The 57671-nt window shown below is 41.7% G+C and carries 52 protein-coding genes, 4 pseudogenes and 1 CRISPR repeat array (1 of these 57 running past the window's edge); of the genes and pseudogenes, 41 read left to right on the top strand and 15 right to left on the bottom strand.

The window, feature by feature from the left end:
• From cas9 to IYQ92_RS05845, 6 genes are all read left to right on the top strand, one after another.
• Positions 1–3062, top strand: partial view of a type II CRISPR RNA-guided endonuclease Cas9 gene (gene cas9, locus IYQ92_RS05870; RefSeq protein WP_195675795.1) — the 3' portion only. The gene continues 991 nt to the left of window position 1, outside the view; the window shows 3062 of its 4053 coding nt (coding positions 992–4053); the start codon falls outside the window, past its left edge; its stop codon occupies positions 3060–3062.
• Positions 3062–3928, top strand: a complete 867-nt coding sequence (cas1, locus tag IYQ92_RS05865; RefSeq protein ID WP_195675794.1) for a type II CRISPR-associated endonuclease Cas1 — start codon at positions 3062–3064, stop codon at positions 3926–3928. Before cas9 ends, cas1 begins: the two co-directional genes overlap by 1 nt.
• Positions 3925–4269, top strand: a complete 345-nt coding sequence (gene cas2 / locus IYQ92_RS05860; protein ID WP_195675793.1) for a CRISPR-associated endonuclease Cas2 — start codon at positions 3925–3927, stop codon at positions 4267–4269. The genes cas1 and cas2 overlap by 4 nt, the downstream gene beginning before the upstream one ends.
• A complete protein-coding gene (gene csn2, locus IYQ92_RS05855; protein ID WP_195675815.1) occupies positions 4259–4939 on the top strand; it encodes a type II-A CRISPR-associated protein Csn2 in 681 nt (226 codons plus the stop codon). The genes cas2 and csn2 overlap by 11 nt, the downstream gene beginning before the upstream one ends.
• A 103-nt stretch (positions 4940–5042) precedes the next feature.
• A CRISPR array of direct repeats spans positions 5043–6332; the repeat unit is 36 nt; unit sequence GTTTTAGAGCTGTGTTGTTTCGAATGGTCCCAAAAC.
• Positions 6333–6486: 154 nt separating this feature from the next.
• Complete coding sequence (locus tag IYQ92_RS05850; RefSeq protein ID WP_195675792.1) at positions 6487–7605, top strand: glycerate kinase; 1119 nt, start codon at positions 6487–6489, stop codon at positions 7603–7605.
• 55 nt (positions 7606–7660) lie between these two features.
• Positions 7661–8296 (top strand): SDR family oxidoreductase, encoded by a 636-nt coding sequence (locus IYQ92_RS05845; protein WP_195675791.1) that lies wholly within the window; start codon positions 7661–7663, stop codon positions 8294–8296.
• Between the two features lie 61 nt (positions 8297–8357).
• Here IYQ92_RS05845 and IYQ92_RS05840 read toward each other — a convergent pair whose 3' ends face one another.
• A complete protein-coding gene (locus IYQ92_RS05840) occupies positions 8358–8819 on the bottom strand; it encodes a YueI family protein (RefSeq protein ID WP_195675790.1) in 462 nt (153 codons plus the stop codon).
• Positions 8820–9015: 196 nt separating this feature from the next.
• On the opposite strand from IYQ92_RS05840, the gene eno reads away from it, so the two are divergent.
• From eno to IYQ92_RS05795, 9 genes are all read left to right on the top strand, one after another.
• The gene (gene eno / locus IYQ92_RS05835; RefSeq protein ID WP_195675789.1) at positions 9016–10314 is read left to right on the top strand and encodes a surface-displayed alpha-enolase; all 1299 of its coding nucleotides are present in this window, start codon (positions 9016–9018) and stop codon (positions 10312–10314) included.
• 196 nt (positions 10315–10510) lie between these two features.
• A complete protein-coding gene (aroA, locus tag IYQ92_RS05830) occupies positions 10511–11794 on the top strand; it encodes a 3-phosphoshikimate 1-carboxyvinyltransferase (RefSeq protein ID WP_195675788.1) in 1284 nt (427 codons plus the stop codon).
• The gene (locus tag IYQ92_RS05825) at positions 11787–12263 is read left to right on the top strand and encodes a shikimate kinase (RefSeq protein WP_195675787.1); all 477 of its coding nucleotides are present in this window, start codon (positions 11787–11789) and stop codon (positions 12261–12263) included. Before aroA ends, IYQ92_RS05825 begins: the two co-directional genes overlap by 8 nt.
• Positions 12260–13096, top strand: a complete 837-nt coding sequence (gene pheA / locus IYQ92_RS05820; RefSeq protein WP_195675786.1) for a prephenate dehydratase — start codon at positions 12260–12262, stop codon at positions 13094–13096. The genes IYQ92_RS05825 and pheA overlap by 4 nt, the downstream gene beginning before the upstream one ends.
• A gap of 29 nt (positions 13097–13125) precedes the next feature.
• Positions 13126–14511 carry an LCP family protein gene (locus IYQ92_RS05815; protein WP_195675785.1) on the top strand — a complete coding sequence of 462 codons (1386 nt, stop codon included), beginning with the start codon at positions 13126–13128 and terminating at the stop codon, positions 14509–14511.
• An 84-nt stretch (positions 14512–14595) separates the two neighbouring features.
• Complete coding sequence (gene rlmD / locus IYQ92_RS05810; RefSeq protein WP_195675784.1) at positions 14596–16227, top strand: 23S rRNA (uracil(1939)-C(5))-methyltransferase RlmD; 1632 nt, start codon at positions 14596–14598, stop codon at positions 16225–16227.
• A 36-nt stretch (positions 16228–16263) separates the two neighbouring features.
• A complete protein-coding gene (locus IYQ92_RS05805; protein WP_324253063.1) occupies positions 16264–16527 on the top strand; it encodes a CD1845 family protein in 264 nt (87 codons plus the stop codon).
• 44 nt (positions 16528–16571) lie between these two features.
• Positions 16572–17312: an alpha/beta fold hydrolase gene (locus IYQ92_RS05800; protein ID WP_195675783.1), complete on the top strand. Its 741-nt coding sequence runs from the start codon at positions 16572–16574 to the stop codon at positions 17310–17312.
• Between the two features lie 928 nt (positions 17313–18240).
• Positions 18241–19905 carry a SulP family inorganic anion transporter gene (locus IYQ92_RS05795; RefSeq protein ID WP_195675782.1) on the top strand — a complete coding sequence of 555 codons (1665 nt, stop codon included), beginning with the start codon at positions 18241–18243 and terminating at the stop codon, positions 19903–19905.
• A gap of 70 nt (positions 19906–19975) precedes the next feature.
• Here the strand turns inward: IYQ92_RS05795 and IYQ92_RS05790 are convergent, their stop codons facing one another.
• The 5 genes from IYQ92_RS05790 to IYQ92_RS05770 all read right to left on the bottom strand — a co-directional run bounded on the left by IYQ92_RS05790 (position 19976) and on the right by IYQ92_RS05770 (position 24060).
• Positions 19976–20938, bottom strand: a complete 963-nt coding sequence (locus IYQ92_RS05790; RefSeq protein ID WP_195675781.1) for a tRNA dihydrouridine synthase — start codon at positions 20936–20938, stop codon at positions 19976–19978.
• Positions 20939–21151: 213 nt separating this feature from the next.
• The gene (locus IYQ92_RS05785; protein WP_195675780.1) at positions 21152–21358 is read right to left on the bottom strand and encodes a hypothetical protein; all 207 of its coding nucleotides are present in this window, start codon (positions 21356–21358) and stop codon (positions 21152–21154) included.
• A gap of 2 nt (positions 21359–21360) precedes the next feature.
• On the bottom strand, positions 21361–22056 hold the full coding sequence (locus tag IYQ92_RS05780; protein WP_195675779.1) for a LexA family transcriptional regulator: 696 nt from the start codon (positions 22054–22056) through the stop codon (positions 21361–21363).
• A 140-nt stretch (positions 22057–22196) separates the two neighbouring features.
• Positions 22197–22925 carry a DUF554 domain-containing protein gene (locus tag IYQ92_RS05775; protein ID WP_195675778.1) on the bottom strand — a complete coding sequence of 243 codons (729 nt, stop codon included), beginning with the start codon at positions 22923–22925 and terminating at the stop codon, positions 22197–22199.
• A gap of 49 nt (positions 22926–22974) precedes the next feature.
• Entirely contained in the window at positions 22975–24060 is a 1086-nt protein-coding gene (locus IYQ92_RS05770) for a M24 family metallopeptidase (RefSeq protein ID WP_195675777.1), read from the bottom strand.
• Between the two features lie 214 nt (positions 24061–24274).
• On the opposite strand from IYQ92_RS05770, the gene ccpA reads away from it, so the two are divergent.
• The 13 genes and pseudogenes from ccpA (at position 24275) to IYQ92_RS05705 (ending at position 36307) form a co-directional block, all read left to right on the top strand.
• A complete protein-coding gene (gene ccpA, locus IYQ92_RS05765; protein ID WP_195675776.1) occupies positions 24275–25279 on the top strand; it encodes a catabolite control protein A in 1005 nt (334 codons plus the stop codon).
• A 106-nt stretch (positions 25280–25385) separates the two neighbouring features.
• Positions 25386–26384 carry a glycosyltransferase family 4 protein gene (locus IYQ92_RS05760; protein WP_195675775.1) on the top strand — a complete coding sequence of 333 codons (999 nt, stop codon included), beginning with the start codon at positions 25386–25388 and terminating at the stop codon, positions 26382–26384.
• A 1-nt stretch (position 26385) separates the two neighbouring features.
• The gene (locus IYQ92_RS05755) at positions 26386–27723 is read left to right on the top strand and encodes a glycosyltransferase family 4 protein (RefSeq protein WP_195675774.1); all 1338 of its coding nucleotides are present in this window, start codon (positions 26386–26388) and stop codon (positions 27721–27723) included.
• A 339-nt stretch (positions 27724–28062) separates the two neighbouring features.
• Positions 28063–30015, top strand: coding sequence for a threonine--tRNA ligase (gene thrS / locus IYQ92_RS05750; protein ID WP_195675773.1), 1953 nt, complete (start codon positions 28063–28065; stop codon positions 30013–30015).
• Between the two features lie 143 nt (positions 30016–30158).
• Entirely contained in the window at positions 30159–31019 is an 861-nt protein-coding gene (locus tag IYQ92_RS05745; protein WP_195675772.1) for an ABC transporter ATP-binding protein, read from the top strand.
• Between the two features lie 3 nt (positions 31020–31022).
• Positions 31023–31490 carry a hypothetical protein gene (locus IYQ92_RS10290; RefSeq protein ID WP_229311325.1) on the top strand — a complete coding sequence of 156 codons (468 nt, stop codon included), beginning with the start codon at positions 31023–31025 and terminating at the stop codon, positions 31488–31490.
• Positions 31462–31929 (top strand): ABC transporter permease, encoded by a 468-nt coding sequence (locus IYQ92_RS10285; protein ID WP_229311324.1) that lies wholly within the window; start codon positions 31462–31464, stop codon positions 31927–31929. Before IYQ92_RS10290 ends, IYQ92_RS10285 begins: the two co-directional genes overlap by 29 nt.
• Before the next feature lie 23 nt (positions 31930–31952).
• Complete coding sequence (locus IYQ92_RS05735) at positions 31953–32408, top strand: LytTR family DNA-binding domain-containing protein (RefSeq protein WP_195675771.1); 456 nt, start codon at positions 31953–31955, stop codon at positions 32406–32408.
• An 11-nt stretch (positions 32409–32419) separates the two neighbouring features.
• Entirely contained in the window at positions 32420–32815 is a 396-nt protein-coding gene (locus tag IYQ92_RS05730) for a DUF3021 domain-containing protein (RefSeq protein ID WP_195675770.1), read from the top strand.
• Positions 32816–33038: 223 nt separating this feature from the next.
• Positions 33039–33828: pseudogene (locus tag IYQ92_RS05725) on the top strand (ABC transporter permease); the annotation flags it as partial.
• Positions 33829–33904: 76 nt separating this feature from the next.
• Positions 33905–34766, top strand: a pseudogene (locus IYQ92_RS05720) (aldo/keto reductase).
• 107 nt (positions 34767–34873) lie between these two features.
• Positions 34874–35224: pseudogene (locus IYQ92_RS05715) on the top strand (DUF2500 domain-containing protein).
• A gap of 57 nt (positions 35225–35281) precedes the next feature.
• Complete coding sequence (locus IYQ92_RS05705; RefSeq protein WP_195675768.1) at positions 35282–36307, top strand: DUF3114 domain-containing protein; 1026 nt, start codon at positions 35282–35284, stop codon at positions 36305–36307.
• A gap of 37 nt (positions 36308–36344) precedes the next feature.
• Here IYQ92_RS05705 and IYQ92_RS05700 read toward each other — a convergent pair whose 3' ends face one another.
• The 5 genes from IYQ92_RS05700 to IYQ92_RS05680 form a co-directional block, all read right to left on the bottom strand.
• Positions 36345–37082, bottom strand: a complete 738-nt coding sequence (locus tag IYQ92_RS05700) for a transporter substrate-binding domain-containing protein (protein ID WP_229311328.1) — start codon at positions 37080–37082, stop codon at positions 36345–36347.
• A gap of 479 nt (positions 37083–37561) precedes the next feature.
• Positions 37562–38209, bottom strand: coding sequence for an amino acid ABC transporter permease (locus tag IYQ92_RS05695; RefSeq protein ID WP_195675766.1), 648 nt, complete (start codon positions 38207–38209; stop codon positions 37562–37564).
• 15 nt (positions 38210–38224) lie between these two features.
• Positions 38225–38932, bottom strand: coding sequence for an amino acid ABC transporter permease (locus IYQ92_RS05690; protein ID WP_195675765.1), 708 nt, complete (start codon positions 38930–38932; stop codon positions 38225–38227).
• 17 nt (positions 38933–38949) lie between these two features.
• A complete protein-coding gene (locus IYQ92_RS05685) occupies positions 38950–39753 on the bottom strand; it encodes a transporter substrate-binding domain-containing protein (protein ID WP_195675764.1) in 804 nt (267 codons plus the stop codon).
• 15 nt (positions 39754–39768) lie between these two features.
• Complete coding sequence (locus IYQ92_RS05680) at positions 39769–40539, bottom strand: amino acid ABC transporter ATP-binding protein (RefSeq protein ID WP_195675763.1); 771 nt, start codon at positions 40537–40539, stop codon at positions 39769–39771.
• A 425-nt stretch (positions 40540–40964) separates the two neighbouring features.
• Between IYQ92_RS05680 and yycF the strand changes: the two genes are divergently transcribed.
• From yycF to ftsY, 9 genes are all read left to right on the top strand, one after another.
• Positions 40965–41675 (top strand): response regulator YycF, encoded by a 711-nt coding sequence (yycF, locus tag IYQ92_RS05675; RefSeq protein ID WP_195675762.1) that lies wholly within the window; start codon positions 40965–40967, stop codon positions 41673–41675.
• Complete coding sequence (vicK, locus tag IYQ92_RS05670) at positions 41668–43017, top strand: cell wall metabolism sensor histidine kinase VicK (protein ID WP_195675761.1); 1350 nt, start codon at positions 41668–41670, stop codon at positions 43015–43017. The genes yycF and vicK overlap by 8 nt, the downstream gene beginning before the upstream one ends.
• Before the next feature lie 3 nt (positions 43018–43020).
• Complete coding sequence (locus IYQ92_RS05665; protein WP_195675760.1) at positions 43021–43830, top strand: MBL fold metallo-hydrolase; 810 nt, start codon at positions 43021–43023, stop codon at positions 43828–43830.
• Positions 43831–43847: 17 nt separating this feature from the next.
• Positions 43848–44213 carry a YbaN family protein gene (locus IYQ92_RS05660; protein ID WP_195675759.1) on the top strand — a complete coding sequence of 122 codons (366 nt, stop codon included), beginning with the start codon at positions 43848–43850 and terminating at the stop codon, positions 44211–44213.
• A 120-nt stretch (positions 44214–44333) separates the two neighbouring features.
• A complete protein-coding gene (gene rnc / locus IYQ92_RS05655) occupies positions 44334–45020 on the top strand; it encodes a ribonuclease III (RefSeq protein WP_195675758.1) in 687 nt (228 codons plus the stop codon).
• A 7-nt stretch (positions 45021–45027) separates the two neighbouring features.
• On the top strand, positions 45028–48567 hold the full coding sequence (gene smc / locus IYQ92_RS05650; protein WP_195675757.1) for a chromosome segregation protein SMC: 3540 nt from the start codon (positions 45028–45030) through the stop codon (positions 48565–48567).
• Between the two features lie 97 nt (positions 48568–48664).
• Entirely contained in the window at positions 48665–49462 is a 798-nt protein-coding gene (locus IYQ92_RS05645) for a Cof-type HAD-IIB family hydrolase (RefSeq protein WP_195675756.1), read from the top strand.
• Positions 49462–50286: a Cof-type HAD-IIB family hydrolase gene (locus IYQ92_RS05640; RefSeq protein WP_195675755.1), complete on the top strand. Its 825-nt coding sequence runs from the start codon at positions 49462–49464 to the stop codon at positions 50284–50286. Before IYQ92_RS05645 ends, IYQ92_RS05640 begins: the two co-directional genes overlap by 1 nt.
• Entirely contained in the window at positions 50286–51650 is a 1365-nt protein-coding gene (gene ftsY / locus IYQ92_RS05635) for a signal recognition particle-docking protein FtsY (RefSeq protein WP_195675754.1), read from the top strand. The genes IYQ92_RS05640 and ftsY overlap by 1 nt, the downstream gene beginning before the upstream one ends.
• Positions 51651–52091: 441 nt before the next feature.
• Here the strand turns inward: ftsY and IYQ92_RS05630 are convergent, their stop codons facing one another.
• From IYQ92_RS05630 to IYQ92_RS05620, 3 genes are read right to left on the bottom strand one after another with little or no spacing between them, the layout of a single operon-like run.
• Entirely contained in the window at positions 52092–52904 is an 813-nt protein-coding gene (locus IYQ92_RS05630; RefSeq protein WP_195675753.1) for a TIGR03943 family putative permease subunit, read from the bottom strand.
• Positions 52901–53806, bottom strand: coding sequence for a permease (locus IYQ92_RS05625; protein WP_195675752.1), 906 nt, complete (start codon positions 53804–53806; stop codon positions 52901–52903). The genes IYQ92_RS05630 and IYQ92_RS05625 overlap by 4 nt, the downstream gene beginning before the upstream one ends.
• A gap of 6 nt (positions 53807–53812) precedes the next feature.
• Positions 53813–53941, bottom strand: coding sequence for an SPJ_0845 family protein (locus IYQ92_RS05620; RefSeq protein ID WP_195675751.1), 129 nt, complete (start codon positions 53939–53941; stop codon positions 53813–53815).
• A gap of 332 nt (positions 53942–54273) precedes the next feature.
• Here IYQ92_RS05620 and IYQ92_RS05615 point away from each other — a divergent pair, with 332 nt between their 5' ends.
• From IYQ92_RS05615 to IYQ92_RS05600, 4 genes and pseudogenes are all read left to right on the top strand, one after another.
• Positions 54274–54879: a phosphatase PAP2 family protein gene (locus IYQ92_RS05615; protein WP_195675750.1), complete on the top strand. Its 606-nt coding sequence runs from the start codon at positions 54274–54276 to the stop codon at positions 54877–54879.
• A gap of 1 nt (position 54880) precedes the next feature.
• Positions 54881–55516 carry a VTT domain-containing protein gene (locus IYQ92_RS05610; RefSeq protein WP_195675749.1) on the top strand — a complete coding sequence of 212 codons (636 nt, stop codon included), beginning with the start codon at positions 54881–54883 and terminating at the stop codon, positions 55514–55516.
• Between the two features lie 98 nt (positions 55517–55614).
• Positions 55615–56334, top strand: coding sequence for a Sir2 family NAD-dependent protein deacetylase (locus IYQ92_RS05605; protein ID WP_195675748.1), 720 nt, complete (start codon positions 55615–55617; stop codon positions 56332–56334).
• Positions 56335–56949: 615 nt separating this feature from the next.
• Positions 56950–57513: pseudogene (locus IYQ92_RS05600) on the top strand (DpnII family type II restriction endonuclease); the annotation flags it as partial.
• Positions 57514–57575: 62 nt separating this feature from the next.
• On the opposite strand, the gene IYQ92_RS05595 reads toward IYQ92_RS05600, so the two are convergent.
• Positions 57576–57671 (bottom strand): IS3 family transposase (locus IYQ92_RS05595; protein ID WP_133162783.1); only part of this gene is annotated, 96 nt, incomplete at its 5' end.

The following is a 57671-nucleotide window of genomic DNA, read 5'->3' as shown; positions in this document are numbered from 1 at the left end:
ATTTAGCTAAACTTAAGCTGGCAGTGGCAAAGCAATTTGGCAAAACGTCTAAAGAATATAAGGAAATGTTTAGGAATTCATCAGCAAATGGCTATGCTGGTTATATTGAAAAGGGTGTAAAGCAAGAAGTTTTCTATAAATATACTGAGTCTCTTCTATCCAAAGTTGACGGAAGCCAGTATTTCCTAGAGAAAATTAAACGCGAAGATTTTTTGAGAAAACAAAGAACTTTTGATAATGGCTCTATTCCTTATCAGATTCATTTGCAAGAGATGCATGCAGTTTTACGCCGTCAGGGTGAATTTTACCCATTTTTAAAGGAAAATCAGGATAAAATAGAAAGGATCCTCACATTTAAAATTCCTTATTATGTCGGACCTTTGGCGAGAAAAGACAGTCGCTTTGCCTGGGCGGAATTTAAGTCAGACGAAAAGATCACACCTTGGAATTTCGAAGAAGTAGTGGACAAAGAGGTATCAGCGGAAAAATTTATTCAACGAATGACATTGAATGATCTTTATATGCCAGAAGAAAAGGTGCTTCCAAAGCACAGTCTGATTTATGAAACCTTCACCGTCTATAACGAGTTAACCAAGGTAAAATATATCAATGAACAAGGCAAGTCTTTCTTTTTTGATGCCAACATGAAGCAAGAAATTTTTGACGCTGTCTTTAAAGCTAACCGCAAAGTAACAAAAGAAAAACTTTTAAACTATCTGAAATTAGAGTTTGAAGAATTTAGAATTGTTGATTTGACAGGTTTAGATAAAGAGAATAAAGCTTTCAACGCTTCTTTAGGCACTTACCACGATTTATTGAAAATTCTTGATAAAGACTTTTTAGATGATAAGGCTAATCAAGGTATTATCGAGGATATTATTCAGACACTGACACTTTTTGAGGATCGAGAGATGATTCGTCAACGTCTGCAGAAGTACAGTGATATTTTGACAAAGGAACAACTTAAAAAGTTAGGATGTCGCCATTATACTGGTTGGGGAAGACTGTCCTATAAACTGATTAATGGTATTCGAAATAAAGAAAATCATAAAACCATTCTTGATTATTTGATTGATGACGGGCGTGCTAATCGTAACTTTATGCAACTGATTCATGATGATAGCCTTTCTTTTAAAGATGAGATTGAGAAAGCTCAAGTGATTGGGGACGTTGATAATCTTCAAGAGACTGTTTTCAACTTAGCTGGTAGTCCGGCCATCAAAAAAGGAATTTTACAAAGTATCAAGATTGTTGATGAATTAGTTAAGGTCATGGGGCATAATCCTGAAAATATTGTCATTGAAATGGCGCGTGAAAATCAGACAACACAAGGCGGTCGGAATCGCTCGCAACAAAGATTGAAACGGCTACAAGACTCACTCAAAGAACTGAACGGTGACATACTTAAGAAATACCCGACAGATAATGATGCTTTGCGAAGTGATAGGCTCTTCCTCTACTATATCCAAAATGGCAAGGATATGTACACAGGAGAGGCACTCGATATTGATAACTTAAGCCAATATGATATTGACCATATCATTCCGCAAGCTTTTATCAAAGACGACTCTATTGATAATAAAGTGTTGACGAGCTCTGCAAAAAATCGCGGTAAATCAGATGATGTTCCAAGTATTGATATTGTTCGTGCTAGAAGAACAGACTGGCAACGGCTATTTGATGCTAAGCTGATTTCCAAACGTAAATTTGATAACTTAACCAAGGCAGAGCGAGGTGGTTTGACAGATGCTGATAAGGCAGGTTTCATCAAGCGTCAGCTGGTTGAAACACGTCAAATCACAAAACATGTGGCACAGATATTAGATGCACGTTTTAATACAGAAGTAGATGAAAATAAAAAGACTATTCATAAAGTCAAAATTGTTACTTTAAAATCAAGCCTTGTTTCACAATTTCGTAAGAACTTTCAGCTTTACAAAGTCCGTGAAATCAATGATTATCACCATGCGCATGATGCTTATCTTAATGTAGTAGTGGGGACGGCTTTACTAGGTGTATATCCCCAATTAGCATCAGAATTTGTATATGGAGAATATAAAAAAGTTAATCTCAAAAAGGTAGTGAAAGAAAGCAAAGAGGGCTATGGGAAAGCAACTCTTAAACGGTTCTTTTATTCAAATATTATGCGCTTCTTTGCAAAAGATAACATTAAGGTAGATGAAAATGGGGTAATAGTATGGAAAAAAGAAGACCATATTAAGAATATTAGGAGGGTTCTATCATACCCTCAAGTCAATATTGTGAAGAAGGTTGAAGAGCAGACAGTAGGGCAAAATGGGGGATTGTTTGATAACAATATAGTATCTCCAAAGAATGTTAATCCTGATAAATTGGTTCCTATTAAGGAGGGATTAGACGCTAAAAAATACGGAGGGTATCAAAAGCCAACTACAGCTTATCCGATTTTGTTGCTTACAAAAGATAAACAATTAATTCCAATCGCAGTAATGGATAAGAAAAAATTTGAAAAAGATTCAGTGAACTATCTGAGAAATAAAGGGTATAAAAATGTCGATAATAATAGCATCGTAAAATTACCTAAATATAGCCTAGTAGATGTTGGTGACGGCGTTAAAAGAATGTGGGCAAGTGCCAAGGAGGTTCATAAAGGTAATCAATTGATTGTGTCTAAAAATTCTCAAAAATTATTGTATCATGCACACCATTTAGATAATGACTTGAGCATGAATTATCTTCAAAATCATAAACAACAATTTGATGTGTTGTTCGATGAAATTATTAGTTTTTCCAAAAAGTGTAAATTAGGGAAAGAGCATGTTCAAAAAATCGAAGAAACTTATAAAAGAAAACGTACAACAGTATCAATAGAAGATTTATCGACTGATTTTATTACCTTGTTAGGGTTTACTAAATTAGGAGCAACGTCACCATTTAATTTTTTGGGAACGAAACTAAATCAAAAGCAGTATACGGGAAGGAAAGATTATCTTTTACCTTGTATTAATGGAACTCTTATCCACCAATCAATAACAGGCTTATACGAAACTCGTATCGATTTAGAAAAGTTAGGTGAGAAATAATGGGCTGGCGAACAGTAGTTGTTAATACACACTCTAAATTATCCTACAAAAATAACCACCTGATTTTCAAAGATGCCTATCAGACAGAAATGATTCACCTGTCTGAGGTGGATATTTTGTTACTTGAGACGACTGATATTGTGCTTTCAACTATGTTGATTAAGCGGATGATTGATGAGAATATTTTGGTGATTTTCTGTGATGACAAGCGCTTGCCGACGGCCATGCTGAGTCCCTTTTATGGACGACATGATTCGAGTTTACAGTTGTCTCGCCAGATTGCTTGGAATAATGAGTTGAAGGCGGAGGTTTGGACGGAAATCATTGCGCAAAAAATCTTGAATCAGAGTTTCTTTTTAGCAGAGTGTAATTTCTTTGAAAAATCTCAATCGATTATGGATTTATATCATGGTTTGGAGACTTTTGACCCGAGTAATAGGGAGGGACATTCGGCTCGTATTTATTTCAATACTTTGTTTGGAAATGATTTTTCGAGGGAACAGGATAATGTCATTAATGCAGGGCTAGATTATGGCTACACGCTTTTACTCAGTATGTTTGCGCGTGAATTGGTGGTTTCTGGTTGTAAGACTCAATTTGGTTTGAAACACTCTAATCAGTTCAATCAATTTAATTTTGCCAGTGATATTATGGAACCTTTCCGTCCTATCATCGACAGAATTGTTTATGATAATCGCAGAGCTAACTTTGTTAAAATGAAGCGCGAGCTATTATCCATTTTCTCTGAAACCTATTTGTACAACAATAAAGAAATGTATCTATCGAATATCGTCAGTGATTATACCAAAAAGGTGGTTAAGGCGCTGAATAATGAGGGGAAAGGAGTTCCTGAATTTAGGATATGAGTTATCGGTATATGCGGATGATTTTAATGTTTGATATGCCAACGGATACCGCTGAGGAACGGAAGGCTTATCGCAAATTTCGAAAATTTTTGTTGAGTGAAGGCTTTATCATGCACCAGTTTTCAGTTTATAGTAAGTTATTATTGAATAGCTCTGCCAATAAGGCTATGGTGGACCGCTTGCAAGAAAATAATCCTAAGAAGGGAAGTATCACCTTGTTGACGGTTACTGAAAAACAGTTTGCCAGGATGATTTATTTGCACGGGGAGCGCAATACAAGCGTGGCAAATTCAGATAATCGGTTGGTATTTTTAGGAGAAGATTATGACGATGAAGATTAATTTTCCGATTTTAGATGAACCTTTAGAATTCAACCAAGGGACCATTCTAGTTGTGGAAGATGTAACGGTCTTTTCATCTTTGGTGAAACATTTTTATAGCTACACTGAAGACGGTGAGGTAAAACTAGACGGTGAGGTAAAACTGTTTGATGACAAATTGAAGTCACTCAAGGAATCAGAGTTGATGTTAGTCACTGATATTTTGGGTTATGATGTCAATGCGCCAGCTATATTGAAGCTCATCCATGCTGATTTGGAGGGGCAATTAAATGAAAAGCCAGAAGTTAAGTCCATGGTAGAAAAATTAGCAACTACTATTACGGAATTGATAGCTTTTGAGTGCTTGGAAAATGAACTGGATTTGGAATATGATGACATCACTATTTTAGAGTTAATCAAGGCGCTTGGTGTCAAGATTGAAACACAAAGTGATACCATTTTTGAAAAGTGTTTTGAAATTCTTCAAGTCTATAACTATTTGAGCAAAAAGCGGCTACTGATTTTTGTCAATAGCGGAGCTTATTTGACAAAATACGAAATGGAGAAATTGCTGGAATATATCAGATTGTCAAATCAGACCGTTCTCTTTTTAGAACCACGAAGACTCTATGATTTTCCACAATATGTTTTAGACGAGGATTATTTCTTAAATACTGAAAATATGGTATAATTATCCTAACAGACACAGTTATATCAAGGAATTTTCGAAACTGAAGTCTAGCTGAGGCGAATGGCGCGATTACGAAATTTCGTGACAAAAAATGGTCCACGAGGTTTTAGAGCTGTGTTGTTTCGAATGGTCCCAAAACCCTCCTCTGCGATTGATATAGATAACTGTTGTTTTAGAGCTGTGTTGTTTCGAATGGTCCCAAAACAACTGCCCTGTCGCCGACAACGACCCACACGTTTTAGAGCTGTGTTGTTTCGAATGGTCCCAAAACTATCAATATCTGGAATAACATAGTTGCCCTGTTTTAGAGCTGTGTTGTTTCGAATGGTCCCAAAACTTCTTCGTAATCACTTCAATAGCTTCATGTGTTTTAGAGCTGTGTTGTTTCGAATGGTCCCAAAACATGCCAATATGGACAAAATGACCACTAGGCGTTTTAGAGCTGTGTTGTTTCGAATGGTCCCAAAACACGTCAATTGAAGTACCAGGACAAGCTAAAGTTTTAGAGCTGTGTTGTTTCGAATGGTCCCAAAACTCCGTCTATATCAATAGTGTAATAATTTTCGTTTTAGAGCTGTGTTGTTTCGAATGGTCCCAAAACAATGAGGATGCACCAAAAATGCAAGTTGCTGTTTTAGAGCTGTGTTGTTTCGAATGGTCCCAAAACACTATTAACGCTTGTCAAGATATGTATAATGTTTTAGAGCTGTGTTGTTTCGAATGGTCCCAAAACCCGAATCCATTTCCTCTGACGGTTATGTAAGTTTTAGAGCTGTGTTGTTTCGAATGGTCCCAAAACTTAGTTTTGATGAATTATACCTCCGCCAATGTTTTAGAGCTGTGTTGTTTCGAATGGTCCCAAAACCAACTGTTATTCTTGACGGCGTTGATATTGGTTTTAGAGCTGTGTTGTTTCGAATGGTCCCAAAACAGGGAGGCTTACCTGTACCTATCATAGATGGTTTTAGAGCTGTGTTGTTTCGAATGGTCCCAAAACCTTTAAAAGCAAAGCGAACACTTGATTTTTGTTTTAGAGCTGTGTTGTTTCGAATGGTCCCAAAACAAGTAACTTTTTTGTTTGGCAAGTTACTGAGTTTTAGAGCTGTGTTGTTTCGAATGGTCCCAAAACACGTTGGAGAGATACTGTTATCAGAGCGCTGTTTTAGAGCTGTGTTGTTTCGAATGGTCCCAAAACTAACGTCATGTGCTTGCAACCAGCTTGTTGGTTTTAGAGCTGTGTTGTTTCGAATGGTCCCAAAACTAAGTACACAATCTTGGTTTCTGCGGTTCAGTTTTAGAGCTGTGTTGTTTCGAATGGTCCCAAAACTGTATAGCATATCACAGAGTACCTGATTAGGTTTTAGAGCTGTGTTGTTTCGAATGGTCCCAAAACAGAAGTGGCTCATGACAAACCAAAAATTCGGTTTGAACGATAGTAAAATCTCCCAGATAAGTCCCAGCTAGGAGCTAGGGCTTATCTTTTTTCTTTGCGACAATTAACCAATTTTGCATTATAATAAAATCAAACCATAAAGGAGGCTTTCTCTATGCACATTTTAATCGCTCCAGATTCATTTAAGGAAAGTTTATCGGCTCTTGAGGTGGCGACAGCCTTACAGCACGGTTTTTCTCAAGTTCTACCGGATGCCTCTTTTGACCTCATGCCTGTTGGCGATGGTGGTGAAGGCACGGTTGCAGCGCTAGCTTATGGACTTGACCTCAAGGAGGAGACGACCACAGTGACGGGGGCTCTCGGTCAGCCAGTTGAAGCGACGTACGCGCGTGCTAGCGATTTAGCGGTTTTCGAAATGGCGACGGTCTGCGGTTTGGCTCAGGTGCCACGCAATCGACGAAACCCCTTATATTTGACGACTCGCGGTGTTGGAGAACTGATGCTTTTTTTGGCAAATACTGGCGTGCGTAGGCTGATGATTGGTGTGGGTGGAAGTGCCACCAACGATGGAGGTATCGGTATGGCAGCAGGGCTGGGCTATCGCTTCTATGATGATGTAGGAACCCTTCTCGAACCAATCGGCGACAATCTAGGTCGTATTACCTGCTTCGATAATGCACAAGTGCCACAGAGCCTGTTTGAGATGGAGATTACCGTTATTACTGATGTGACCAATCCTCTATGCGGACCGACAGGTGCGACTCACGTTTTTGCAGAACAAAAAGGCCTACCGAAGTCTCAATTTGACTGCGTGGACCAAGATATGAAGCAATTCTATGAATTAACCAATCCTGCCATTTTTGACCTAGCTGGTGCTGGCGCTGGCGGTGGTATGGCAGCAGGGCTAGTCACCTTTGCGGCTGGCAAAATTGTGTCAGGAATTGATACCGTTCTGGACCTTCTAAACTTTGATCAGCGCGTACAGACAGCAGACCTTATTCTGGTTGGTGAGGGGCGGATGGATGCCCAAAGTCTCTCTGGTAAGGCACCGGTAGGTATTGCCCGTCGAGTTCCGCGAGGCATTCCTGTGATTGCTATCTGTGGCATCTTAAAGGATGACCTTCCAGCTTTTCCCACCGCTAACATTCAGGCGGCTTTCCCCATTATTAGCAACGTCGATTCGCTGGAAAATACGCTGGCGCAAGCTTCCGACAACCTCAGTCGAACCGCCCAAAATATCGGCAACCTCATCAATATCTACCGTAGCAAATAATTGCAGGTCTTTTTACCGAATGTTACACTAGTAACATCTACACAAGGAGAAATTTATGAAAGTATTCGTCGTTGGAAGCACAGGACGTGTTGCAGAAAAATTATTGGAAATCCTGAGCCAGGCAGGTCATGAAGTTCTTGCTGGCGCCAGACGACCAGAAGCAGTTGTCAAATTGAACCATGTGACGCCAGTTTTGTTTGATTTACACGATTCAGTGGATCAATTGGCAGAGCAGCTTGGCCAAGCCCAAGCTATCATTTTTGTCGCTGGCTCACGCGGGAAAGATTTGCTACAAACTGACGCCTTTGGAGCCGTCAAAGTCATACAAGCCGCTGAAAAACGAGGCATTAAGCGCTTCATCATGCTCAGCTCACTCTTCGCCCTGGAACCTGAACGCTGGGAGCACCCAGTCTTTGCTAGTCTGAAAGATTACAACGTAGCCAAGTTTTTTGCGGATAATTACTTGATTACAGACACCAATTTAGATTATACGATAGTCCAACCTGGCGCCTTGAAAGAAGAAGCAGCGACAGGAAAAATTCAAGTGATTTCGGATCAGTTTGGTAACATTTCCATCCCAGATCTAGCCCAAGTTCTCGCAGAACTACTAGCTTACCCAAATACGATTGGCAAGGTTATCAAGCTTATTTCTGGCGATCAAGCCATTTCAGAAGCACTGTCAGAGGTTTGAGCCAAGATAGTTTACCTAAAGAAAAGCCCAGTCTGATTTGTAATCAAGCTGAGCTTTTTAATTATAGACGAAATAATTTTTGCAAAAAAGATTTCTTCTGAGGTTTTTGCTTGTCTTTTTCTGGAGCTAATAGCTGAGAAAATCGTGTTTCGATAGCTATCTCATCGTCAGGAAAATCAACAGCATGGTCGGTGTGGATAACGATTGCAAAAGGTGAGTGAGAACTAGCTTCATGAACGATGGTAGCATTAATACCAGCTTGATTTGCTAACTTCATATAATACATTTGGTCACTTGAAGAAAGCTTGGGTGTTAATTTCACGATCATCGGTGTCACCGTTTCGCTCAGCTCAGCCAAAATTTTTGAAAAATTATCTTTAACAGCCTGACTGCGGGCTAATTCAGAGGAAACTGTCAAAAGAACACGTTCTCTAAAAGTACCAGAGTAGTAGCGTTGTTCATCTGGATTTAACCGCGTTTCGCCACTAGCTTTTTGTAAAAGTTGTTGTTCAAGTTGAGCCATATCCATCTCCTAAAGTATTCTTTTAAAGCAAACATATCATATTTAGTAAAAAAATGCCATTAGAAAGTTTAGCGATTACAAAATCCCTAAAAAACGAACCAAAAAGCGCTTACAACACGTTTTTTCTTGTTATTGAGCCTAGATTGTGGTATTATTAACATGTAAAAAATATTAAACTCATAAGGAGAGTATTGTAATGTCAATTATTACTGATGTTTACGCACGCGAAGTCCTTGACTCACGCGGTAACCCAACACTTGAAGTAGAAGTTTACACTGAATCAGGTGCTTTCGGACGTGGTATGGTTCCTTCAGGGGCTTCTACTGGTGAACACGAAGCAGTTGAACTTCGCGACGGTGACAAATCTCGTTACGGTGGTCTTGGTACTCAAAAAGCTGTTGACAACGTAAACAACGTTATTGCAGAAGCAATCATCGGTTACGATGTACGTGATCAACAAGCTATCGACCGTGCTATGATCGCTCTTGACGGTACTCCAAACAAAGGTAAACTTGGTGCTAACGCAATTCTTGGTGTTTCTATCGCCGTAGCTCGCGCAGCTGCTGACTACCTTGAAGTACCACTTTACAGCTACCTTGGTGGATTCAACACTAAAGTTCTTCCAACTCCAATGATGAACATCATCAATGGTGGTTCTCACTCAGATGCTCCAATCGCTTTCCAAGAATTCATGATTGTACCTGCTGGTGCACCAACATTCAAAGAAGCTCTTCGTTGGGGTGCTGAAATCTTCCACACTCTTAAGAAAATTCTTAAAGAACGTGGTCTTGAAACAGCCGTAGGTGACGAAGGTGGTTTCGCACCAGCATTTGACGGTACTGAAGATGCTGTTGAAACTATCATCAAAGCTATCGAAACTGCTGGTTACAAACCAGGTGAAGATGTATTCCTTGGTTTCGACTGTGCATCATCTGAATTCTACGAAAACGGTGTGTATGACTACACTAAATTCGAAGGAGAAGGTGGAGCTAAACGTACTGCCGCAGAACAAATCGATTACATCGAAGAATTGGTTAACAAATACCCAATTATCACAATCGAAGATGCTATGGATGAAAACGACTGGGACGGTTGGAAAGCTCTTACTGAACGTCTTGGTGGACGTGTTCAATTGGTTGGTGACGACTTCTTCGTTACAAACACTGACTACCTTGCACGTGGTATCAAAGAAGGTGCTGCAAACTCTATCCTTATCAAAGTTAACCAAATCGGTACTTTGACAGAAACTTTCGAAGCTATCGAAATGGCTAAAGAAGCTGGATACACTGCGGTTGTATCACACCGTTCAGGTGAAACTGAAGATTCAACAATCGCTGACATCGCAGTTGCAACTAACGCTGGACAAATCAAGACAGGTTCATTGTCACGTACAGACCGTATTGCTAAATACAACCAATTGCTTCGTATCGAAGATCAACTTGGTGAAGTTGCTCAATACAATGGTCTTAAATCATTCTACAATCTTAAAAAATAATCATTTGATTATTTGAGGGTTTAGAAATCTGATTTAAATACCCTGGGTTCGCCTAGGGTGTTTTTGTATGCTTCGGCCTGATAGAAGGTCGCTATTCTAACGATTTGTCAAAATTGATAATCATTTTTTTAAGAAGTGTTCAAATCTTCTGTCAAATTATGATACAATAGTAGAAAAGTTATACTGGGGGTAGTTTATGAAGTTACAGACCAACATTCAATCATTGCAGGGCCGTATTCGAGTGCCTGGCGATAAATCAATTAGTCACCGTTCCATTATGTTTGGAAGTTTAGCTAAGGGTGAAACCAAAGTTTATGATATTTTGCGTGGGGAAGATGTCCTTTCTACCATGCAGGTTTTTCGTGACCTTGGTGTGACGATTGAAGATAATTGTGATGTTGTTACGATTCAAGGTGTAGGTTTTGGTGGCTTAAAAGCTCCTCAGAATAAATTAGACATGGGAAATTCTGGTACCTCTATCCGCTTAATTTCAGGTGTATTGGCTGGGCAAGATTTCCAAGTTGAGATGTTTGGGGATGATTCTTTGTCTAAGCGTCCAATGGACCGTGTGACTATTCCCTTGCGTCAAATGGGCGTAGAGGTTTCGGGACAGACAGACCGTGATTTGCCACCTCTAACAATGCGAGGAAGTAAAGCGCTCAAACCGATTCATTACCAGCTTCCAGTTGCTTCTGCGCAAGTAAAATCTGCTTTGATTTTTGCTGCTTTACAGGCGGATGGTGAGTCGGTTATTATTGAAAAGGAGAAGACACGAAATCACACTGAGGATATGATTAAACAGTTTGGCGGTCATATTGCTGTAGATGGTAAGGAAATTCGTGTCTTAGGCGGGCAAAGTTTTACCGGTCAAAAAGTTGTTGTTCCTGGTGACATTTCCAGCGCAGCCTTTTGGCTAGTAGCAGGACTCATTGTGCCTAACAGCAAAATCATTCTTGAAAATGTTGGGATTAATGAGACCCGCACGGGGATTCTTGACGTTATCAAAGCTATGGGGGGCAAACTTGAATTGTCAGATATTGACCCGATTGCTAAGTCAGCGACTATCACAGTGGAAAGTTCCGACTTGCATGGCACTGAGATTGGTGGCGACATCATTCCGCGTTTGATTGATGAATTGCCTATTATTGCTCTTCTTGCAACGCAAGCAAATGGTAGAACGGTCATTTCAGATGCCGAAGAGCTTAAAGTGAAGGAAACTGACCGTATTCAGGTCGTGGCTGACGCTCTCAATGCAATGGGTGCCACTATCGAACCAACTGCTGACGGTATGATTATCGATGGAAAATCTCAACTTCATGGTGCTAACATTAATACTTATGGCGACCACCGTATCGGCATGATGACGGCGATTGCTGGGCTGATTGCTAAAAAGGGTGACTTGGTCTTGGAGCGTGCTGAGGCTATCAATACTAGCTACCCAAGCTTTTTCAGTGATTTGGAGGCATTGATTCATGGCTAAATTATTGATTGGTTTTATGGGTTCTGGGAAATCAACTATTGCAAGACTATTGGACCCTGATTTTATTGATATGGATGCTGTCATCGTTGAACGAATCGGGATGCCGATTGCAGATTTTTTTGCCAAAGAAGGTGAGCCTGCTTTTCGTCAGATTGAATCGGAAGTGTTGGCAGAATTAACCAAGTCTGACCACCTTGTTTCAACTGGTGGGGGTGTTGTTGTTTCGGAGGCTAATCGCCATATTTTGGCTGAACATCCTGAAACCATATACTTGAAAGCAGATTTTGAGACCCTCTACAACCGTATCACCAATGATTCAGAGAATATCCGTCCTCTCTTTGTCAATAATAGCAAAGAGGACTTCAAGGCTATTTTCGATGGTCGTCAGGATTGGTATGAAACGGTAGCTAGTCAAATTATCGACGTGAGCAACAAGACGCCCCAAGAAATTATCGAGGAAATCAAATGAAGATTGCCTATTTAGGACCAAGTGGTTCCTTTACGCATAATGCAGCTCTCCAAGCTTATCCAGATGCGCAGTTAGAGCCCTTTGCCAATATCACGGAGGTGATTAAGGCTTATGAAAGTGGGCAGGTTGATTTTGCCATTGTCCCAGTTGAGAATTCGATTGAAGGGTCTGTTCATGAGACTTTGGATTATCTCTTTCATCAGGCGGAAATTCAGGCTGTCGCTGAGATTGTTCAGCCAATCAAGCAGCAATTATTGGTGACGGATTTGGACAAGTCGGTTGAGAAGATTTTTTCACACCCTCAAGCTATTGCGCAGGGTAGAAAATATATCAAGGCGCACTATCCTCAGGCTCAGATTGAGTTGACAACCAGCACAGCTTATGCGGCGCGTTTTATTGCAGAAAATCCTGACCAGCCCTATGCTGCCATCGCGCCACAGGCTGCCGCTAAGGAATATCATTTGCAGATTTTGGCCAAGGACATTCAGGAAATGGCGGAAAATTACACACGTTTTTGGGTCTTGGGTCATGGGCAAATAAGGTCATGTTTGAAAACGCAGGCAGAGAAATTATCTTTGGCACTGACCTTGCCAGACAATATGCCTGGTGCCCTCTACAAAGCCTTGTCAGTGTTTGCTTGGCGGAGCATTGACCTAACCAAAATCGAAAGTCGTCCTCTCAAAACAGCTCTAGGAGAATACTTTTTTATTGTAGATGTCGAAAATAGTAAGAAAACCTTGGTGACATTTGCTTTGGAAGAATTGGCTGCGCTGGGCATTCAACACAAAATTTTAGGACAATATGATGTATTGACAGTGGATAAGGGAGAGTAGGAAATAATAAAGAATAGTATGGAGGAGACATGACAAACAAAAACCAAGAGCCTTTAACCCATCACGAAGAGTTACGGTACAGCTATCTCCTGAAAAATCTTCACTACTTGAATGAACGTGAGAAGTTGGAGTTCAATTACTTGTTGCAGAAAAAAAATGCGGCAAAGCAAGCTTCTCCTAGGCAAGCTAGTCAAGAATCTTATTCCCCACCACAAAAGGAATCAACTCTTTCTGTCTATCCCAATCCTGCGACTAGGAGACAGGAAAATGAGTGGCATTCTCAAGCTCCTGCTAATGTAGGGGAAAATGGCTTGCCAGAATATCCAAGACAGGCTAGAACAAGCCAACAAACCTCGGCAGTAAAGAGGCAGGCTAAAAAGAAAGTTCCTAAGCCAAAGAAGAAACGCTCTAAAAAAGGATTTAAACGTGTTTTGAAATGGGCTGGACTCTTACTTCTAGTTCTCATGGCTGGAATGCTTTTCATGTTCTTCAAGGGAAGAAGTGATGTGACTAGTAGCAAGGGCAATTATTCGCCAGCGGTGAAGGAGAAATTTTCGGGTAAAGATGCCAAGGATGGGACCAATATCCTTGTTCTGGGGAGTGACCAACGGGTGACGGAGCAATCGACAGATGCTAGAACGGACACCATCATGGTCGTCAATGTCGGCAATAAGGACCACAAGGTTAAGATGGTCAGCTTTATGCGCGATACACTGGTTAACATTCCTGGTTACAGCGCTGGAGACGGCTACTATGACTTGAAATTGAACACCGCTTTTAATTTGGGTGAGCAGGATGGGCATCGCGGAGCTGATTATATTCGTCAGACTCTGAAAAGGCATTTTGACATTGACATTAAATATTACGCCATGGTCGATTTTGAAACTTTTGCGGAAGCTATTAACACCCTTTTCCCTAAGGGGGTAAAAATCAATGCTAAGTTTGGTCTTGTCAGTGGTCAGTCTGTGGATTCTGTCCAGGTGCCTGATGATTTGAACATGAAGGATGGCATCGTTCCCGAGCAGACGATTAAGGTTGGCGAGCAGTATATGGACGGTCGTACCCTCTTGAATTATGCGCGTTTCCGTAAGGATGACGACGGTGACTTTGGTCGTACCAAGCGTCAGCAGCAAGTGATGAAGGCTATCGTTTCACAAATCAAAGACCCAACCAAGCTTTTCACGGGTTCAGCAGCTATTGGTAAGGTATTTGCCTTAACATCGACCAACCTCTCTTATTCTTTCTTGCTGACCAAGGGGATTTCGATAGCATCTGATGCCAAAAATGGTATCCAGCAACTAACGATTCCGCAGGAAGGCGACTGGGTTGATGATTATGACCAGTATGGAGGCATGGCCCTCTACATTGATTTTGCTAAGTATAAGAAGTCTCTCAAACAGATGGGACTGCGTTAGTGAAGTGACTTGTGTTATAATAGAGTGGTAGATTACCGCTCTATTTTCTTTTTAGGGAAATAGCAGAGCTAAGAAAAGGATATTATGTTAAATAAGAATGATATTGTAGAAGTGACCATTTCTGACCTGAGCCATGAGGGAATGGGTGTTGCCAAGGTTGATGGTTTTGTGTTTTTTGTTGAGAATGCTCTTCCTGGTGAAGTTATCAAGATGCGCGTGCTGAAAGTGCGTAAGAATATTGGTTTCGGTAAGGTTGAGGAATACTTAAAATTATCGCCAGACCGTAACGACAGCCTAGATGCGGCTTATTTGCGGACGGGGATTGCTGATTTGGGGCATCTAGCCTATCCAGCCCAGCTTGTTTTCAAGCAAAAACAAGTGGCGGATAATTTGTACAAGACGGCACATATTTCTGATGTGGAGGTCTTGCCAACTCTGGGTATGGAGACGCCTTTTGCTTACCGCAACAAGGCTCAGGTGCCTGTCCGCCGTGTCAATGATCAGCTAGAGACTGGTTTCTTCCGTAAAAATTCCCATGACCTCATGCCGATTGAGGATTTCCTTATTCAGGAAAAAGAGATTGATGCGCTGGTCAATACGACACGTGACCTCTTGCGCCGCTTTGACATCAAGCCTTATGATGAGAAAGAGCAGACTGGTCTCATCCGTAATCTTGTTGTCCGTCGCGGGCACTACACTGGTCAGATGATGCTCGTCCTCGTGACCACTCGTCCTAAGATTTTCCGCGTCCAGCAATTGATTGAACAAATCACCCAAGCCTTTCCCGCAGTAGTCTCTGTCATCCAAAATATCAACGACAAAAATACCAATGCTATCTTTGGATCTGAGTTTCGCAGGCTTTACGGCAAGGATGTGATTGAGGACCAGATGCTGGGCAATACCTACGAGATTTCGGCTCAGTCTTTCTATCAGGTCAACACGGTCATGGCTGAGAAGCTCTACCAGACTGCCATTGATTTTTCCGACCTGACGGCTAACGACGTGGTCATCGACGCCTACTCGGGGATTGGGACCATCGGTCTCTCTGTGGCTAAGCGCGTCAAGCACGTTTATGGCGTTGAGGTGGTGGAAAAGGCTGTCGCTGATGCCAAGAAAAATGCTGAGCTAAACGGCATCACCAATAGCACCTATGTTGCGGATAGCGCTGAAAATGCAATGGCCAAATGGGTGGCAGACGGTATCAAACCAACTGTCATCATGGTTGACCCACCGCGCAAGGGCTTGACTGAGAGTTTTATTCGCTCCGCAGCAGAGACTGGAGCGGACAAGGTGACCTACATCTCATGTAACCCAGCAACCATGGCGCGTGATATTGCCCTCTTTGAAGAACTTGGCTATAAGTTGACTAAGGTGCAACCTGTGGATTTATTTCCAAATACGCATCATGTGGAGACAGTAGCATTATTGTCCAAACTTGATGTCGATAAGCATATAGATGTTGAAATTAAGTTGGATGAGCTTGATTTGACAAGTGCTGAAAGCAAGGCTACTTATGCACAAATCAAAGAATATATATTAGAAAAATTCAATTTAAAGGTTTCGACACTCTATATTGCTCAGATTAAAAAGAAATGTGGTATTGAATTAAGGGAGCATTATAATAAATCAAAAAAAGAGAAACAAGTTATTCCACAATGCACACCGGAAAAAGAGGAAGCTATCATGGATGCTTTAAGGCATTTTAAAATGATTTAATAGAAATGGAGGGTATTTACGAGATGGATAATAAAAATAATCTTGTTCCCAATTAGCTTGGTGTTAAGTATTCTCACAGCATTTCTGACTTTTATTCTAAGTATAGGAACCATGCTACTATCATTGTTAATGCTGATGTGTATTTTTGTAGCAATTGGCTCTTTTATTAAAAAAGAACTACCAATTGCTATAGAAGCGTTGGTAGTTGGACTTTTAGTAAGCCCATATGGAATACCAATGGTTGGGGCAGCAGTTATAGGTTTCTTGCAAGGTATCAATGAAGTGATAAAATCAGTTTAAATTAAGAAGTGATAAATTTGAATTTGTGTAAGAGGTTATGCAAAATGAATTATAAGGAGTTCGGAAAACAAAATAGCGATGTTATTATTCTATTGCACGGAGGCGGACTATCGTGGTGGAATTATCGCAAAGAAGCTGAAATGCTTCAAAATGATTTTCATGTCATTCTTCCAGTATTAGACGGTCATGCAGAAAGCGATAGGGATTTTACAACAATAGAGGACAATGCGAAAGAGATTATTTCCTTTATTGATGAAACATTTGACGGTTCTGTATTGTTAATAGGGGGATTATCTCTTGGCGGTCAGATTCTGCTTGAAATTATGTCTCGGCGAGAAGATATTTGTGAATATGCAATCGTCGAAAGCGCTCTTGTTGTACCCTCAAAGATGATATACTCAATGATTAAACCGGTTTTTGGAAATTGCTATGGGCTGATTAAACATAAATGGTTTTCTAAGTTACAATTCAAATCGCTTAAAATGAATCAAGAATTTTTTGATGATTATTACAGAGACACTTGCAAAATCACAAAGCAAAACATGATTGCTTTTTTACAGGCAAACTCTATGTATTCTATAAAAGATTTACTTAGCAATAGCAATGCGAAAGTGAGCATTTTTGTGGGAGGACAAGAAAATAGTTCAATGAAAAGCTCTGCGAAAACAATCAGTAAAATAATTGAGGGTAGTTCTTTTAGAATTAAAGAAGGAATGTATCATGGTGAGTTTTCTATCAACCACCCTGGTGATTATGTAAAAGAAATATATGCTATTACAAAGTAGTGACAAATCCCAGTTTGTCGAGCTAATACCTTTTAACGATAACCACAATCTATCGTTAAAAGGTTTATAGATATGTTCACACATACGAACGCAACTACTTGACATACTTAGTGTTCACTCGTTTCATGTGGAGTGTGTAAGTTTGCTAGTGAAAAACGCATAGAACAAGTCCGACTTGCTTTCTAGTTTTCGGGAAGTCGCTTTGAGAATAAGTCGAGACACAAATACAGTATTAACTGTGCAATTATAAGAGCGGAGAGTAGGACTACCTCTGCTTTTTTTAATGGAAAAGAAGCCAAGTATTTTTTAACCGTGTTATTCATGGATTGATTTGACCAATGATTAGTTAAAGACGCTACTAATTCTATCAGTCAATGGTAGTGATTGATTTTATTTTTGACAAGTCCCAAAGAGCATAACTATGTTTCCACCTCCTTGTCTCAGTTGTTGCCGAGTTGCCTAGAGTCTGAGGGAAGACGTCTCAAGTGTTTCCAGCTTGCCTAGAGTTTCAGGGAAGCCATCTCACGTGTTTTCAGCTTGCCGCAGGTGTGCAGGAGTCCGTCTCACGTGTTTTCAGCTTGCCGCAAGTCTGCAGGAGTCTGTCTCAGTTGTTTCCAGCCTGTCGCAAGTCTGCAGGAAGTCCGTCTTACGTGTTTTCAGCTTGTTGCTAGGTTGCAACAGCCCATTTCACATGTGATCAGGCTCAGCTAACCTTGCGCCAGTGGCAAAATTCTATTTTCCAGTGAGCTTATCGCCAGTATCAGCCTGTTTTTCATTGACATCATTCTTACGGATTTTATTTTTCATAAAATTTATCTTTCTCTGATACGCTTTCATGTCTTGATACCCTAGAGTTTTGGGCTTGTCTGTGCTAGAATGGTAGATGAGTTCTCGCAAGCGTCTGAGAGCAAAAAATGAGGAGGAAAAGATGGACGCTTTAAAATACATTAAACCTAAATTTTTCACGACCCTAAAGGGTTACACGAGCGCACAGTTCATGAAGGACTTGGTGGCTGGTATCATCGTCGCCATTATCGCTCTGCCATTGTCAATCGCCTTGGCTATCGCTTCTGGGGTCAATCCAGAGCAAGGGCTTTACACCGCTGTTGTAGCTGGTTTTTTTATTTCCTTTTTGGGAGGTAGTCGCGTTCAGATTGGTGGACCGACGGCGGCCTTCGTTGTCATCATCTATGGCATCATTGCTCAGTATGGTATGTCTGGTCTGACCGTTGCGACCTTCATGGCTGGGATTATGATGATTATCATGGGGCTATTACGCTTTGGTGATTTGATTAAATTCATCCCTAAAACCATCACAGTTGGTTTCACGCTGGGGATTGCCGTAGGGATTGTCGCTGGGCAAATCAAGGATTTCTTGGGCTTGAGCATGGGGGCTGTGCCTGCTGAGTTTGTGGCAAAGCTTGGCGTCTACGCTAAAAATATCAGTAGCATCAACTGGCCAACGCTCATGATTGGTTTACTAGCCCTTTTGATTCAGATTTTCTGGCCAAAAGTCTCTCAGAAAATTCCTGGGTCGCTAGTCGCTATCTTGGTCACAACAGCTATCGTTGGCTTGGGGCATGTGTCTTCTGTCAAAACCATTGGTGACCTTTATACCATCAAGGTCGGTCTACCAAGCTTCACCGTGCCACATTTGTCATTTAATCTGGTTCGTCAATTGATGTCGCCAGCCTTTACCATCGCTATCTTGGCTTCTATCGAATCTCTCTTGTCAGCCGTTGTCTCAGACGGGATGATTGGTGGGAATCACCGTTCCAACGCGGAGTTGGTTGGTCAAGGTGTCGGTAACTTGATGTCATCATTATTTGGTGGAATTCCTGCCACAGGTGCCATCGCTCGTACAGCGGCTAACGTCAAAAATGGTGGACGTACACCCGTTGCTGGTATGGTTCACGCCATCACCCTTCTCTTGATTTTGCTCTTCTTGATGCCTTACGCGTCGCTGATTCCTATGAGCTGTTTGGCGGCCATCCTCATCATGGTTGGTTATAACATGAGTGGCTGGCGTACTTTTGGACATATGCTGCGCACCGCACCTAAGAGTGACATTGCAGTCTTAGTCATTACCTTCCTTCTGACAGTCTTCTTCGACCTAGTCGTTGCCATCGAATTTGGGATGGTTCTTGCAGCCTTCCTTTTCTTGAAACGCATGTCAGACGTCGCTGAAGTCCGCCAATGGGTAGATAAGGGGAGCCTTGATGACCCAACGCTTTCAGAAGACTCAGACCTCAAAGATGTTCCTAAAAACACCCTTGTTTATGAAGTCTTCGGAGCTCTTTTCTTCGGCGCAGCCAATGATTTCTTAAATGTCGATCATGAAGAAGGCAAAAACGCCCTCATCATCCGCATGCGTAACGTCCCTGCTATGGACATTTCAGGTTTAGAAGCCTTGGAAGAGACTCTCGAAATCTCTCGCAAACGTGGCATGACCCTCATTCTGTCTCATGTTAACGAACAACCTTACCACGTTATGGAAAAAGCAGCCTTCATTGAGAAAGTCGGCGCAGAAAACATTTGTGAAAACATCGATGCAGCCCTAGCCCGCGCAGCTAGTCTTGCACCAGCTAACTAAAAACTAGTCTATAATAAAAGCACTCTTGATGAGAGGTATCAAGAGTGCTTTTATTATTGTTTGGATATGATTAGCTCAGATGCTCCGCTTCAAAGTCATCCAGCAATTTTCTACAGTCGTCGCTAGTCTTAGCATCCATGAGAGCAATGCGGAGTTCATTAGCTCCTTTGAAGCCTCGGATGTAGATTTTGAAGGAGCGCTTCATTGATGGGAATGGGCGGAGCTGGTACTCATCAAATTGGTCCAAGTGGTAGCGGAAGAGGGCGATAAGTTCTTTGGGGCTGTGTTCGCGAGCCTCTTTTTCAAAGGCAAACGGATTGGTAAAAATACCTCGACCAATCATGACGCCATCAATACCATATTTTTCAACCAGTTCCATGCCGACTTGATGGTTAGGAATATCTCCGTTGATGGTGAGTAGGGTATCTGGGGCGATACGGTCGCGTAGGTCTTTGATTTCTCCAATCATTTCCCAGTGAGCATCAACCTTGGACATCTCTGTCTTTGTCCGTAGGTGGATGGAGAGATTGGCGATGCCTTGGTTAAGGATATGACTGAGCCAATCTTTATATTCTTCTGGCTTGGCGTGACCGAGTCGCGTTTTAACAGAGACTGGAAGTCCACCTTCTTTTGCGGCTTGAATCAGTTCAGCAGCAACTTCTGGGCGCAAAATCAAACCAGCACCACGGCCGTGTTTGAAAACATTAGGCGCTGGACAGCCCATGTTGATATCAAGACCAGCGAAGCCCATTTCTTTCATGCCTTTAGCCATTTGAGAAAAGTTTTCAGGAACATCACCCCAAATGTGGGCGACTAGCGGTTGCTCATCATCAGTGAATGTCAGGCGACCACGCACGGACTCAATGCCGTCAGGGTGGCAGTAGGAAGCAGCATTGGTGAATTCAGTGAAGAATACATCGGGGCGCCCAGCTTTTGCCACCACATGACGGAAAGCGACGTCAGTCACATCTTCCATGGGGGCTAAAACAAAAAATGGTTTTGGTAAAGTTTGCCAAAAGTTATCAGCAGTCATTTCATCTCTCCTTATAGTAAAAAATTGACAACGGCCGTTACCAATATCTCGTCTACTTACTATACCAAAACGGTGGTAGGATGCAAATTTCACGCTTGTATGGTCTCTTAGCTTATTTTTTATGACTTCCTTAAGTCAGTCTGCTTACTTTTGAGTTGTTTTCCTACTGAAAGCAAAATAGTTCTGGGACACTGGCTGAGGCTTACCTATGTCTTAATCAGCTTCCATAGCGATGAGGATGGAGGAGTTAATCAGGAAGGCGTAGGGATAAATTTCTGTACTTTCATCTTGTGGGATAATGATTTTTTTGAATTTGCGAGCTTTGACGGCATCCGAAAAGTCGTCCATGTCAAAAATCTCCACAGTTGAATTGCTATCTAAGTTGTAATCTTGTAATTTCAAAATATCATTTAAACGCATAACTAACCTCCAATAACTGGCATAAAGTGACTGACAACGAGACCAACAATTTGTGGCTGGTCTTCATAAGGAATGAATCGGTCTGGATAATCGTGATTTAAAGAGACCATGCGAAAGCCATTTTTCTCACGATAAAGCTTCTTGATGTAGACAGAATCATTCCAAGAGAGGGCATAGACAGCACCGTCGTAATCAAATCCATTTGCTTTGATGAGAGCGACTTCTCCATTTTGATAGAGTGGTTCCATGGAATCTCCGCTAATCCAGGCAGCCAAGTCATAGCCTGATTGTTCAACGTTTGAATAGACGGTCTCAGTTTCAAATTCGTCAAAGAGTGACTCACCTCTACCTGCTGACAAGGCGACATCGGATAGCACTTGAACCGCAAATAGTTGTACAACCTTTTGTTGAGCTTCTAGCTGTGTCTGCAATAGTTGGTCAACATATTGCTCTGCCTTGGTCTTATTGTCGTCTGACAATTGTAGGTAAGTAGTGACAATCGGATATTCTGATTCAAAGTAGGTTTCTTGAACCTGAAATAAATCGGCTAACTGCTTGAGATTTTTCTGATTAGGTTTGGTTTTTCCAGATTCCCAGTAGGAATAGGACATTCTGGATATGCCCAATGCTTTGGCGACTTGTGATTGATTGTAGCCCAGAGCCTGTCTTTGAGCTTTTAAACGTTGGTGTGAGAACATGTTAATCTCCTTGTAAAGAAATAACTTTACAACTATTATAACAAATCTATTTTTAATGACAAGTAAAAATATTTTCTTTTTTTGAGAGAAGCGCAGCTATTTTCCAAAAGTAAAAGAAAAACACCCCGTAGGGCGCTCAATCAAAGTAATGGCACGATGAAGTTAGTCCAGAGCCAGCTGAGGGGCATGACGAGAATCATGGCTGGAATCATATCAGCGGTAGGGAACATTTTGACCTTGATGATACGGAAACCCGTTGCGATCATGAGGAAGCCACCGCAGGCCTTGAAGTCAGCAATCATGGCAGGTGTCGTGAGAGGGATGATAACTTTGGCAAGCAGGAAGAGGGCAGTGAAAATGATGAACTGAGGGATAGCAATGAGCGAAACCACTAGGCCAAGCGTAGAAGCGAAGATAGCGGCTGTGAAGAAGTCAAGTACTGATTTTGAAATCAAGATAGTGGCGTCGCCTGAAATCCCTGAATCAAGTGACCCATAAATCCCAGTACCGCTGGCACAGAAGAGCACGATGACAGTCAAAAGATTGATTAGGAATTCGTCCTGTGAGAGGTTGCTTGAGGCGTTGGGAAGTAGTTTCGCAACACCTTTTTGCATAGTAAGACCAGCACGATTGATGCCCTGTCCAAAATTAAGCAAGATACCTAGTCCTGTCCCCACAACGATAGCCATGATAACAGCAGGCATATTTTTCATAAGAATGACAGAGACAATCCCCATCCCCATCGAACAGACACCGAAAATATTGTTGAGTTCAGTTTTGAGGCGGTCTGGAAAAATTTTCCCCCAGAAACCTCCGACGATTCCGCCTAAAAAGATGGCAAGTGAATTGATAATAACGCCAGTTGGCATAGAGTTTTCCTTTCATGTTAAAGAGGCCCTAATGAGCCTCTAAATGACATTATCCTTCGAAATAAAGTAGTTCTTTTGGCGTTTGTGTGAAAACTTCAAAGCCAGAAGCAGTAACGTGGCCGCAATCTTCGATACGAACACCGACCTTGCCAGGAATGTAGATACCAGGTTCAACAGAGAAACACATGCCTTCTTGGATGACGAGGTCGTTTCCTTCCATGATTGATGGGAATTCGTGAACGTCCATACCAATACCGTGACCAAGACGGTGATTGAAGTATTCACCGTAACCAGCTTTTTCGATGACCTTACGCGCAGCAGCATCTACTTCAGCCGCAGTCACACCAGGTTTGATGAAATCTTGAGCGGTTAATTGAGCTTCAAGACAGAGTTCGTAAATGTCTTTCTTGAATTGGTCTGGTTGACCGACAGCGACCGTACGTGTCATATCAGACATGTAGCCGTTAGTAGCGACACCTAGGTCGAACAATAGCAGAGCATCGTTTTCGATTTTGTTAGTTCCTGGGATACCGTGTGGGTTAGCAGCATTATCACCAGTTAGAACCATGGTTTCAAAACTCATCTTATCAACGCCTTGTTTTTTCATTTCGAATTCGATTTGAGCGATGATATCTGTTTCAGTCACGTCAAGTGAAATATTGTTAAAACCAACATGAACAGCCTTATCAGCGTATTGACCGGCAATCAGCATTTTTTCAATTTCATCTTGCGATTTGATGAGGCGCATTTGTTGGACAAACGGTGTCAAGTTTTCAAAGTGCCCCTTGAAAACCGTTTGTAAGCCTTGGAATTTAGTAACATTAAGATTGTCAAATTCCGCAAATACTTTAGCGCTATCAACAGATGGCAACCCTTGACGAATTTTTTCCCATGGATTTTCAGAGTCAACATAACCGAAGACTTTGAAATTAACGATTCCTTGGGCGCGAGCGACTTCAAGCGCTGGAACAAAAAGAACAGGTTCACGGTCGCTGTAGACGAACAGGAACATTTGGCGTTCGTGTGGGTCGCAGGAGAAGCCAGTGAGATAATTAACGGTTACGGGGTCTGAAAAGACAGCAATATTAGCTCCCTCTTTAGCGAGGTATTGGCTGATTTGAGTGAGTTTTGACATGTAAAAACCTTCTTCCTAATCTAAGAATTAGTCTGATTTAAAGGCTAGTTCTATTTCTGCCTACTATTCTTTCAAAAATTACAGAAAAAATCAAGCCTATATAGAAGAAATGAAAGATTTTTCATAAAAAATAATTGTTATAGCTTGAAAGTGTTTCCAAAAGGTGATAAAATACTATTGAAAGCGTCATTTTCAAATAGAAAGGAAGTCCAATATGAACACAGATGATACAATTACGATTTATGATGTCGCCCGTGAAGCGGGTGTTTCTATGGCAACGGTCAGTAGAGTTGTAAATGGCAATAAGAATGTAAAAGAAAATACTCGTAAGAAAGTTCTTGAAGTTATCGATCGTCTTGATTACCGTCCAAATGCGGTTGCTAGAGGTTTGGCAAGCAAAAAGACGACAACAGTCGGAGTAGTGATTCCAAATATCGCCAACTCTTATTTCTCAATTCTAGCGCGTGGTATCGACGATATCGCTGCTATGTATAAGTACAATATTGTCCTTGCCTCAAGTGATGAAGACGATGACAAAGAAGTCAATGTGGTCAATACGCTTTTTGCTAAGCAGGTTGATGGTATTATTTTCATGGGGCACCACCTCACTGAGAAAATCCGTGCTGAATTTTCACGCTCACGCACTCCAATCGTTTTAGCGGGTACAGTCGATTTGGAACATCAATTGCCAAGCGTTAACATTGATTACAAGGCTGCAGTTCAAGATGTTGTTGACATTTTAGCTGAAAAGAACAAAGAGATTGCCTTTGTTTCAGGACCACTAATTGATGAAATTAACGGTAAAGTGCGTTTGTCAGGTTACAAAGAGGGTCTTAAGAAAAACGGGCTCAGCTTTAAAGAAGGTCTTGTTTTTGAAGCTAATTATCGTTATGAAGAAGGTTACGAATTGGCTCAGCGTGTCATCAATTCAGGAGCAACTGCGGCTTATGTTACTGAAGATGAACTCGCAGCGGGTCTATTGAACGGTCTTTTCGTAGCAGGAAAACGTGTGCCAGAAGATTTTGAAATCATCACAAGCAATGATTCTCCAATCACACTCTACACACGTCCAAACTTGACATCAATCAGCCAACCCGTCTATGACCTTGGTGCCGTCAGCATGCGCATGCTGACTAAAATCATGCACAAGGAAGAGTTGGAAGAGAAAGAAATTTTGTTGAATCACGGTATTGTCAAACGTGGAACAGCGAGAGACTAATTAGGAATGAAGTTAGGTCTAGCACCTAGCTTCTTTTTTATCGGTCTCTAGTCTGATTTTTCCGTGAATGATGAAAAAATAGGCGAAATAGGCTATAATAGAAAGTATGAAAGTTTTACTGTATTTAGAAGCCGAGCACTATTTGCGAAAATCAGGTATTGGCCGTGCCATTAAACATCAAGAACGTGCCATGCTGAGTGCTGGGCAAGATTATACAATGGACCCCAATGATGATTATGATTTAGTCCATATCAATACTTATGGAGTAAAAAGCTGGCGCTTGATGAATCAAGCGAAAAAAGCTGGCAAGAAAGTGATTATGCACGGGCACTCAACCGAGGAGGATTTTAGAAATTCTTTCATCGGTTCAAATCTCGTTGCACCCCTTTTCAAATGGTACCTCTGTCACTTTTATCGTAAGGCAGATGCTATCATCACACCGACAGAATATTCAAAACATCTGATTCAAGGATATGGTATCACTAATCCGATTTACGCTGTTTCAAATGGGATTGATTTGACCAAGTACCAGACGACTCCCGAGAAAGAACAAGCTTTCCATGATTATTTCAATATTAAACCTGGTGAAAAGGTTGTCATGGGAGCTGGGCTTTTCTTCATGCGTAAGGGAATTGATGACTTTGTCAAAGTGGCTGAAGCCATGCCAGATGTCCGTTTTATCTGGTTTGGTGAGACCAATAAGTGGGTTATTCCGCACAAGGTTCGTCAGATTGTGACCAAGAAACATCCTAAAAATGTTATTTTCCCTGGCTACATCAAGGGAGATGTCTATGAAGGGGCTATGTCAGCCAGTGATGCCTTCTTTTTCCCAAGTCGTGAAGAGACTGAAGGAATCGTTGTTTTGGAGGCGCTAGCTAGCCGTCAGCATGTTGTCCTTCGAGACATTCCAGTCTATGAAGGATGGGTTAACGAGCGTTCAGCCGATTTAGCTACAGATGTCGATGGTTTTGTGAAGGCTTTGGAAAATGTTTTGGCTGGCGCAAGTCACAAGGAAGATGCCGGCTATGCAGTTGCCGAGAGTAGAAGCATTGAGAAAATCGCTGACCAATTAGTCAGCGTCTATCAACAAGTAATGGAGTTATAAGATGCGTGTAGGCTTGTTTACAGATACTTATTTTCCACAAGTATCAGGTGTTGCGACGAGTATTCGGACCTTAAAAGAAGAGCTAGAGTCAGCTGGGCATGAAGTCTATATTTTCACGACGACAGAGCGCGATGTTAAGCGTTATGAAGACCCGACCATCATCCGCTTGCCTAGTGTGCCCTTTATTTCATTCACAGACCGCCGAGTTGTCTATCGTGGTCTGATTTCAGCTTATAAAATCGCCAAGGCTTATGAGCTTGATATCATCCACACACAGACTGAATTTAGTCTGGGAATTTTAGGAAAATTAGTGGCTAAAGCCTTGAAGATTCCTGTGGTTCACACCTATCATACTCAGTATGAGGACTACGTTGGCTATATCGCTAAGGGAAAATTGATTAAGCCAAGCATGGTCAAATATGTCATGCGTGGTTATCTGAATGACCTTGATGGCGTTATTTGTCCTTCTCGTATTGTCTATAATATCTTGGATGGCTATGAGGTTAAGATTCCTAAGCGTATCATTCCGACAGGGATTCCAGTTGAAAAGTACCGTCGTGAAGATATTACAAAAGAACAAATAGCAGAGCTCCGTCAACACTTAGGTATTGCCCCAGATGAAACTATGCTACTCAGCCTATCCCGCGTTTCCTACGAGAAAAATATTCAAGCCATTCTTAAGTGTTTACCAAAAGTATTGGCAGAAAATAGCAAGGTCAAATTGGTGATTGTCGGAGACGGTCCATACTTGGATGATTTGAAGGACCAGGTCCAGCAGTTTGGAATTGAAGATGCGGTTATTTTCACGGGAATGGTAAGCCATGACCAAGTTGCGGTTTACTATAAGGCGTGTGACTTTTTCATTTCCGCATCGACCAGTGAGACGCAGGGCTTGACTTATATTGAAGCGCTGGCCAGTGGTCGTCCGATTATTGCGCAGAGCAATCCTTACCTAGACGATGTGGTGACAGACCGCATGTTTGGGACGCTTTATCAGCGTGAGGAGGACTTGGCGGATGCTATTATTGATGCCATTATTGAGACGCCTGAACTGACTGCTGATGCTTACGAGGAAAAGCTTTATGAGATTTCTGCGGAGCGATTTGGCAAATCGGTATATGCCTTTTATTTGGATGTTCTCATCACTGAAGAAAATCGTAACTCTCATAAATTATCACTGACCGTTCGTAAAAATGCTGACAAGCCACGAGTTTTACGATTAGCTCGCGGGGCTGTGACCATGCCTAAACAGGCGGTGTCTTTGACAGGCAAGGCTTCAAAGAAAGTTGTCCGCGCACCTAAAAAGATGATTTCCTCTATCCGAGATTTCTTGGACTAGCTAAAAGGGGAAAAATCCTTGAAAATTCTGATGTTTGTGGTATAATAGTCTTTAGAGATACGTCAAGCCTTGTCAAATGGTTGAGAGAGTGCCTGGAAGCTGGAAATGGTGCCCATTTATGGTGAGATACTACTCGGTATGATTTTATGCAAACATAAAAGGGTGGTTCCCTTATCGCCAATAGAGGTCTGACACAAGTATTCTCGAGTTTTGTGTTGGATAAATTAAGGTGGAACCACGCGACCGCGTCCTTTTGAGGATGCGGTTTTTCTATTTTTCGGGAAAAGTTTGCACGAATCTGTTTTTGAATGATGTAAAAAATAAAAGGAGATAAATAAGATGATTAACATCACTTTCCCAGATGGCGCTGTGCGCGAATTTGAATCTGGTGTGACAACATTTGAAATTGCGCAAAGCATTTCAAATTCTTTGGCTAAAAAAGCCTTGGCTGGTAAATTCAACGGCAAATTGATTGACACAACTCGTGCCATTGAAGAAGACGGTAGCATCGAAATCGTGACACCTGACCATGAAGATGCTCTTCCAATCCTTCGTCACTCAGCGGCTCACTTGTTTGCGCAAGCTGCACGTCGTCTCTTTCCAGACATTCACCTTGGCGTTGGTCCCGCTATCGAAGATGGTTTCTATTACGACACTGACAATGAAGCAGGACAAATTTCAAACGAAGATCTTCCTCGCATCGAAGAAGAAATGAAGAAAATCGTCAAAGAAAACTTCCCATCAATCCGTAAAGAAGTCACTAAAGATGAAGCGCGTGAAATTTTCAAAAACGATCCATACAAGTTGGAATTGATTGAAGAACACTCAGAAGATGACGGTGGTCTTACTATTTACTCACAAGGGGAATACACAGACCTTTGCCGTGGTCCACATGTACCTTCTACTGGACGCATCCAAGTCTTCCACCTTCTTAACGTAGCAGGCGCTTACTGGCGTGGAAATAGCGACAACGCGATGATGCAACGTATCTACGGTACAGCATGGTTCGACAAGAAAGACCTCAAAGCTTACCTTCAACGTCGTGAAGAAGCTAAAGAACGTGACCACCGTAAACTAGGTAAAGAGCTCGACCTCTTCATGATTAGCCAAGAAGTTGGTCAAGGTCTTCCGTTCTGGTTGCCGAATGGTGCGACCATTCGTCGTATCCTTGAACGTTACATTACTGACAAGGAAATCGCTGCAGGCTACCAACACGTTTATACACCACCAGTAGCTTCTGTGGAACTTTACAAAACATCTGGTCACTGGGATCACTACCGTGAAGATATGTTCCCAACAATGGACATGGGTGACGGTGAAGAATTCGTTCTTCGTCCAATGAACTGTCCACACCACATTCAAGTTTATAAAAACCATGTTCACTCATACCGTGAATTGCCAATCCGTATTGCGGAACTCGGTATGATGCACCGTTATGAAAAATCTGGTGCCCTAACTGGTTTGCAACGTGTGCGTGAAATGACTTTGAATGACGGTCACACATTCGTTACACCAGAACAAATTCAAGATGAATTCAAGAAGATACTTCAATTGATTATCGATGTTTATCATGATTTCAATTTGAACGATTATCGTTTCCGCTTGTCATACCGTGACCCAGAAGATAAGCACAAATACTTCGATAACGATGAAATGTGGGAAAATGCGCAAGCCATGCTTAAGGCTGCCATGGATGATATGGGCGTTGATTACTTTGAAGCTGAAGGTGAAGCAGCCTTCTACGGTCCAAAACTCGATATTCAAGTGAAAACTGCCCTTGGTAAAGAAGAAACCTTGTCAACCATCCAATTGGACTTCTTGCTTCCAGAACGCTTCAACTTGACTTATGTTGGTGCTGATGGTGAAGAACACCGTCCGGTTATGATTCACCGTGGTGTTATCTCAACTATGGAACGCTTCACAGCTATCCTAATCGAAACTTACAAGGGTGCCTTCCCAACTTGGTTGGCTCCAAAACAAGTCACTGTTATCCCAATCTCAAACGAAGCACACGTTGATTATGTTTGGGAAGTCGCTAAAGAATTGCGTGATCGTGGTATCCGTGTGGACGTCGATGAGCGCAATGAAAAAATGCAATTCAAGATTCGTGAAAGCCAAACCCAAAAAGTTCCTTACCAATTAATCGTTGGTGACAAGGAAATGGCTGACAAATCTGTTAACGTTCGTCGTTATGGAAGCAAGGCAACACACACAGAAACAATTTCAGAGTTTGTTGACAATATCTTAGCAGATATTGCCCGCAAATCACGCCCGGCAGACGAAGCTGAATAATGGATTGAAAGAGGCTCTTAGGAGCTTCTTTTTTGATGCTCAATTATGACAGCTTACCTCCAACTTTTAACTACTCATCGATATTTTTTACTTCTGAATAATGCTATCTGTTACAATATAGTTAAATTTAAGGAGGAAAGCGGATGTTGATTAAAACAGAATCTTTGACAAAGCGATATGGTGATAAAACGGTCGTTGATCACCTAAATTTAGAGATTGAGAAAGGTCAGTTGTTTGCTTATATCGGTACTAATGGTGCGGGAAAGTCAACAACGATAAGGATGTTAACGGGACTATTGCAACCCAGCTCAGGAACTATTGTGATGGATGAACGATTAAAAATCGGTATCGTTTTTCAAAATAGTATTTTGGATGATGATCTGACCGTCATGGATAACATTGAGAGTAGAAAATCTCTATACAGTAATATAGATCAAAATTGGATTAATCGTTTACTAGATCTGATTGATATTGATATCGCAATGTTGCACCAAGAATATGGAACCTTATCTGGAGGTCAAAAACGGAAAGTCGATATTGTGAGAGCATTGCTTAATAAACCCGATATTCTTTTTTTGGACGAACCAACCACAGGCCTTGATATTAAATCTCGTCAAGATATTTGGGAAATGCTTCGCTCTTTGCAGACTCAAGAAGGATTGACCATTTTCTTAACAACTCACTATCTTGAGGAGGCAGAAAATGCAGATATGACCTACATCATTGACCATGGTCGTGTATTAGCTAAAGGATCAGCTAAATATTTGAAAGAAGAGTATAGTTCTAATCGTTTGGTCATTGAAACCATGAAAGAGGGCTTATTTAGTGATTATTGCTATAAATTAGATTCGGTAAATCGACTAGTATTTGATGGTTTATCTATAAAAGATGCGATGACACTGTTGGGAAAATATCAAGCGGATATTGATGATTTTGATTGGTCAAAAGGAAATATTAATGATGTCTTTTTGACAATTACAGGAACAGCTTACGAGGGGGAATAATCTATGTTTTCAATAACGAAACGCCATATACAGCTTTATTTTCACCGAAAGATAACGGTTTTCTTTTCTTTAATGGGGGCCTGGATTGCCTTTGCTCTCTATTTAGTATTTCTTCAAAAAAATATGCAGGAAGATTGGTCAAAAGTTGCTGATTATAAGCTTATCTTAGACAATTGGGTGATTGGGGGTACTTTAGCAGTTACTAGTATTACTACAACTTGGACTGGTATGGGACGTATGGTCAAAGATAAAGAAAGTCATAAAATTGATGATTTTTTGTTGACTGATCTATCTCGCTTTAAATTGAACTTGTCTTATCTGTTAAGTGCTTCTATTGTTGGAGTTCTAATGCAAGTTATCATGTTTGCTATCATGTCTGTTTACTTTTATTGGCAAGATAAGTTAGTTAAGCTAGATAGCTTGCGCCAGCTCTTGGTCTATCATGTCTGTTTACTTTTATTGGCAAGATAAGTTAGTTGTAGCTTTTGATAAGTTTCCACAACTTTGTCTAATCATGATTTTATCATCTTTTTTGGGGGCTAGCTTGGGAGGACTTATTGTACAAAGGGTAAAATCTGTTGATGTAGTTAGTCGTTTATCTACTATTATTGGAACGGCTTCGGGTTTCTTGGTAGGTGTCTATATGCCAATAGGTGCTCTACCATCTTATGCACAAAATTTAGTTAAGTTATTTCCAGGAGCTTATGTAGCAGCGATTTATCGTCAAATACTAACACATGATCAACTAGAAGGCTTATCACTTGGAATTAGGGAATATTTGGGAATTGGTATAAAATGGAGCCGTCTGATTGATGCTAAGGAAAGTATTATTCTTATCATAATAGTAACTTTAGTTTCATTATTTTTCACATATATTGGTCAGCTTGCCAAAGTTCGTAAATTGTCATAAGATAATAGAGAAGGAGGCGGCAGGTGAAATATTCATTTGAAGAGGATAAGTTATTAAAGAGTGATGAAATAGAGGTGGTGGTTAAAGGTCAATCACTGACCCAAGAAGCACAGAACCTATTAGATTACTTAGAAATGTATCAGCAAGATTCGCCCAAACTAATTCCTATTAAAGCAATTGATCGTATTCAACTATTGAAGGTCGCTGATATTATTTTAATTGATGTTAATGACAGCCAATTGATTTTAGAAACAATTAATGGAAATTTTAAAATAACAGAGCGACTTTATCGCTTCTCAGAGCGTTTAAATAATCCTGATTTCGTTCAAGTTTCAAAACATGCTGTTATCAACATTAATCACTTAGATTATTTAGAAGATGGTTTCTCTGGGTCTATGACAGCATTTTTAACCAATCAGTTAAAAGTTAGTGTTAGTCGAAAATATCTGAAAAATTTATCGGTAAGATTAGGATTGTAGAGGTGAAGTGCATGAAAAAACTAATAAATAGTTTTATCGTTGGCGTTGGGATTGGTGATTTGATTTCTTGTTTGTTACTTGCTAGTAGCCACGTGGGTACTCTATCATTGGCTAATGTATTTAGCGTTGCCATTTTTAGTGGCATTATTGGGATTATTTCTTATATCTTATTTGATTGGATGGATGCCCCTTTGCAGAGGAAATTGCTCATTCATTTCATTGTAGTGATGGGGATAATTTATGCGATGTACCATTTTAATGATTGGATAGTTGGTAATCCTTTGATTGCTATTTGTCGATTTGCAGTCATATATGGTCTTATTTGGTTGTTCGTCAGGTATATGATTCATCAACGAATTTCTAAAATCAATCAGAAACTACAAGAAAGACGTCAGTTAAAAAAATAGACAATTAATCGCTTGAAATCCTATTCACTATACTGATTTCAAGCGATTTTTGATACTTATCTATCTAAATTTTTCTTACTAGAAATGATAAAAAGTGGTATAACGTAAGGTGAGTTTACAGATAAGAGTTGTATGATTTTTTCATCAACGTTTCTAGAGGTGGAAAGATAAGGCTTCGGATGAAGAGCTTATCTTTTCTTTTGTCATTAAGAATGGAGGATTTATGTATCGTCGTTTAATGGCTGAAATCAAGGAGTTCAAACGTCCTTCGATTTTGGCATCCTTATTTATGGTCGGAGAAGTCATGTTTGAAATTTTGATTCCCTTTGTTATGGTCTTTATTATTGATAGGGGGTGAACAAAGGGGACCTGCAAGCCATCTTCTTTTATGGTGGTTTGATGCTGGTGTCGGCTTTTATTTCGCTGGCTTTTGGTCAGGCGTCTGCTCGTTATGCTGCTTATGTGTCAGCTGGTTTTGCTAAGAATGTCCGCACAGCCCTTTTCAAAAAGATTCAAAGTTTTTCATTTGCCAATATCGACCAATTTTCATCTGGCAGTTTGGTGACGCGGATGATGACGGATGTGACTAACATCCAAAACTCCTACCAAATGATTATCCGTATCTGTGTGCGGGCACCGCTTAACTTTTTATTTGCCATTATCGCTGCTTTTTACATCAATGCAGGGATTGCACAAATTTTTATCTATGTTTCCATTTTTTTGGTAATGATTTTATTCTTAGTGATTAAGATTGTTTTTCCACGTTTCCAAGAGGTTTTTAAGGCTTACGATGGGCTTAATTCCAGCGTTCAGGAAAATATCACCAACATGCGCGTCATTAAATCCTACGTTAAGGAAGCTGATGAAACCAAGAAATTCCAAAAGGAATCAGGTCGTATTTTAGCATGTTCATGCGTGCCATCAATGTTGTTATCCTCAATTCACCAGCCATGCAGTTGGCAACTTACGCTTGTATTTTGATGATTTCTTGGTTGGGAGCACAAGCCATTGTCTAAAAAAACTACACATAGCACAGGACCGGCTCTATGAGTTGAATGTCCTAATCGCAAAAAGTAAAGAGGTAAAGAAATGACTATTTTTGAACAAACATTGACAGTGAACAACGGCAATCGTATTCCTAAGCTTGGCTTGGGGACTTGGAAAATTGCAGATGATAAGGTGGCAGAAGCAGTTCGTCAAGCTATCAAGCTGGGCTATCGTCATATTGATACTGCCCAAGATTACTTTAATGAGGCTGGCGTTGGTGAAGGCATTCGCACTTCTGGCGTGGTGCGTGAAGAGCTGTTTGTCACCACAAAATTGAGTGCAGCTCACAAAGACTACGACTCTGCTCGTGCTGCCATCGAAGGTTCGCTGGCTAAATTGAATATCGATTACATTGACCTCATGATTATCCATGCCCCACAAGCCTTGGGCAAATTTCCGAGATGGAGAGCATTATTTTGAAGGCAATTTGGAAGCATGGCGTGCGCTAGAAGACTTTTATCAAGCTGGTAAGATTAAGGCTATCGGTGTGTCAAACTTTGAAGTTGTGGACCTAGAAAATATTCTCAATAATGGCGAGGTCAAACCAGCCGTCAACCAATTGCTCTGCCATATCGGAAATACGCCTTTTGAATTGATTGATTTCTGTCAGCAACATGATATAGTCGTTGAAGCTTACTCACCAATTGCTCACGGAGCCATTATCGGTCACCCAGCCATCCAAGCTATGGCTGAAAAATACGGCGTCAGCCTTCCTCAACTTTGCATCGAGTATGATATGCAGCTGAACACTGTTGTCCTTCCAAAAACTGCTAATCCAGACCATATGGCGTCAAATGCAGAACTTGATTTCACGATTACTGATGCAGACATGGAAACCCTGAAAGCCATAGACAGTATCGATTACGGTCAAGCATCTGTTTTCCCAGTCTTTAGTGGCAAATAAAATGTTAGATTTAGAAGGCCTATTATGAAAATGATAGGCTTTTTAAGCGCCTTATGATACAATAAAATCGAAGAGAGTTGATGGTCATGATTTAGTTTCCTCAATGGTTGTTTACAGTCGTCTTTGGTTTAGTTCTGCTGATAATGGCAGTTAAAATCGGACAGGCTTTGATGGAGTGGTTGCATAATCAAAATAGCCCTCGTCTGTCAGCTGAGATTGAAATTGTAGGGAAACACCTTCAGACCTCAACGATTTCTAGCCCTGTGGCTGGTGATATGACAGGAACACACGTTTTTAGCAGTCACACCTCAACGACTTATTATGTAACTGCCCAATTTTCTGATGGCAATCGGTAAGAATTCCGAGTCAAAAGTTCAGACTATGGAATGCTGAGAGAAGACGATAAAGGACAGCTGACCTATCAAGGTAGTCGTTTCATCTCATTTGATAGACATTAAGACCGTGGCTGGTAAAGTCACGGCATTTTCTTTATAATGAAAGAGTAAGGAGACCATATGTGGTACAATCAAAAGCGATTTCCGTTTTCTCAAAAGGGTATAGCAGAGCGCTATCAGTGGGCTAGGAAGATGCTTGCTTGGCGAGAGCTCGGTGTGTCAGATAGGCAGTTGCTAGCGCTTGTAACAAGAGAAATCTCTCCTGCGGTTGCTATCGGCTCAGAGGCTTTTCTCTTTTTCTGGCGAATTTATTTTGAAAACAGAGACTATCAAAAAGCCCTGAAACTTTTGCTAAGCATAGCCAATTTGCCTGATGATTTATCAGGAACACTTCCTGAAAATCAAGAATTGGTCAGTCGTTTTTCTGAGGATTTAGCGCCTGACAACCCATTCTGGTCAGAACTAGCCCAGGCTGTCAACGATATTTTTCCAAAAAATGAATTGAGTCAGAGAGAAGACTTAGCTAAAAATGTTCATCAGCTCCGTTATGTCATTTCCAGTCAGCAGGCACAGTACATCAGAGAAAGTTATAAAAAGTCAGGCATGACTGACCGAGAAGCGCTAGCGCATTTTTTAAAGAACAATAAAAAATGGTGGGAATTTTGGAAGCCATCTAGGACTTACACGCTCAAGGAATCCGCTAGACTACACAATAAAGTCCTTTTAGATGGCTCTAGCGTCGCTTATCCAGATGGTCATTTTTCAGTCAATATCAAAATTCTCCTAAGCTTCCACACAGAGTTTATCCTTGATAATCAAGGAAATTTTCTTAATGAAGTGGATGCTGAAAAAGTCACCGAAAACGGTATTATCAATGGTGCGAGTTTTAATTATGCCAGTCACAATGATATCCGCCACCACCAGCTAGATGTTAAGCCTGTTGGTCCTCATGACCCCACATTCCGTAAGTTACAGGTTAAAGGCTACCGCTCACCAACTAATGATAGAGGCAAATGTCATCTGCTCAGAAGAGTAGCAAGTGATCCGCTCAGCTATTTCAACAAAAAAGGGCTCTACGCTCAGGGAAAATACAGCCGTAAACAAGCTGTTGACCGTGAACTCAAGGCTTTCAAAAAATTATTGTAAAAAAGCTTGAAATCGCAGAATGATTTCAAGCTTTTTTCTATTCTGCCTTAGCAGGCGTTAAATTGAATTTCTTGTAAATCTTAGTTAAGCTACCATCTTTAGTCCAAGTAGCTAGCTTTTGATTCACATAATCGGTAATTTTTGTGTTTGATTTTTTAGTGGCAATACCATAGCTTTGAATATTGAAACCATCTTTGAGGATGACTGTTTTGTCGCTAACATAACCAGACAGGATAGATTTATCTACAGAGAAGGCGTCGATGCGTTTGGCGTAGAGTGAAACCGCGAGTTCAGGGAAACTTCCTAATTGAACAAAGCGATAATTTTGCTTATTTTCTGAAGCGTAGGCAGTAAGATTGGCTTTGGTAGTTGCACCCTGAGAGACACCGATAACTTTATTATTCAGGTCCTTCATGCTCTTGATGCCACTATCCTTGCGAACTAGGAAGCCAGTTTCATCATAATAGTAGGGGTCTGAAATGCTGTAATTAGCCTGGCGTTCAGGGGTGATGGTATAGGTGGCAATGAGAAGGTCAATTTGACCATTATCCATCAACGGTTCGCGCGTCTGCGTCGTTACAGGAACAAAGTTGACTTTAACACCGAGTGATTTAGCCAATTTACGAGCGACATCAATCTCCATTCCCTCGTAGGTCCCAGTTTTAGCACTGTAGTAACCAAAGTTTGGAACGTCCTGCTTAACTCCGACATTTAGCACGCCACGATTCTTGATGGCTTGCAAAGGGTCTTTGCTGGCCGCTTGAGCGGTAGTCATTGTGGTCAATAGCAGAGCTAGAAAGGTTAACAGGTTGGTGATTAAAATATAGTATTTTTTCATAGAAGTCTCCTTGACATTGGGATATTATCTAACAAGAAATATCAGATAAACGGCTCTAAAAGAAGTTAATAGAACATGGTCTTACAAGATGACCGAGTAGGGGGTCAACCTGTTCTAAACTGGTTCTCATAGCGCGAGGCTGTCGAGAGACTAATGAATGAAATGATTTATAGCCTAGACAAGCAAATAAAACTCTATTTTGTCTAAGGAATTTAGGAGCAATAATCTGAGAGTTGGTTATCAATGAATCTAAAATAACTGTCATCGTTACCGTCCTTCCTAAAATAATATTGTTATAAAATCTAACATGAATATACTAAGTATACTGAGTATACCACAAAAAAACAATAAAGGCAATATTATCAGAAAATTCAAAATTAAACATAGACTAATAAAAAAGCTCCGAAGAGCATTTTTTATTCTGCAGCCTGTTCCCATTTCTTGGCTAAACGACGTGAGAAGCTTGAAATTGCGAAGTTAATCACGAAGTAGATTGCAGCAATTAAAGCGTATAGCGTAAAGACTTGGCTGGCTTGGTAATATTGTCCCATCAAGATTTGACTCTTACCAAAGAGTTCTTGAATGGCGATAACAGAATACAAGAGAGAGGTATCCTTGATAACTGTTACGAATTGTGAAATGATGGCTGGCAACATTTTACGGATGGCTTGTGGGAAGATGATGATGGTGAAAATCTGGAAGCTGGTAAATCCTTGAGAAAGACCGGCTTCTGTTTGCCCTTTATCAATTCCGTTTAACCCTCCGCGGATAATTTCGGCTAGCGCAGCTGAGGTAAAGACTGTGAAAGCGGTGATACCAGCTGGAGTAGATTTCATTTGGAATACCAAGAAAATGATGAAAATCCAGAGTAAGTTTGGCACATTACGGACAAACTCGATATAAACACTAGCAATGAAGCGGAGCACTGCATTTTTTCCATTACGCATAACAGCAAGAACTGTCCCGATGATGGTAGATAATACGATTGAAATGAAAGAAATGTAGAGCGTTAGAAGCAAGCCTTGAAAGATAAAGCTGATATTAGTTGGTGTTAAAACTGACATAAATTGAGCTCCCTTCTATGCTGAGTAGGCTTTTTTGTTGTCTTCTTCTTTACGACGTGCCCAAGTTGCAAGTGGGAAGCACATGATGAAGTAGAGAACAGCAGCACCAGCAAAGGCTGGGATATAATTTGTGGTATCGTAAGCCCAGGCTTTTGCGACAAACATGATGTCAGCACCTGAGATGATAGCAACGGTTGATGTATTCTTAATTAAAGAAACGACTTGGTTGGTCATCGGAGGAAGGATAGTACGAACAGCCTGCGGCAAGATAATCAAGCTCATAGTTTGGCTGTATGTAAAGCCTTGAGAAAGTGCAGCTTCTGTTTGACCTTTCGGAATAGCTTCAATCCCTGAACGGATAACTTCAGCGATATAAGCACCGTGGTAAATACCGACACAGAGAATGGCAGTAAAGAAAGCGTTAATCATAATAACACCGTTTGTTAAAATGGCTAGACCATAATAAACGACCACGAATTGTACCAAGAGTGGCGTATTTTGGAAAAGTTCAACATAAACACGAGCGATTGCTTTCAGTGTTTTATTACGTGATGAACTCATGGCTCCAAAAATGATACCGAGAATGAGTGAGAGGATGAGGGCACCAATTGACATGCCCAAGGTGTATAGAAATCCTTTTGCGAAGTCGCCGAAGTTAGCAAAGAATGCTGCCCAGCGAGATAAGGCAAAGGGACTAACAGTTGCAGTAGCAGCAAGTAACATGTGAATCTCCCTTCGTATTAGTTGCTTTCAGCCGGCGTCAAATCGTATTTAGCATAGATTTTGTTGAGGCTACCATCTGTTTTCCATTTGGCAAGTAACTTGTTGATATAGGATGTGACTTGCATGTTGGTTTTCTTAGTGGCAATCCCATAAGTTTGTGTATTGAAACCGTCTGAAAGAAGGACTGTTTTTGAACTACGATAGCCACTGAGGATTGACTTATCTCCAAGGAATCCGTCAATTCGGTTGGCATAGAGTGAGATAGCTAGTTCAGGATATGACCCAAGTTGAGAATAGTGGAATGTTAGGTTGTGGGCTGACGCATATTCTTCCAGTGCAGCTTTGGCGGTTGACCCTTGGCTGACACCGATGGTTTTGTCATTTAGGTCTTTAATAGAAGAATAGCCTTTGGCTTTATTGACCAAAAATCCTAGTTCATCGACATAGTATGGGTCGGTGAAACTATAAGAAGCCTGGCGTTCAGGTGTGATAGAGTAGGTCGCAATGACGATGTCTAGCTGTCCGTTATCCATCATGGCTTCACGTGTTTGGGGAGTGACGGCTGTAAAGTCAACTTTAACTTTCATAGCTTTAGCGATTTTACGAGCGATGTCAATTTCCATACCTTCGTAAGTCCTTGATTGAGCGCTGTAGTAACCGAAGTTAGGGACATCCTGTTTAACACCGACCTTGAGAACACCAGCATCTTTGATTTTTTGAACCTGGGCGGGAATCGTATCAGCTTTAGCCACAGAAGCTACCGATAGGGTAACAACTACTGTGGCTAAAGCTAGCATACTGAGTAGTGATTTTTTCTTCATCGAATAGACCACCTTTTATTCCCCGTCAACTTTGACTTTTTCACTGGTGTGATTGATAATCTTGCTGAGGAATTGTTTAGCGCGTGGTTCAGTTGGGTTGTCGAAGAATCCTTGAACATCTGTAGTGTCGACAAGGATTTGACCCTCAGCCATGAAGATGATACGGTCAGCTACTTCACGAGCAAAGCCCATTTCGTGGGTAACGACAACCATGTTCATCCCTTCTTTGGCAAGATTTTGCATAACTGCAAGAACGTCACCGATAGTTTCTGGGTCAAGGGCTGATGTTGGTTCATCGAAGAGCAATAGTTTTGGTTGCATGGCAAGACCACGGGCGATGGCTATACGTTGTTTTTGACCACCTGATAGCATACCTGGGTAAGAATCTTTACGGTCCCACATATTAACGTAAGTCAAATATTTCTCAGCGATTTTTTCAGCCTCAGCTTGAGATTGTCCCAAAACTTTGGTTGGGGCTAAGGTGATATTTTCAAGGACAGTTTTATGCGGATAAAGGTTGAAGTGTTGGAAGACCATGCCGACTTCTTTACGAAGTTGAACGAGGTCTTTAGCGCTAGCGTTAGCCAACTCGTGTCCATTGACTTTCAAACTACCAGTTTTGATAGATTCAAGTGCATTCATGGTACGGATGAGGGTTGATTTACCAGAACCAGATGGTCCAAGCAAAACAACAACTTGACCTTCTTCGATTTCAAGGTTGATGTTTCTTAGTGCGTGATAGTTGCCGTAATATTTATCGACATTTTTGTATTCAATGAGTGCCATAAGTCCTCCTAAGGAATCTTTGTTAGGTTTTCTAACATAAGTATCGTAAGATAGAGATATTCTATCATAAAAAAAACTTAAAGTCAATATTTTCTGACAATTTTAAATAGTCCCCAATAATTACTTCCATCAGATGTCATAAGGGTTGGAAACGCTATATAAAATCAGCAAAATATTTTTTTGTAAAGGTTCTGACAATTTATATTTGGCTGATATTCTGAGAAAAGTAATCTAATTATGAGTGAAGTCAGTGTTTTCATAAAAAGTCTTTTACAGACTTGTTGCGCAATTGAAATGGTCTGATAGTTAACTTATATCCCTGTTTTTGATATAATATAAAGGACGTCTTCTGACTTTTGCTAGGGAGACTGCGATGTGACAGAATGCTTGTTGCTCTGTTTAGAAAGACCTACGAGGTATATTCCATGAAAAAAATTCTTATTGTAGATGATGAAAAACCGATTTCGGATATTATTAAATTTAATTTGACCAAAGAGGGTTATGAGACAGTGACTGCTTTTGATGGTCGCGAAGCTATTTCCAAGTTTGAGGAAGAAAATCCAGATTTGATTATCTTGGATTTGATGTTGCCAGAACTTGATGGGCTTGAGGTGGCTAAGGAAGTCCGTAAGACTAGCCATATTCCGATTATTATGTTGTCTGCCAAAGATAGCGAATTTGACAAGGTTATCGGTCTTGAAATTGGAGCTGATGACTATGTGACTAAGCCTTTTTCTAATCGTGAGTTGCTAGCGCGTGTCAAAGCTCACCTTCGTCGTACGGAAAATATTGAAACAGCTGTTGCAGAAGAAAGTGCCCAAAATACTTCATCAGATATTAGCATCGGTGAGCTTCAAATTTTGCCAGATGCCTTCATCGCTAAAAAACGTGGGGAAGAGATTGAATTGACTCACCGTGAATTTGAACTGCTTCACCACCTTGCTAGCCATATGGGACAAGTGATGACGCGTGAGCATTTACTTGAAACGGTTTGGGGATATGATTATTTCGGTGATGTGCGGACGGTTGATGTCACTATTCGTCGTCTCCGTGAAAAAATTGAGGACACACCAGGACGTCCTGAGTACATCTTGACACGTCGTGGTGTCGGTTACTACATGAAGTCTTATGAGTAATATTTTTGGAAATTTACACACCTTTGAACTAGCTCTGCTATTTCTATTAGCCTTTGTGGCAGTCTACTTTGTTTATTTAGCTATTCGTGATTTTCGGATGGCAGAGAACATTCGGGCGCTTAATAATAAGGTCAGAGAGCTCATTTCGGGGAATTATTCGGATGCTCTGACTATTCAGGGTGATTCGGATTTGGTGGATTTGAGTAATCATTTAAATGATTTATCGGAAGTTTTTCGCTTGGCACATGAAAATCTTGCTCAGGAGAAAAATCGTTTGGCAAATATCTTGACTTACATGACAGATGGGGTGTTTGCGACAGACCGTACCGGTAAGATTACCATGATTAATGAGATGGCTCAGCGCCAGTTCAACTTAGAACGTGATAAGGCTCTGGGTTTGAATATTGTTGATATTCTGGGGAAAGATAATCCCTATACCTTCAATGATTTGCTGGCAAAGACGCCCGAGGTGGTTATCAATCGTCGTGATGAGAATGGTGAATTTGTTACGTTGCGTATCCGATTTGCCCTCAATCGTCGGGAGTCTGGCTTTATTTCTGGTTTGGTTGCGGTAGCTCATGATACGACTGAGCAGGAGAAGGAAGAACGGGAACGTCGTCTCTTCGTATCCAATGTTAGCCATGAGCTGCGTACGCCATTGACCTCGGTAAAATCCTACTTAGAGGCCTTAGATGAAGGTGCTCTCAAAGAGGACGTGGCACCAAGTTTTATCAAGGTATCTTTGGATGAAACCAACCGCATGATGCGAATGATTTCGGATTTGCTTGCTCTTTCTCGGATTGATAATCAGGTGACGCGCTTGGATATCGAAATGACTAATTTCACTGCTTTCATGACCTCTATTCTCAACCGTTTTGATCAGATTAAAAATCAGCAGACAACGGCAGGTAAGAGTTATGAAATCATTCGTGACTATCCGTTGAGTTCCATTTGGATGGAAATTGATACGGATAAGATGACGCAGGTTTTGGATAATATTCTAAACAATGCTATCAAATATTCGCCAGACGGTGGTCGTATTACGGTTAGCATGCGAACGACAGAAGCGCAGCTGATTATTTCTATCTCTGATGAAGGTCTGGGAATTCCTAAAAAGGATTTACCGTTGATTTTTGACCGTTTTTATCGCGTTGATAAGGCGCGTAGCCGTGCTCAAGGTGGTACGGGACTTGGTCTAGCTATCGCTAAGGAGATTGTCAAACAGCACAAAGGCTTCATTTGGGCTAAGAGCGACTATGGCAAGGGGTCAACATTTACCATTGTCTTGCCTTATGATAAAGAGGCTGTTGTCTATGATGAATGGGAGGATGACGAAGAATAAAAAATGTCTGAAACGGGATTTAAATATAGTATTTTAGCGTCTGGGTCAAGCGGAAACTGTTTTTATGTGGAAACGCCTCAGAAGAAAATTTTGATTGATGCGGGGTTGACTGGAAAGAAGGTTACCAGCCTTTTAGCTGAAATTGACCGTAGCCCTGAAGATTTGGATGCCATTTTGGTAACCCATGAGCATTCAGACCACATCAAGGGGGTTGGCGTGCTGGCACGCAAGTATCATTTGGATGTCTATGCTAACCAAGAGACTTGGAAAATTATGGATGACCGCAACATGATTGGGAAACTTGATGCCGCCCAAAAACATGTCTTTGAACGTGGAAAAATGATGACTTTTGGTGACTTGGATATTGAAAGTTTCGGGGTCAGTCATGATGCCGTTGACCCTCAATTTTACCGCATCATGAAAGACGATAAGAGTTTTGTCATGTTGACAGATACAGGCTATGTGAGTGACCGTATGGCTGGATTGATTGAAAATGCTGACGGTTACTTGATTGAGTCTAACCATGACATCGAGATTCTGCGTTCGGGAGCTTATCCTTGGAGTCTCAAGCAACGTATCTTATCTGATAAAGGGCACCTTTCCAATGAAGATGGCGCTGAAACCATGATTCGCACCATCGGTAATCGCACCAAGAAAATTTATCTGGGGCATTTGAGCAAGGAAAATAACATCAAAGAACTAGCCCACATGACTATGGAAAATCAATTGATGCGTGCTGATTTCGGTGTTGGAAAAGACTTCACTGTTTTTGACACCTCACCAGATACGGCAACACCATTAACAAGAATTTAATGATAACTAAGGATTAAATGAAAAAGACAGTTTTAATAATTACTGGCTTTATTAGCCTTGCACTTGGACTTGCGGGAATTGTACTCCCGGTTGTTCCGACGACACCGCTTTTACTGTTGGCTGGCTTTTGTTTTTCAAGGTCTTCGGACCGTTTCAACACTTGGTTGCGTCAAACGAAGGTCTATGACTATTATGTTTCAGATTTTGCAGAAACGCGCAGCATTGCGCCTGAGCAAAAGAAAAAGATGATTTGGCAAATATACCTGTTGATGGGGATTTCGATTTATTTTGCACCACATTTGTTTCTCAAGATTGGACTTCTAATTTGCACGGCTATTGGAACCTATTGTCTGTTTAAGGTGGTGCCTGATAAAGAAGAGTAAGAGTAGGAGAGCCTCCTGCTCTTTTGTCAATTTCTGTCCTAGTTGTAGAAGGGGCTAGTAAAATATGCTATAATAAAACAGACCGTTTCTTGGAGAACGGCACAGAATTAAGGAGACATTATGGAACAACTAGAAGTAAAATTAAAACAGGACTATGGGATTGTCTTTACTGATAAAACGCTGTTGGAGACAGCTTTTACTCATACCTCATACGCAAATGAACATCGCCTCCTAAACATTTCACATAATGAACGTCTGGAATTTTTAGGAGACGCCGTTCTTCAACTCTTAATTTCACAGTATTTATTTATCAAGTACCCACGCAAGGCAGAAGGGGATTTGTCTAAGATGCGCTCAATGATTGTTCGTGAAGAGTCGTTGGCAAGTTTCAGCCGTCAGTGTGGTTTTGATGCTTACATCAAACTCGGTAACGGTGAAGAAAAATCTGGTGGTCGTGACCGCGATACCATCCTTGGAGATTTATTTGAAGCCTTTTTGGGTGCTTTGTTGCTTGATAAGGGTGTTGACACAGTGCAAAACTTTATTTCTCATGTTATGATTCCACAGGTTGAAAAAGGGAATTTTGAGCGTGTGAAAGACTACAAGACCAGCCTTCAAGAACTGTTGCAGGCTAAAGGTGATGTTCAAATTGACTACCATGTTACTAACGAAAGTGGTCCCGCCCACGCTAAGACCTTTGAAGTGACGGTTTCTGCCAATGGAGACGAGTTGAGTAAGGGAATTGGGAAATCTAAGAAAGCTGCCGAACAAGATGCTGCTAAAAAAGCTTTAGCTGCACTGTCATGAGGACGACATGTTTTTAAAAGAAATTGAAATGCAGGGCTTCAAGTCCTTTGCAGACAAGACAAAGGTTGAATTTGATCGGGGCGTGACAGCGGTTGTTGGTCCCAACGGTTCAGGCAAATCTAATATCACAGAAAGTCTTCGCTGGGCTTTGGGGGAATCCTCTGCTAAAAACCTTCGTGGTGGCAAGATGCCCGACGTCATCTTTGCGGGGACTGAAAATCGTAAACCGCTTAATTATGCACAAGTGACGGTTGTTTTGGATAACAGCGATCATTTTATTGCTGGGGAAAATGATGAGATTCGTGTTGAACGTCGCATTTATCGTAGCGGTGATAGTGAGTATCTGATTGACGGTCGCAAGGTTCGTTTGCGTGATATTCATGATCTCTTTATGGATACGGGGCTTGGACGTGATTCTTTTTCAATTATTTCTCAAGGGCGTGTCGAAGCTATTTTTAATAGTAAACCAGAGGAACGCCGAGCGATTTTCGAAGAAGCAGCTGGTGTCCTCAAATACAAGACACGTAAGAAAGAAACCGAGACCAAACTCAACCAGACCCAGGATAACTTGGATCGTCTGGATGATATTATTTATGAGTTGGACATGCAGGTTAAGCCACTGGAAAAGCAGGCCGCGACAGCGAAGGAATTTTTGGTCCTCGAAGAGGAGCGCAAGCAATTACACCTAGCTATCCTTGTCGAAGACATCTTGAAAAATCAGGCAGATTTGAGTCAGCACAAGGAGGTTTTGGCTAGCGTTCAAGCGGATTTGTCAGCTTACTATGAGCAACGCCAGAAACTGGAAAATCAAAATCTTAGTCTGAAAAATCAGCGCCAGAAGGTTTCGCAAGACTTGGAGCGTAAGCAGGCAGACTTGCTGGAAGTAACCCGTCTCAAGTCTGATTTGGAGCGTCAAATTGATCTCTTGCAGTTGGCTTCGACTCAGAAGGCTGAGAAGCAGGCGGAGGCAGGCAAGCAGTTGTCAGATTTGGAGCAAGCTCGGGAAGGTTTGACGGCTGATATTGAGGCTAAAGACCAAGAGTTAGCGCAACTTGCTGACAAGTTATCGGCGACTAAGGCGACCATGGCTGAACTCGAAGCAGAGTTAGCCCGCTTTTCAACAGACCCAGACCAAATCATCGAGCAACTGCGTGAAGAATTTGTCGCGCTCATGCAAAAAGAAGCGGACACCTCAAATGCTTTGACGGCTTTGGTGTCCGATATGGACAATCAAAAACAAGCCTCAGAAGCGCGTTCGCAAGAGTTGAAACAAGTCAAAGACAACTTGGAAAATTTGCGAACTAGCGCCAAAGAAGCCTTGGTGACCTTTGAAGCTAGTAAGGAGCGAGTAAAATCTCTCTTAGACGCCTACCAGCTTGAAGCACAGGCTGCGCAGGCTATGGAGCAGGACTACAAGACCAAGCAATCTGCTTTATTTGACAATCTGGATGCCATTAAGTCTAAGCAGGCTCGCATCAGCAGTTTAGAGTCGATTTTGAAAAATCACAGTAATTTCTATGCTGGGGTTAAGTCGGTTTTGCAGGCGCAGGGTCAAATCGGTGGTATTATTGGCGCAGTCAGTGAGCATTTGAGTTTTGACCAAGATTATCAAACAGCTCTTGAAATAGCTTTGGGTGGTAGCAGTCAGCACGTCATCGTTGAAGATGAGGAGGCTGCTAAGCGGTCTATCGCTTTCTTGAAGAAAAATCGTCAGGGGCGTGCGACCTTCTTGCCTTTGACAACGATTAAAGCGCGTGAATTGCGGGACCACCATTTAACGACATTGCAGACTTCACAAGGTTTTCTTGGGATTGCTAGTGACTTGGTTACTTATGATGCGCGATTGAGCAATATTTTCCAAAATATTTTGGGGATGACGGCAATTTTTGATACGATTGACCATGCTAATAGTGCTGAGCGTCGTCTCAATTATCAGGTGCGTTTGGTGACTTTGGACGGGACAGAGTTGCGTCCAGGTGGTTCCTTCTCAGGTGGCGCTAGCCGTCAGAATAATACTATCTTTATCAAGCCTGAACTTGACAGTCTTAAAGAGGAATTGAACAAGCTGCAAGCTCAGCAATTATCCCAAGAAAAAGAAGTCAGTGACCTGCAAGAAAGTCTCAAGCGTAAGCAAATGGACTTGGCGGGGCTCAAGGCTGACGGGGAGCAGGCTCGTCTGCAAGAGCAGAAGGCGGACTTGGAGTACCAGCAGTTTGCCAGTCGTTTGGCGGACTTGAACCAGCTTTATCAAGGTTTGCAGAAAGAGGCTGGGCTGGTTGATACCGAGGATTTTGAGCAGAAAAAAGCTGATTTGCAGGCGGACTTAGAGCAGATTGAAGCTAGAAAAGCTGAGCTGACTGCCTCAATCAATCAAATCAAGGAGGACAAGGATTCTATCCAGCAGACTGTCGCTGATTTGACTGAAAAATTGTCTCAGGCTCGCTTAACGGAGCGTGAATTGACTAGCGAGCGAAAATTTGGTTCAGCGGAATTGGCCCGTCTTGAAATCACTTTGTCTGAAAATAATCGTGAAATGGCTGCGCTACGCCAGTTGCTAACAGACCAAGCAAGCCAACTAGATGAGTCTGACTTGCCAAAATTAGTAGACCAACTCAAACAAGCAACCGAGCGTAAGGAAGACGATGAGAGTGCTACGGTTCGCTTGCGCTTTGAATTAGAAGACGTGGAAGCTCAGCTGGAGGATTTGGATGAGCAACTGCAGAAAGAGACCTCTAAGAATGAAACACTTATTCGTCAGCAGGCGCAAGTGGAAGCACAGGTGTCGCAAGTTTCAGAGAAACTTCTTGGCTTTGCAAGACAGTTGGCTGAAGATTATCAAATGAGTCTGGATGAGGCAAGAGCGCAAGCTATTTCTTTGGAAAATAGTGAGCTGGCGCGTCAAACCCTGAAAGATTTGGTGCGTCGCATTAAGGCGCTGGGTCCTGTCAATCTGGATGCTATCGAGCAGTTTGATGAGGTCAATGAGCGTTTGTCTTTCTTGAACACGCAGAAAGAGGACTTGGTGCACGCTAAGAATCTGCTTTTGGAGACCATTGGCGAGATGGATGATGAGGTGAAGAGTCGCTTCAAGACGACCTTCGATGCCATTCGTGAGTCCTTCAAACAGACCTTTGTGCAAATGTTTGGTGGCGGATCTGCCGATTTGATTTTGACAGAGGGTGACCTCTTGTCAGCTGGGGTTGAGATTTCCGTGCAACCGCCAGGCAAGAAGATTCAATCTCTCAACCTTATGTCAGGTGGGGAGAAGGCTCTCTCGGCTCTAGCTCTGCTATTTGCCATTATCCGCGTCAAAACCATTCCGTTTGTCATCTTAGACGAGGTGGAGGCGGCGCTGGATGAAGCTAATGTCAAGCGTTTTGGTGACTATCTCAATCGTTTCGACAAGTCTAGCCAGTTCATCGTCGTGACCCACCGTAAGGGAACAATGGCTGCCGCTGATAGCATTTATGGCGTGACCATGCAAGAATCTGGGGTGTCCAAGATTGTCTCAGTCAAACTCAAGGAAGCCGAAGCCATGACAAACTGATGAAAATTTAAGAAAGCAGAGGATTCCTTCCTCTGTTTTTCATATGACGCAAATTTATGGTAAAATGGTAATGTGAACCCTTTATTAAGGAGACGAAATGATTAAATTAGTAGCAACAGACATGGACGGGACTTTCTTGGACGCCCATGGGACATATGATAAAGAGCGTTTGGCTGGTGTTTTGGCTAAATTTAAGGAGCAGGACATCATTTTTGCGGCGGCGAGTGGTCGCTCTCTGCTGGCTCTGAAAAGTCTTTTTGCAGATTTCAAAGACCAGATGGCTTTTATCGCGGAAAATGGCTCCGCTGTCGTTTTATTTGGCGAACTGGTCTATGAAGAACATTTGACAAAGAAACAGTACATCGACATCGCCAATAAGTTGGTCGAAAGTCCCTATCTTCACGGACACGACTACCTCTTGTCAGGAAAAAATGGTGCTTATGTCCACGCTGATGCGGACGATGAATACGTTGATTTTGCTAAGAAATATTATGATAAGGTGCAGCGCGTGGCTTCTTTTGAAGAAGTGGATGACCTGATTTTCAAATTGACAGCTAATTTCACAGCAGAAACGGTTCGTGAAGGGGAGGCCTGGGTCAATGATGCCATTCCTTTTGCGACAGCTGTGACGACTGGTTTCAAGTCTATCGATATTATTCTTAATCACGTTGATAAGAGTACGGGGCTTGCCCATCTCTGTGAGAAGTATGACATCAAGGCAGAAGAGGTGCTGGCTTTTGGTGATAATCTCAATGACCTTGAGATGCTTGAATGGGCTGGAACAGCCATTGCGACAGCCAATGCTCGCAAGGAAATCAAGGAAGCCGCTGACCAAGTTATCGGTAATCACGCAGACGAGGTGGTCATGACCTACATGGAAGGATTGGTGGACTGATGGCAGACATTAAGATTTTAGCTTTGGACTTGGATGGGACGCTCTTTAATAGCGCTAAGAAAGTGACGGTTGAAAATAAGGCTGCGCTTAGAGCTGCAAGGAAAAAGGGGGTCAAGATTGTCATCACAACTGGACGCCCTTTACGAGCCATCGGAACCCTCTTAGAAGACCTAGACTTGGTTTCAGATGATGATTACTCCATCACTTTTAACGGTGGCTTGGTGCAACGCAACACTGGAGAAATCCTCGACAAATCAGCCCTAACGCGCCAGCAACTAAAGCAAATTCATGCTATTTTAGAACCTTTGGCTCTGCCATTTGATGTGCTCAGCGAAGGGATTGTTTACAGCTTGCCATCCCGTGGAGTGTCATCTCGCTACCACGAAGCCAATCCCTTGCTTGACTTTGTTGAGGTGGAGGATTTTGAGGAGATTCCTTTGGACATTCCTTACAACAAGGTGGTGACGGTGACGGACGAGGACTATTTGGACCAGCAGTTGCAGCTTTTACCAGCTAGTCTTTATCAGGATTTTGAAGCCTTCAAGTCGCGGGAAATCATTTTTGAGATTATGCCTAAGGGTGTTCACAAGGCCTTTGGCTTGGATCTTCTCACCCAGCATCTTGATCTCAGCGCCAGCAATGTCATGGCCATGGGCGACGAGGCTAACGACCTTTCTATGCTAAAATGGGCAGGGCTAGGAGTTGCTATGGCTAACGGCGTTGACATTGCCAAGGAGACAGCTGATGCAGTAACCAGCCGAACTAACGACCAATCAGGAGTGGCAGAAGCCATCGAAAAGTACATATTAAGTGAGGAAAACTAATGGGATTATTTGACCGATTATTTGGAAAAGAGGAGCGCAGTCAGGAAGAAACCAGCGAGGAACTTGTCGAATCAACTGTTGATAGCTCATCAGAAGTGTCTGAGGAATCAGTTGTCCAAGCATCAGAATCAAGTCAAGAAAACTCAGAAAGCAGCTCCGAGGCAAGCAGTGAAGCAGTTGCTGTCGCTTCAGAGTCAGAAGTGGTTTCAGAGTTCGACGTGGCAAGCGACCTAGCAAGTTCTGAGGAGGCGTCAGCTGAATCTGAGAGTGAGAAAAGGTCTAACAACGCAGCTGCCGAGGCCTTCATGGCGGATTATTATGCCAAACGCGCAGCCATTGAAAAACAAATTGCCGATGGGACTTTTGTTAAACCAGAAGCGCAAGTGGCAACGGCGTCAGCCCACGCTAGCGAAGAAGTGGTGGAGGAAGCACCTCAAGAAACGACTGAGGACAAGTATAACCGCAGCCTCAGGAAGACGCGAACTGGTTTCAGCGCCCGCCTCAATGCTTTTCTAGCCAACTTTCGCCGTGTGGATGAGGACTTTTTTGAGGAATTGGAAGAGATGCTCATCCTCTCTGATGTTGGGGTCAATGTGGCGACGCAGCTGACCGAAGACCTCCGCTATGAAGCTAAGCTGGAAAATGCTAAGAAGGTGGACGACCTCAAGCGTGTCATCATTGAGAAGCTGGTGGACATCTACGAAAAAGATGGCGTCTATAATGAGAAAATCAACTTCCAGGACGGCCTGACTGTCATGCTCTTTGTCGGTGTCAACGGGGTTGGTAAGACGACTTCTATCGGCAAACTGGCTCACAAGTACAAAAACGAAGGTAAGAAAGTCATGCTGGTGGCCGCCGATACCTTCCGTGCAGGTGCCGTCGCTCAGCTGGTTGAGTGGGGCCGCCGTGTTGACGTGCCAGTGGTGACTGGATCTGAAAAGGCTGACCCAGCCAGCGTGGTTTTTGACGGTATGGAAAAAGCTGTCGCTGAAAAGGTTGATATCCTTCTGATTGACACAGCTGGTCGCCTGCAAAACAAGGACAACCTCATGGCAGAGCTGGAAAAAATTGGTCGCATCATCAAGCGCGTGGTGCCAGATGCACCGCATGAAACCCTCCTCGCACTGGATGCCTCAACTGGTCAAAACGCCCTCAGCCAAGCCAAGGAATTTTCAAAAATCACCCCGCTGACAGGTCTCATTTTGACCAAGATTGACGGAACTGCCAAAGGTGGTGTCGTCCTTGCTATCCGCCAAGAACTGGATATTCCTGTTAAATTCATCGGCTTCGGTGAAAAGATTGATGACATCGGTGAGTTTAACTCCGAAGACTTCATGCGTGGTCTTTTGGAAGGGGTTCTTTAGGAATGGCAGAGCAGAAGAGTGAGAACTTTTCTGCTTTTTTGTGTCTTTTTTTCTACCTAGTCTTCTGATAGAAATAATAAACCCGTCACAATTTTTGACAGGCAGAATCAATATTGCGAGAAGTCGTCGCAATTTTTGATAGACAGAATCAGAGTTGCGGGAAGCTGTCACAATTTTTGACGAGTAGAATCAGAGTTACAGCAAGTCGTCACAATTTTTGACGGATAGAATCCAAGTTGCGTTAAAGCTTCAGCACTGCTGATGGGTACTGTCCAAGTAGCGGGAGTCTTTCAGTATTGCTGACGAGTATTGTTCAAATAGCGAGAGCATTTCAGCACAGCTGACGACCATTCCATCAACAGAAAGCTACTTAAAAACCACCCCAACCAGTCAAGGTTAGGGTGGTATAACATTATATTCAGCTCTGCTATTTCCAAAAACCTAAAAAACACGGTAGACGTAAGGGTTGTCTGGTTTATCGATGGTTTGGGCGTTGCTGATGTGGAGGGTTGGGAGGTTTTGTTGCAGAGATTGGTTGTACTCGACTTGGAGGCGGCCGGTAGCCCTGATCCAAGTGTTGTCCTTGTAGTTATGCGTGTTGCCTGTGGTCAGAAGACCATAGACTCCGGAGTCAGCGATACAGTGGATGATACCAAAACGGAAGAGGAATTGGTAGCCCGCGTGGTCAGGTTCGTTGTAGACAAAGCCGACGTACTCGATGTCGCGGTTGAGAAATTCTTCGGGATAGAGGTAAATCAGCTCCATGACCTCCATGTAATTGGCGGTTGTGATGGTCAGTTTACCCTTACCCTTGTATTTTTTCAGTTCAGACTGCATTTCTTTTTCATAGGCAGCTGAGGTGAAATAGGTGCTGGTATCTGGTTTTAGATACTGTACGGTCGTTCCGTCCTGACTGACCGTTCCCGTTGAGCCGGCAGCTAGTGGGAAATGGTAGCCCTTGGCTGAAACGGTGGTTGAGTCGAGGGAAACAGTCGGCACCAAGAGCCCAACCATAACTGGAATGACCAGAATGAGCGGACTTGTCAGCTTGGCTATTTTCCCAGACAAATGACTGTGTAACTTGAGGTTTTTCATCCAAATGATAAGCTGAACCACAGCTAGGATGAAGGACAGCACCATGGACAGATAAGCCAGATAGGTGTAGTGCATGTTGATGTACTGGTCGAGCTTGCCAGAAATCTGCAAGTACATGGTCAGCTCAAAGTAACCCGCTAAAATTAAAAATCGAATCATCCAACCACCCCCACAAGAAGACAGTAAGCCACAATCATCACGACAGACACCGAAATGAATTGCACGATGAAGAGCAGTTTAAAGGACTTGAGCATCATGAGCAGGTTCTTGATGTCCACCATGGGCCCAATCAGCAAGAAAGCCATGACGGGAGCCACGCCAAAGGTTGAGAGCAGCGACGCCCCGATGAAGGCGTCCGCCTCACTACAAAGCGACAAGATGAAGGCCAGCAACATCATAATCAAAATAGCCATGAGCGGGTTGTGCCCGATAGTGGTCAGCACTCTCGTTGGCAGATAAATCTGCATGGCTGACGCTACTGCTGTACCAAAGACCAGGTAGCGACCAGTGTCGAAAAATTCATCGACGGCATGGGCTAGCGCTAGAAATACTTTTTGATACCATTTCTTATCGGAGTAATCATGCACGTGACTAACTATTGCAGAGTCCTTAAGGATATCCTCATCCGCAACAAAAGCAAGTAAGCATCCCAGAACAATAGCAACTAAAATTGCCCCAATTAAGCGCAACATGAGAAAACGAACCGAATTTCCAAAAGCCGAATAGGTGGCAAAGAGAACGATGGGATTGATGATAGGAGCTGTCGCTAGAAAGGGCACCGCCGTGTAGGAGGGCACCTTTTTCTCCAAAAAGCGATGAATGATAGGAATAATCCCACATTCACAAGATGGAAAAACAAAACCAACGAAAGTCCCAAATAAAATCCGCAAGAACTTATTTCGAGGCAGGAAGCGATTGACAATATCTGGCGTGATGTAAATCTCAATGAAGCCAGATAGGATAGTTCCTAACAAGACAAAAGGCAGGGCTTCAATGATAATGGACATGAAAACTGCAAACCATTGAAGCACACTGCTGGGGAGTTGATTGAAAATGGCCATAGAGACTTAATCTTTCTTCTTATTTTCCTTGTCCCCGTCCTTAGGTTTCCCACCCTTAACCTTAGGTTTCGGAACACTGGCAAAGCTAGCAAACATGCTTTCCAAATCATCTTGACGTTTATGCGTAATAGCCATAAAGGCACCTCTTTTCTATATGATATTACCATTATACTATCAAATGGACATTTATGGTATATAGAAGTAGCGTTGAGTGCAGATGAAAGCGAACGAAGTGAGCCAACCACTACGGCGAAAATATCCGATAGGGCTCACTTAGTTCGCATTATTTTCAATCCATGCTATACAAACAACTCTGTCTAAAGTGTCGTTTGTATAGCATGGATTTTTTATTTGTGACCAATTAATCGCATTTCTTACACTTTTGCCACAGTCTTGACTTGATTTATCCTATACTTTTTCTTGAAAATGATTTATACTCTTTTCAGAAAGAAAAAAGGTAATTGTTAATGACTTTTAAACAACATCGACTAGTAACGCTTGTTTCTTGGGGACTTTTTATCATTTTAGGACTTGGAGTGACCTTCAGATTTCCTTTGATGACGGGATTTGACCAGCTGATTTTTACAAGCCTCTCTCATATGGTTTCACAAGGAGTGATTTCTTTTGCAAAAGTGATGACTGCGGTCGGAAGTCCCTTGGTACTAACCATTCTTACTCTACTGCTTATCCTCCTTACTCAGTTTAAACACCTAGGACGATTGATTGAGCTCTTTGCTTTTTATTTTGGAACCAGTGCTTTGGGTTTGGTGCTTAAGTATCTCTTCCAACGTCAACGTCCCAGCCATCAACTGCTAGCTGACACTGGTTTTAGTTTTCCAAGTGGGCATAGTTTATGTGCCACTCTGCTATTTTTTACTGTCTATAGTATCACTAGCAAATTGCCAAAGGCTAGTCATGTCACTATCCGCATCTTGGTAGCGATTTTCAGTCTTCTTGTCATGTTGTCTCGTATTTACCTGCGTGACCATTTTCCAACAGATATTCTTGGCTCTATCTTACTCAGTCTAGGTGCTTACGGTATCTACCAATCATACAGAAGCAAGGAGAAGTAACATGTTTTTAATAGATTTTATTCTGCATATCGACCAACACATTTTTTCCATGGCTAATTCGGTGGGGAATTGGACTTATCTTTTATTGTTCTTGATTATTTTCATAGAAACGGGTGCTGTTATTCTCCCATTTTTACCAGGGGACAGCCTATTATTTGCAGCGGGAGCTTTGGCAGCCAATCCTAACATGTCCTTCAGCGCCCTTATTTTTGGAGTTGGATTCTTCTTTGCTTCCTTCTTAGGGGATTATTGCAACTTCATGATTGGTCGTCACTGTGGTTATGGTTTGGTCAATCATAAGTTTCTCGGGCGCTTTATCAAAGAGGAAAACATCAAGAATGCTGAGAAGTATTTTGAGGAAAAAGGCGCTGCCGCTATTATCTTAGGACGTTATATTCCCATCGTGCGGACCTTTGTGCCATTTGTAGCTGGTATCAGCCAATTACCACCAGCTGTCTTTGTTAAAAGAGCCTTTATCGCAGCCTTGTCATGGTCGCTGATTGCGACGGGCTCAGGTTATCTTTTCGGAAATATTCCTTTTGTTAAAGCGCATTTCTCAACCATTATTTTAGCTATTGTCTTTGTCACACTCTTGCCAATGATTATCTCAGGCATTAAGTCTATGAAGAAAAAATGAGCTAGCGCAAGCTATTTACCAAAACCAACGGGCTAGGTGCCCGTTTTTTTCATGCCCAGAACCTTTGTGAAGTAGTATAATGAGGGAGAGGTACTGTTATGAATCAAAAAAATCTTGAAGAACTTATCAGAAGTGCACAGCAGCCTGTCATTGTGACGGGAGCGGGCGTGTCTACCTTGTCTGGGGTGCCAGATTACACGACAATGAAGGGCTTGACTATCAAAGGTAGGTCTTTTGAAGCGCGTGAAGTCTTGTCGCGCCCATTTTTCCAAGCCTATCCTAAGGCCTTTTGGCAATGGCATAGGAAACAATTTCTACAAGCCATCGAACTTAACAAGGTGCATGATTGGATAGCTAGGCAGAAAGTGCCTGTCATCACGCAGAATATTGACGGTCTTCATCGCAGAGCTGGTTCAGAAGAAATCGTTGAATTTCATGGCAAGGCGGACGTGGGACTTTGTCAAATTTGCTGGCAGGAAATTGATTTGAGAGATGATAAGGCGATTTTTAGCCATACTCATGGGAAAACCTACGACAACACTTTAGATATCCTAGCAGACCATGTTGATACACAGATTGTCTTGTATGGCGATGCTATTGATAGTCGGAATTTTTCCCTAGCTCAGCAATGGCTTAGCGCAAGTGACCTCATCATCGTCATTGGCTCAACGCTGCAAGTCTATCCACTGGCTGGCTTGGTGTTGGAACAAGAATCGAGCAAGATTATTTGGATTGATAAGACGAAGAACGAAGTGGCTAGCTTGTATCCTGATATTAACTTTGTGCAGGCGGATTTTAGGGAGTTTTTTGAGGGGTGAGGAAATTGACAGACTTTTGAATTGCAAAATAAATCAGAATAGGAATGAAAGAAGGCGATAGTGTTTTTATGCTATCGTCAATTTTGATTTTTAATCCAATCAGATTCACTTTAGATACAATAATATTTTTTTGAATCTCGTCAGATTTAATTTAAATACAGTGTTATTTTTCTAAATCCGTTCAGATTCAGTTTAAATACAGTGTTATTTTTCTAAATCCGCTCAGATTCAGTTTAAATACTATGTCATTTTTCTGACTCCAGTCAGATTCAGTTTAAATACAGTGTTATTTTTCTAAATCCGTTCAGATTCAGTTTAGATACCATGATATTTTTTTGGATCCGCTCAGATTCAGTTTAAATACTATGTCATTTTTCTGACTCCAGCTAGATTCGGTTTAAATACAGTGTTATTTTGTAAATTCGAGTAGGTTCACTCTTTCATAATGAACAATCCCCTAGGTGTGGTACTTAGGGGATTTGTTTATTATAAGTTAGTTATTCTCAATGTAAAAATGTTAGTTATAGACATCGGATTTTCAGGTAGATACTCTGTTCATATTGTGCTATCAATTATGTGGTATAATATAGGCTATGAAATCAACACTTAATAGTAATCCAAAACTATGTTGATTTTATTGAGAAATCTGGATTGTTGGATTTTCTACAAAACAAAGCTAATCGTTCGTTAGTAGATTATGTTTACGGAGTTGAAGCTGGATTAGACAGCAATGCTCGAAAAAATCGTAGCGGAACAACTATGGAAGGTATTTTAGAGCGTCATGTCGCTAAAATTTCTGAAACACTTGGTTTAGAATGGAAAGCACAAACAACAGCCCCTTTTATTAAAGACAATTGGAATATTGAGGTTCCTGTTGATAAATCAGAACGTCGCTTTGATGTAGCAATTTATTCAAAAGAACAACATAAAGTTTGGCTGGTTGAGACAAACTATTATGGTGGTGGCGGAAGTAAGCTTAAAGCAGTAGCTGGTGAGTTTACAGAGTTAAGTCAGTTCGTAGTTACTTCAAATGATAATGTTGAATTTGTTTGGGTTACAGATGGTCAGGGATGGAAGACTGCTCATCTTCCACTTTCTGAAGCTTTTGGGCATATAACTAATATCTTTAATTTAAACATGCTCAAAGAAGACTTTTTAGCTGATTTACTCACAAAATAAATAACAGAAAGGCAAATAAAAACGGTAAATTTGTACTGACCCCAAAAAGTTAGACATTTAATTTATCCAAAGGATTTAGTTCTGTATTGCACAGGACTGAGTCCTTTTAATTTTACCTTAATTCGTTTGTTGTTGTAATAATCAATATAGTCTACAAT

This window comes from Streptococcus sp. HF-1907, assembly GCF_015594605.1.
Classification (GTDB): Bacteria; Bacillota; Bacilli; order Lactobacillales; family Streptococcaceae; genus Streptococcus.
This window is presented reverse-complemented; position numbering and strand designations above follow the sequence as displayed.

Excerpts from the sequence above, each read along its gene's own strand:
- cas1 (WP_195675794.1), top strand. The coding sequence starts at position 3,062 with ATGGGCTGGCGAACAGTAGTTGTTAATACACACTCTAAATTATCCTAC.
- cas2 (WP_195675793.1), top strand. The coding sequence starts at position 3,925 with ATGAGTTATCGGTATATGCGGATGATTTTAATGTTTGATATGCCAACG.
- csn2 (WP_195675815.1), top strand. The coding sequence starts at position 4,259 with ATGAAGATTAATTTTCCGATTTTAGATGAACCTTTAGAATTCAACCAA.
- IYQ92_RS05850 (WP_195675792.1), top strand. The coding sequence starts at position 6,487 with ATGCACATTTTAATCGCTCCAGATTCATTTAAGGAAAGTTTATCGGCT.
- IYQ92_RS05845 (WP_195675791.1), top strand. The coding sequence starts at position 7,661 with ATGAAAGTATTCGTCGTTGGAAGCACAGGACGTGTTGCAGAAAAATTA.
- IYQ92_RS05840 (WP_195675790.1), bottom strand. The coding sequence starts at position 8,819 with ATGGCTCAACTTGAACAACAACTTTTACAAAAAGCTAGTGGCGAAACG.
- eno (WP_195675789.1), top strand. The coding sequence starts at position 9,016 with ATGTCAATTATTACTGATGTTTACGCACGCGAAGTCCTTGACTCACGC.
- aroA (WP_195675788.1), top strand. The coding sequence starts at position 10,511 with ATGAAGTTACAGACCAACATTCAATCATTGCAGGGCCGTATTCGAGTG.
- IYQ92_RS05825 (WP_195675787.1), top strand. The coding sequence starts at position 11,787 with ATGGCTAAATTATTGATTGGTTTTATGGGTTCTGGGAAATCAACTATT.
- pheA (WP_195675786.1), top strand. The coding sequence starts at position 12,260 with ATGAAGATTGCCTATTTAGGACCAAGTGGTTCCTTTACGCATAATGCA.
- IYQ92_RS05815 (WP_195675785.1), top strand. The coding sequence starts at position 13,126 with ATGACAAACAAAAACCAAGAGCCTTTAACCCATCACGAAGAGTTACGG.
- rlmD (WP_195675784.1), top strand. The coding sequence starts at position 14,596 with ATGTTAAATAAGAATGATATTGTAGAAGTGACCATTTCTGACCTGAGC.
- IYQ92_RS05800 (WP_195675783.1), top strand. The coding sequence starts at position 16,572 with ATGAATTATAAGGAGTTCGGAAAACAAAATAGCGATGTTATTATTCTA.
- IYQ92_RS05795 (WP_195675782.1), top strand. The coding sequence starts at position 18,241 with ATGGACGCTTTAAAATACATTAAACCTAAATTTTTCACGACCCTAAAG.
- IYQ92_RS05790 (WP_195675781.1), bottom strand. The coding sequence starts at position 20,938 with ATGACTGCTGATAACTTTTGGCAAACTTTACCAAAACCATTTTTTGTT.
- IYQ92_RS05785 (WP_195675780.1), bottom strand. The coding sequence starts at position 21,358 with ATGCGTTTAAATGATATTTTGAAATTACAAGATTACAACTTAGATAGC.
- IYQ92_RS05780 (WP_195675779.1), bottom strand. The coding sequence starts at position 22,056 with ATGTTCTCACACCAACGTTTAAAAGCTCAAAGACAGGCTCTGGGCTAC.
- IYQ92_RS05775 (WP_195675778.1), bottom strand. The coding sequence starts at position 22,925 with ATGCCAACTGGCGTTATTATCAATTCACTTGCCATCTTTTTAGGCGGA.
- IYQ92_RS05770 (WP_195675777.1), bottom strand. The coding sequence starts at position 24,060 with ATGTCAAAACTCACTCAAATCAGCCAATACCTCGCTAAAGAGGGAGCT.
- ccpA (WP_195675776.1), top strand. The coding sequence starts at position 24,275 with ATGAACACAGATGATACAATTACGATTTATGATGTCGCCCGTGAAGCG.
- IYQ92_RS05760 (WP_195675775.1), top strand. The coding sequence starts at position 25,386 with ATGAAAGTTTTACTGTATTTAGAAGCCGAGCACTATTTGCGAAAATCA.
- IYQ92_RS05755 (WP_195675774.1), top strand. The coding sequence starts at position 26,386 with ATGCGTGTAGGCTTGTTTACAGATACTTATTTTCCACAAGTATCAGGT.
- thrS (WP_195675773.1), top strand. The coding sequence starts at position 28,063 with ATGATTAACATCACTTTCCCAGATGGCGCTGTGCGCGAATTTGAATCT.
- IYQ92_RS05745 (WP_195675772.1), top strand. The coding sequence starts at position 30,159 with ATGTTGATTAAAACAGAATCTTTGACAAAGCGATATGGTGATAAAACG.
- IYQ92_RS10290 (WP_229311325.1), top strand. The coding sequence starts at position 31,023 with ATGTTTTCAATAACGAAACGCCATATACAGCTTTATTTTCACCGAAAG.
- IYQ92_RS10285 (WP_229311324.1), top strand. The coding sequence starts at position 31,462 with ATGTCTGTTTACTTTTATTGGCAAGATAAGTTAGTTGTAGCTTTTGAT.
- IYQ92_RS05730 (WP_195675770.1), top strand. The coding sequence starts at position 32,420 with ATGAAAAAACTAATAAATAGTTTTATCGTTGGCGTTGGGATTGGTGAT.
- IYQ92_RS05705 (WP_195675768.1), top strand. The coding sequence starts at position 35,282 with ATGTGGTACAATCAAAAGCGATTTCCGTTTTCTCAAAAGGGTATAGCA.
- IYQ92_RS05700 (WP_229311328.1), bottom strand. The coding sequence starts at position 37,082 with ATGACTACCGCTCAAGCGGCCAGCAAAGACCCTTTGCAAGCCATCAAG.
- IYQ92_RS05695 (WP_195675766.1), bottom strand. The coding sequence starts at position 38,209 with ATGTCAGTTTTAACACCAACTAATATCAGCTTTATCTTTCAAGGCTTG.
- IYQ92_RS05690 (WP_195675765.1), bottom strand. The coding sequence starts at position 38,932 with ATGTTACTTGCTGCTACTGCAACTGTTAGTCCCTTTGCCTTATCTCGC.
- IYQ92_RS05685 (WP_195675764.1), bottom strand. The coding sequence starts at position 39,753 with ATGAAGAAAAAATCACTACTCAGTATGCTAGCTTTAGCCACAGTAGTT.
- IYQ92_RS05680 (WP_195675763.1), bottom strand. The coding sequence starts at position 40,539 with ATGGCACTCATTGAATACAAAAATGTCGATAAATATTACGGCAACTAT.
- yycF (WP_195675762.1), top strand. The coding sequence starts at position 40,965 with ATGAAAAAAATTCTTATTGTAGATGATGAAAAACCGATTTCGGATATT.
- vicK (WP_195675761.1), top strand. The coding sequence starts at position 41,668 with ATGAGTAATATTTTTGGAAATTTACACACCTTTGAACTAGCTCTGCTA.
- IYQ92_RS05665 (WP_195675760.1), top strand. The coding sequence starts at position 43,021 with ATGTCTGAAACGGGATTTAAATATAGTATTTTAGCGTCTGGGTCAAGC.
- IYQ92_RS05660 (WP_195675759.1), top strand. The coding sequence starts at position 43,848 with ATGAAAAAGACAGTTTTAATAATTACTGGCTTTATTAGCCTTGCACTT.
- rnc (WP_195675758.1), top strand. The coding sequence starts at position 44,334 with ATGGAACAACTAGAAGTAAAATTAAAACAGGACTATGGGATTGTCTTT.
- smc (WP_195675757.1), top strand. The coding sequence starts at position 45,028 with ATGTTTTTAAAAGAAATTGAAATGCAGGGCTTCAAGTCCTTTGCAGAC.
- IYQ92_RS05645 (WP_195675756.1), top strand. The coding sequence starts at position 48,665 with ATGATTAAATTAGTAGCAACAGACATGGACGGGACTTTCTTGGACGCC.
- IYQ92_RS05640 (WP_195675755.1), top strand. The coding sequence starts at position 49,462 with ATGGCAGACATTAAGATTTTAGCTTTGGACTTGGATGGGACGCTCTTT.
- ftsY (WP_195675754.1), top strand. The coding sequence starts at position 50,286 with ATGGGATTATTTGACCGATTATTTGGAAAAGAGGAGCGCAGTCAGGAA.
- IYQ92_RS05630 (WP_195675753.1), bottom strand. The coding sequence starts at position 52,904 with ATGATTCGATTTTTAATTTTAGCGGGTTACTTTGAGCTGACCATGTAC.
- IYQ92_RS05625 (WP_195675752.1), bottom strand. The coding sequence starts at position 53,806 with ATGGCCATTTTCAATCAACTCCCCAGCAGTGTGCTTCAATGGTTTGCA.
- IYQ92_RS05620 (WP_195675751.1), bottom strand. The coding sequence starts at position 53,941 with ATGGCTATTACGCATAAACGTCAAGATGATTTGGAAAGCATGTTTGCT.
- IYQ92_RS05615 (WP_195675750.1), top strand. The coding sequence starts at position 54,274 with ATGACTTTTAAACAACATCGACTAGTAACGCTTGTTTCTTGGGGACTT.
- IYQ92_RS05610 (WP_195675749.1), top strand. The coding sequence starts at position 54,881 with ATGTTTTTAATAGATTTTATTCTGCATATCGACCAACACATTTTTTCC.
- IYQ92_RS05605 (WP_195675748.1), top strand. The coding sequence starts at position 55,615 with ATGAATCAAAAAAATCTTGAAGAACTTATCAGAAGTGCACAGCAGCCT.